The 54,144-nt window shown below is 68.4% G+C and carries 61 protein-coding genes, 1 tRNA gene and 1 pseudogene (1 of these 63 running past the window's edge); 41 read left to right on the top strand and 22 right to left on the bottom strand.

Annotation, left to right across the window (positions count from 1 at the left end; all coding sequences use genetic code 11):
- Positions 1–371: 371 nt before the first annotated feature.
- The 9 genes from ACRYA2_RS02110 to ACRYA2_RS02070 all read left to right on the top strand — a co-directional run bounded on the left by ACRYA2_RS02110 (position 372) and on the right by ACRYA2_RS02070 (position 9,694).
- Entirely contained in the window at positions 372–950 is a 579-nt protein-coding gene (locus ACRYA2_RS02110) for an acyltransferase (RefSeq protein WP_433623748.1), read from the top strand.
- A complete protein-coding gene (locus tag ACRYA2_RS02105; protein WP_433623746.1) occupies positions 947–2,032 on the top strand; it encodes a DegT/DnrJ/EryC1/StrS family aminotransferase in 1,086 nt (361 codons plus the stop codon). Before ACRYA2_RS02110 ends, ACRYA2_RS02105 begins: the two co-directional genes overlap by 4 nt.
- A complete protein-coding gene (locus tag ACRYA2_RS02100) occupies positions 2,025–3,014 on the top strand; it encodes a Gfo/Idh/MocA family oxidoreductase (RefSeq protein ID WP_433623744.1) in 990 nt (329 codons plus the stop codon). Before ACRYA2_RS02105 ends, ACRYA2_RS02100 begins: the two co-directional genes overlap by 8 nt.
- Complete coding sequence (locus ACRYA2_RS02095) at positions 3,011–4,366, top strand: nucleotide sugar dehydrogenase (RefSeq protein WP_433623742.1); 1,356 nt, start codon at positions 3,011–3,013, stop codon at positions 4,364–4,366. Before ACRYA2_RS02100 ends, ACRYA2_RS02095 begins: the two co-directional genes overlap by 4 nt.
- Entirely contained in the window at positions 4,366–5,427 is a 1,062-nt protein-coding gene (locus ACRYA2_RS02090) for a glycosyltransferase family 2 protein (RefSeq protein WP_433623740.1), read from the top strand. Before ACRYA2_RS02095 ends, ACRYA2_RS02090 begins: the two co-directional genes overlap by 1 nt.
- The gene (wecB, locus tag ACRYA2_RS02085) at positions 5,424–6,509 is read left to right on the top strand and encodes a non-hydrolyzing UDP-N-acetylglucosamine 2-epimerase (protein ID WP_433623738.1); all 1,086 of its coding nucleotides are present in this window, start codon (positions 5,424–5,426) and stop codon (positions 6,507–6,509) included. Before ACRYA2_RS02090 ends, wecB begins: the two co-directional genes overlap by 4 nt.
- On the top strand, positions 6,499–7,404 hold the full coding sequence (locus ACRYA2_RS02080) for a polysaccharide deacetylase family protein (RefSeq protein WP_433623736.1): 906 nt from the start codon (positions 6,499–6,501) through the stop codon (positions 7,402–7,404). Before wecB ends, ACRYA2_RS02080 begins: the two co-directional genes overlap by 11 nt.
- 134 nt (positions 7,405–7,538) lie before the next feature.
- Positions 7,539–8,618, top strand: coding sequence for a GNAT family N-acetyltransferase (locus ACRYA2_RS02075; protein WP_433623734.1), 1,080 nt, complete (start codon positions 7,539–7,541; stop codon positions 8,616–8,618).
- Complete coding sequence (locus tag ACRYA2_RS02070) at positions 8,615–9,694, top strand: DUF354 domain-containing protein (RefSeq protein ID WP_433623732.1); 1,080 nt, start codon at positions 8,615–8,617, stop codon at positions 9,692–9,694. The genes ACRYA2_RS02075 and ACRYA2_RS02070 overlap by 4 nt, the downstream gene beginning before the upstream one ends.
- A 35-nt stretch (positions 9,695–9,729) precedes the next feature.
- Here the strand turns inward: ACRYA2_RS02070 and ACRYA2_RS02065 are convergent, their stop codons facing one another.
- A complete protein-coding gene (locus ACRYA2_RS02065; RefSeq protein WP_433623730.1) occupies positions 9,730–10,242 on the bottom strand; it encodes a DUF8215 family protein in 513 nt (170 codons plus the stop codon).
- A gap of 231 nt (positions 10,243–10,473) precedes the next feature.
- Here ACRYA2_RS02065 and ACRYA2_RS02060 point away from each other — a divergent pair, with 231 nt between their 5' ends.
- The 3 genes from ACRYA2_RS02060 to ACRYA2_RS02050 all read left to right on the top strand — a co-directional run bounded on the left by ACRYA2_RS02060 (position 10,474) and on the right by ACRYA2_RS02050 (position 13,251).
- On the top strand, positions 10,474–11,409 hold the full coding sequence (locus ACRYA2_RS02060; protein ID WP_433624718.1) for a glycosyltransferase family 4 protein: 936 nt from the start codon (positions 10,474–10,476) through the stop codon (positions 11,407–11,409).
- On the top strand, positions 11,406–12,488 hold the full coding sequence (locus tag ACRYA2_RS02055) for a DUF354 domain-containing protein (protein ID WP_433623728.1): 1,083 nt from the start codon (positions 11,406–11,408) through the stop codon (positions 12,486–12,488). Before ACRYA2_RS02060 ends, ACRYA2_RS02055 begins: the two co-directional genes overlap by 4 nt.
- 88 nt (positions 12,489–12,576) lie before the next feature.
- Complete coding sequence (locus ACRYA2_RS02050; protein ID WP_433623726.1) at positions 12,577–13,251, top strand: HAD family hydrolase; 675 nt, start codon at positions 12,577–12,579, stop codon at positions 13,249–13,251.
- A 179-nt stretch (positions 13,252–13,430) separates the two neighbouring features.
- On the opposite strand, the gene ACRYA2_RS02045 is transcribed toward ACRYA2_RS02050, so the two are convergent.
- Genes ACRYA2_RS02045 through trpC form a run of 6 tightly spaced genes read right to left on the bottom strand, consistent with a single transcriptional unit; the run spans position 13,431 to position 17,851 of the window.
- Positions 13,431–13,589, bottom strand: a complete 159-nt coding sequence (locus ACRYA2_RS02045; RefSeq protein ID WP_433623724.1) for a hypothetical protein — start codon at positions 13,587–13,589, stop codon at positions 13,431–13,433.
- On the bottom strand, positions 13,586–14,056 hold the full coding sequence (locus tag ACRYA2_RS02040; protein WP_433623722.1) for a DUF2243 domain-containing protein: 471 nt from the start codon (positions 14,054–14,056) through the stop codon (positions 13,586–13,588). The genes ACRYA2_RS02045 and ACRYA2_RS02040 overlap by 4 nt, the downstream gene beginning before the upstream one ends.
- Positions 14,057–14,112: 56 nt before the next feature.
- A complete protein-coding gene (locus tag ACRYA2_RS02035) occupies positions 14,113–14,907 on the bottom strand; it encodes a 2-amino-3,7-dideoxy-D-threo-hept-6-ulosonate synthase (protein ID WP_433623720.1) in 795 nt (264 codons plus the stop codon).
- A gap of 24 nt (positions 14,908–14,931) precedes the next feature.
- Entirely contained in the window at positions 14,932–15,804 is an 873-nt protein-coding gene (gene trpA / locus ACRYA2_RS02030; protein WP_433623718.1) for a tryptophan synthase subunit alpha, read from the bottom strand.
- The gene (gene trpB, locus ACRYA2_RS02025; protein WP_433623716.1) at positions 15,801–17,102 is read right to left on the bottom strand and encodes a tryptophan synthase subunit beta; all 1,302 of its coding nucleotides are present in this window, start codon (positions 17,100–17,102) and stop codon (positions 15,801–15,803) included. The genes trpA and trpB overlap by 4 nt, the downstream gene beginning before the upstream one ends.
- On the bottom strand, positions 17,099–17,851 hold the full coding sequence (trpC, locus tag ACRYA2_RS02020) for an indole-3-glycerol phosphate synthase (RefSeq protein ID WP_433623714.1): 753 nt from the start codon (positions 17,849–17,851) through the stop codon (positions 17,099–17,101). Before trpC ends, trpB begins: the two co-directional genes overlap by 4 nt.
- A 225-nt stretch (positions 17,852–18,076) precedes the next feature.
- On the opposite strand from trpC, the gene ACRYA2_RS02015 reads away from it, so the two are divergent.
- On the top strand, positions 18,077–19,369 hold the full coding sequence (locus tag ACRYA2_RS02015; RefSeq protein ID WP_433623712.1) for a cation:proton antiporter: 1,293 nt from the start codon (positions 18,077–18,079) through the stop codon (positions 19,367–19,369).
- Positions 19,370–19,393: 24 nt separating this feature from the next.
- Here the strand turns inward: ACRYA2_RS02015 and ACRYA2_RS02010 are convergent, their stop codons facing one another.
- Positions 19,394–19,573 (bottom strand): hypothetical protein, encoded by a 180-nt coding sequence (locus ACRYA2_RS02010; protein ID WP_433623710.1) that lies wholly within the window; start codon positions 19,571–19,573, stop codon positions 19,394–19,396.
- 122 nt (positions 19,574–19,695) lie between these two features.
- On the opposite strand from ACRYA2_RS02010, the gene sucC reads away from it, so the two are divergent.
- Positions 19,696–20,841, top strand: a complete 1,146-nt coding sequence (gene sucC / locus ACRYA2_RS02005) for an ADP-forming succinate--CoA ligase subunit beta (protein ID WP_433623708.1) — start codon at positions 19,696–19,698, stop codon at positions 20,839–20,841.
- On the top strand, positions 20,838–21,707 hold the full coding sequence (gene sucD, locus ACRYA2_RS02000) for a succinate--CoA ligase subunit alpha (RefSeq protein ID WP_433623706.1): 870 nt from the start codon (positions 20,838–20,840) through the stop codon (positions 21,705–21,707). The genes sucC and sucD overlap by 4 nt, the downstream gene beginning before the upstream one ends.
- Positions 21,708–21,849: 142 nt before the next feature.
- Here the strand turns inward: sucD and ACRYA2_RS01995 are convergent, their stop codons facing one another.
- Entirely contained in the window at positions 21,850–22,356 is a 507-nt protein-coding gene (locus ACRYA2_RS01995) for a macro domain-containing protein (RefSeq protein WP_433623704.1), read from the bottom strand.
- Positions 22,357–22,505: 149 nt separating this feature from the next.
- Between ACRYA2_RS01995 and ACRYA2_RS01990 the strand changes: the two genes are divergently transcribed.
- The 5 genes from ACRYA2_RS01990 (at position 22,506) to ACRYA2_RS01970 (ending at position 28,050) form a co-directional block, all read left to right on the top strand.
- Positions 22,506–22,895 (top strand): DUF5820 family protein, encoded by a 390-nt coding sequence (locus ACRYA2_RS01990; protein ID WP_433623702.1) that lies wholly within the window; start codon positions 22,506–22,508, stop codon positions 22,893–22,895.
- 69 nt (positions 22,896–22,964) lie between these two features.
- Positions 22,965–23,414 (top strand): UPF0179 family protein, encoded by a 450-nt coding sequence (locus ACRYA2_RS01985; protein WP_433623700.1) that lies wholly within the window; start codon positions 22,965–22,967, stop codon positions 23,412–23,414.
- Positions 23,415–23,685: 271 nt separating this feature from the next.
- Complete coding sequence (locus tag ACRYA2_RS01980) at positions 23,686–24,684, top strand: AAA family ATPase (RefSeq protein WP_433623698.1); 999 nt, start codon at positions 23,686–23,688, stop codon at positions 24,682–24,684.
- Position 24,685: 1 nt separating this feature from the next.
- On the top strand, positions 24,686–25,825 hold the full coding sequence (locus tag ACRYA2_RS01975; protein ID WP_433623696.1) for a DUF58 domain-containing protein: 1,140 nt from the start codon (positions 24,686–24,688) through the stop codon (positions 25,823–25,825).
- A complete protein-coding gene (locus ACRYA2_RS01970) occupies positions 25,822–28,050 on the top strand; it encodes a transglutaminase TgpA family protein (protein WP_433623694.1) in 2,229 nt (742 codons plus the stop codon). Before ACRYA2_RS01975 ends, ACRYA2_RS01970 begins: the two co-directional genes overlap by 4 nt.
- 16 nt (positions 28,051–28,066) lie before the next feature.
- Here ACRYA2_RS01970 and ACRYA2_RS01965 read toward each other — a convergent pair whose 3' ends face one another.
- Positions 28,067–28,873, bottom strand: coding sequence for a M14 family metallopeptidase (locus tag ACRYA2_RS01965; RefSeq protein ID WP_433623692.1), 807 nt, complete (start codon positions 28,871–28,873; stop codon positions 28,067–28,069).
- A gap of 117 nt (positions 28,874–28,990) precedes the next feature.
- Here ACRYA2_RS01965 and ACRYA2_RS01960 point away from each other — a divergent pair, with 117 nt between their 5' ends.
- Positions 28,991–29,233, top strand: a complete 243-nt coding sequence (locus tag ACRYA2_RS01960; RefSeq protein WP_433624716.1) for a DUF7553 family protein — start codon at positions 28,991–28,993, stop codon at positions 29,231–29,233.
- Here ACRYA2_RS01960 and ACRYA2_RS01955 read toward each other — a convergent pair.
- Positions 29,230–30,546 carry a hypothetical protein gene (locus ACRYA2_RS01955; RefSeq protein ID WP_433623690.1) on the bottom strand — a complete coding sequence of 439 codons (1,317 nt, stop codon included), beginning with the start codon at positions 30,544–30,546 and terminating at the stop codon, positions 29,230–29,232. The genes ACRYA2_RS01960 and ACRYA2_RS01955 overlap by 4 nt on opposite strands.
- A 94-nt stretch (positions 30,547–30,640) precedes the next feature.
- On the opposite strand from ACRYA2_RS01955, the gene ACRYA2_RS01950 reads away from it, so the two are divergent.
- The 3 genes from ACRYA2_RS01950 (at position 30,641) to ACRYA2_RS01940 (ending at position 31,574) form a co-directional block, all read left to right on the top strand.
- Positions 30,641–30,715, top strand: a tRNA-Val gene (locus ACRYA2_RS01950).
- A gap of 208 nt (positions 30,716–30,923) precedes the next feature.
- Positions 30,924–31,151, top strand: coding sequence for a hypothetical protein (locus ACRYA2_RS01945; RefSeq protein WP_433623688.1), 228 nt, complete (start codon positions 30,924–30,926; stop codon positions 31,149–31,151).
- Positions 31,152–31,223: 72 nt separating this feature from the next.
- Positions 31,224–31,574, top strand: a complete 351-nt coding sequence (locus ACRYA2_RS01940; RefSeq protein ID WP_433623686.1) for a YbjQ family protein — start codon at positions 31,224–31,226, stop codon at positions 31,572–31,574.
- Here ACRYA2_RS01940 and ACRYA2_RS01935 read toward each other — a convergent pair.
- From ACRYA2_RS01935 to ACRYA2_RS01925, 3 genes are all read right to left on the bottom strand, one after another.
- A complete protein-coding gene (locus ACRYA2_RS01935) occupies positions 31,571–31,867 on the bottom strand; it encodes a hypothetical protein (protein WP_433623684.1) in 297 nt (98 codons plus the stop codon). The two genes, ACRYA2_RS01940 and ACRYA2_RS01935, sit on opposite strands and share 4 nt — an antisense overlap.
- Before the next feature lie 27 nt (positions 31,868–31,894).
- Positions 31,895–32,089 carry a hypothetical protein gene (locus ACRYA2_RS01930; protein WP_433623682.1) on the bottom strand — a complete coding sequence of 65 codons (195 nt, stop codon included), beginning with the start codon at positions 32,087–32,089 and terminating at the stop codon, positions 31,895–31,897.
- A gap of 355 nt (positions 32,090–32,444) precedes the next feature.
- Positions 32,445–32,720 carry a TrmB family transcriptional regulator gene (locus ACRYA2_RS01925; protein WP_433623680.1) on the bottom strand — a complete coding sequence of 92 codons (276 nt, stop codon included), beginning with the start codon at positions 32,718–32,720 and terminating at the stop codon, positions 32,445–32,447.
- 162 nt (positions 32,721–32,882) lie between these two features.
- On the opposite strand from ACRYA2_RS01925, the gene ACRYA2_RS01920 reads away from it, so the two are divergent.
- The 7 genes and pseudogenes from ACRYA2_RS01920 (at position 32,883) to ACRYA2_RS01890 (ending at position 37,854) form a co-directional block, all read left to right on the top strand.
- A complete protein-coding gene (locus ACRYA2_RS01920) occupies positions 32,883–33,512 on the top strand; it encodes a DUF7500 family protein (RefSeq protein WP_433623678.1) in 630 nt (209 codons plus the stop codon).
- A gap of 183 nt (positions 33,513–33,695) precedes the next feature.
- Positions 33,696–34,172 carry a chemotaxis protein CheW gene (locus tag ACRYA2_RS01915; RefSeq protein ID WP_433623676.1) on the top strand — a complete coding sequence of 159 codons (477 nt, stop codon included), beginning with the start codon at positions 33,696–33,698 and terminating at the stop codon, positions 34,170–34,172.
- 92 nt (positions 34,173–34,264) lie between these two features.
- Positions 34,265–34,627, top strand: a complete 363-nt coding sequence (gene cheY, locus ACRYA2_RS01910; protein WP_433623674.1) for a chemotaxis protein CheY — start codon at positions 34,265–34,267, stop codon at positions 34,625–34,627.
- A 38-nt stretch (positions 34,628–34,665) separates the two neighbouring features.
- Positions 34,666–36,098: pseudogene (gene flaJ, locus ACRYA2_RS01905) on the top strand (archaellar assembly protein FlaJ); the annotation flags it as partial.
- Positions 36,099–36,153: 55 nt separating this feature from the next.
- Positions 36,154–37,023, top strand: coding sequence for a CheF family chemotaxis protein (locus tag ACRYA2_RS01900; protein ID WP_433623672.1), 870 nt, complete (start codon positions 36,154–36,156; stop codon positions 37,021–37,023).
- A gap of 61 nt (positions 37,024–37,084) precedes the next feature.
- Positions 37,085–37,324: a glutaredoxin family protein gene (locus tag ACRYA2_RS01895; RefSeq protein WP_433623670.1), complete on the top strand. Its 240-nt coding sequence runs from the start codon at positions 37,085–37,087 to the stop codon at positions 37,322–37,324.
- Positions 37,321–37,854, top strand: coding sequence for a cob(I)yrinic acid a,c-diamide adenosyltransferase (locus ACRYA2_RS01890; protein ID WP_433623668.1), 534 nt, complete (start codon positions 37,321–37,323; stop codon positions 37,852–37,854). Before ACRYA2_RS01895 ends, ACRYA2_RS01890 begins: the two co-directional genes overlap by 4 nt.
- A gap of 5 nt (positions 37,855–37,859) precedes the next feature.
- On the opposite strand, the gene ACRYA2_RS01885 is transcribed toward ACRYA2_RS01890, so the two are convergent.
- Positions 37,860–39,002, bottom strand: a complete 1,143-nt coding sequence (locus ACRYA2_RS01885) for an acyl-CoA dehydrogenase family protein (RefSeq protein WP_433623666.1) — start codon at positions 39,000–39,002, stop codon at positions 37,860–37,862.
- A gap of 84 nt (positions 39,003–39,086) precedes the next feature.
- Positions 39,087–39,749, bottom strand: coding sequence for a glycerophosphodiester phosphodiesterase (locus tag ACRYA2_RS01880; protein ID WP_433623664.1), 663 nt, complete (start codon positions 39,747–39,749; stop codon positions 39,087–39,089).
- A 53-nt stretch (positions 39,750–39,802) separates the two neighbouring features.
- On the opposite strand from ACRYA2_RS01880, the gene ACRYA2_RS01875 reads away from it, so the two are divergent.
- From ACRYA2_RS01875 to ACRYA2_RS01855, 5 genes are all read left to right on the top strand, one after another.
- Positions 39,803–40,759, top strand: a complete 957-nt coding sequence (locus tag ACRYA2_RS01875; RefSeq protein WP_433623662.1) for an NADPH:quinone reductase — start codon at positions 39,803–39,805, stop codon at positions 40,757–40,759.
- Positions 40,760–40,974: 215 nt separating this feature from the next.
- Positions 40,975–41,802 carry a GNAT family N-acetyltransferase gene (locus tag ACRYA2_RS01870; RefSeq protein WP_433623660.1) on the top strand — a complete coding sequence of 276 codons (828 nt, stop codon included), beginning with the start codon at positions 40,975–40,977 and terminating at the stop codon, positions 41,800–41,802.
- A 148-nt stretch (positions 41,803–41,950) separates the two neighbouring features.
- A complete protein-coding gene (locus ACRYA2_RS01865; RefSeq protein ID WP_433624714.1) occupies positions 41,951–43,129 on the top strand; it encodes an MFS transporter in 1,179 nt (392 codons plus the stop codon).
- A 103-nt stretch (positions 43,130–43,232) separates the two neighbouring features.
- Positions 43,233–44,333, top strand: a complete 1,101-nt coding sequence (locus ACRYA2_RS01860) for a glycosyltransferase family protein (RefSeq protein ID WP_433623658.1) — start codon at positions 43,233–43,235, stop codon at positions 44,331–44,333.
- A 786-nt stretch (positions 44,334–45,119) separates the two neighbouring features.
- Positions 45,120–45,569, top strand: coding sequence for a GNAT family N-acetyltransferase (locus tag ACRYA2_RS01855; RefSeq protein ID WP_433623656.1), 450 nt, complete (start codon positions 45,120–45,122; stop codon positions 45,567–45,569).
- A gap of 137 nt (positions 45,570–45,706) precedes the next feature.
- Here ACRYA2_RS01855 and ACRYA2_RS01850 read toward each other — a convergent pair whose 3' ends face one another.
- On the bottom strand, positions 45,707–46,042 hold the full coding sequence (locus ACRYA2_RS01850; protein ID WP_433624712.1) for an acyl-CoA thioester hydrolase/BAAT C-terminal domain-containing protein: 336 nt from the start codon (positions 46,040–46,042) through the stop codon (positions 45,707–45,709).
- A 120-nt stretch (positions 46,043–46,162) separates the two neighbouring features.
- Positions 46,163–46,606, bottom strand: coding sequence for an alpha/beta hydrolase family protein (locus ACRYA2_RS01845; protein WP_433623654.1), 444 nt, complete (start codon positions 46,604–46,606; stop codon positions 46,163–46,165).
- A gap of 375 nt (positions 46,607–46,981) precedes the next feature.
- On the opposite strand from ACRYA2_RS01845, the gene ACRYA2_RS01840 reads away from it, so the two are divergent.
- Positions 46,982–48,223, top strand: coding sequence for an NADH dehydrogenase subunit (locus tag ACRYA2_RS01840; RefSeq protein WP_433623652.1), 1,242 nt, complete (start codon positions 46,982–46,984; stop codon positions 48,221–48,223).
- A 122-nt stretch (positions 48,224–48,345) separates the two neighbouring features.
- Here the strand turns inward: ACRYA2_RS01840 and ACRYA2_RS01835 are convergent, their stop codons facing one another.
- Together ACRYA2_RS01835 and ACRYA2_RS01830 are read right to left on the bottom strand one after the other, a co-directional pair.
- A complete protein-coding gene (locus ACRYA2_RS01835) occupies positions 48,346–48,510 on the bottom strand; it encodes a DUF7331 family protein (protein ID WP_433623650.1) in 165 nt (54 codons plus the stop codon).
- A gap of 214 nt (positions 48,511–48,724) precedes the next feature.
- On the bottom strand, positions 48,725–49,114 hold the full coding sequence (locus ACRYA2_RS01830; protein WP_433623648.1) for a winged helix-turn-helix transcriptional regulator: 390 nt from the start codon (positions 49,112–49,114) through the stop codon (positions 48,725–48,727).
- A gap of 141 nt (positions 49,115–49,255) precedes the next feature.
- Here ACRYA2_RS01830 and ACRYA2_RS01825 point away from each other — a divergent pair, with 141 nt between their 5' ends.
- Positions 49,256–49,498 carry a SelT/SelW/SelH family protein gene (locus tag ACRYA2_RS01825; RefSeq protein WP_433623646.1) on the top strand — a complete coding sequence of 81 codons (243 nt, stop codon included), beginning with the start codon at positions 49,256–49,258 and terminating at the stop codon, positions 49,496–49,498.
- Positions 49,499–49,678: 180 nt separating this feature from the next.
- On the top strand, positions 49,679–50,617 hold the full coding sequence (locus ACRYA2_RS01820; RefSeq protein WP_433623644.1) for a bile acid:sodium symporter family protein: 939 nt from the start codon (positions 49,679–49,681) through the stop codon (positions 50,615–50,617).
- Positions 50,618–50,627: 10 nt separating this feature from the next.
- On the opposite strand, the gene ACRYA2_RS01815 is transcribed toward ACRYA2_RS01820, so the two are convergent.
- On the bottom strand, positions 50,628–51,293 hold the full coding sequence (locus ACRYA2_RS01815; RefSeq protein WP_433623642.1) for a helix-turn-helix domain-containing protein: 666 nt from the start codon (positions 51,291–51,293) through the stop codon (positions 50,628–50,630).
- A gap of 84 nt (positions 51,294–51,377) precedes the next feature.
- Between ACRYA2_RS01815 and ACRYA2_RS01810 the strand changes: the two genes are divergently transcribed.
- Positions 51,378–52,283, top strand: coding sequence for an alpha/beta fold hydrolase (locus ACRYA2_RS01810; protein ID WP_433623640.1), 906 nt, complete (start codon positions 51,378–51,380; stop codon positions 52,281–52,283).
- A 151-nt stretch (positions 52,284–52,434) separates the two neighbouring features.
- Here ACRYA2_RS01810 and ACRYA2_RS01805 read toward each other — a convergent pair whose 3' ends face one another.
- Positions 52,435–53,214: a CPBP family intramembrane glutamic endopeptidase gene (locus ACRYA2_RS01805; RefSeq protein ID WP_433623638.1), complete on the bottom strand. Its 780-nt coding sequence runs from the start codon at positions 53,212–53,214 to the stop codon at positions 52,435–52,437.
- Between the two features lie 154 nt (positions 53,215–53,368).
- Here ACRYA2_RS01805 and ACRYA2_RS01800 point away from each other — a divergent pair, with 154 nt between their 5' ends.
- Positions 53,369–54,144 carry the 5' portion of a glycosyltransferase family 2 protein gene (locus ACRYA2_RS01800; protein ID WP_433623636.1) on the top strand. Its footprint extends 643 nt past the window's final position, so only the first 776 of its 1,419 coding nucleotides appear in the window; the start codon lies at positions 53,369–53,371; the stop codon falls past the right edge of the window.

Raw genomic sequence — 54,144 nt, 5'->3', positions numbered from 1 at the left:
ACCGCCCCGCTCGGCGTTAGTCCGCTCGCTCCCTGTCGGTACGTGTCCCGTACGTACGCGTCAGCCGACCGCTCGCGGGCGATACGCCTCGCGTACGCTCACCGGTTCGACGTCGCACGCCGAGGTTACTCCGGTCGTCGGCTCAGTTCGGTCTTCGTCGGCTGACCCCGCCGATTCGCACGACGTCTCCGGCACTAGTTTTGCGCTACCGCCGGACAGGCAGCGTATAACAAAGAGGACAGGTAGGCATGGGGAGGGTAACGGCCGCCCGTCGCCCCACGGCGGCGGATTCGGGCCGAACGACCAGCATCCATGAACCAACGATTCCCTGTCACACCCCGCGAGCAGCACACACGACGAGGTGATCGCCCGTGAGCGAACGCCGGGACGAGAACCACGACGTCCACCCCGAGGCGACGGTCGGACACTCCTACTCCGACGATTCCGAGCCGCCCGTTATCGGCGACGGTGCGACCATCCGGTCGGGAACGGTCATCTACGACGACGTGGCAATCGGCGACGGCTTCACGACCGGGCACGGTGCCCTGGTGCGCGAGAAGACGGTCGTCGGCGACGACGTCGTCGTCGGAACGAACACCGTCGTCGACGGACACTGTCGAATCGGTTCGCACGTAAGCATGCAGACGAACGTCTACGTCCCGACGAACACCACCATTGGCGACCAGGTGTTCCTCGGCCCCTGCGCCGTCTTGACGAACGACGCCTACCCCATCCGGCAGGAGTCGGAGATGGAGGGACCGACGCTCGAAGATCACGTTTCGGTCGGCGCGAACGCCACGCTCCTGCCCGACGTCACGGTCGGCGAGGGGTCGTTCGTGGCCGCCGGTGCGGTGGTCACCAGCGACGTACCGTCCGAGACGCTGGCGGTCGGCGCGCCGGCCAAACACCGACCGCTCCCCGACTCCCTTCAGGGGGGGAACGAGATTTGATTCCCGTCGCGGACCCACAGATCGGCGACGCCGAGCGCGAGCGCGTCGTCGACGTCCTCGACAGCGGATACCTCGCCGACGGTCCGGAGGTCCGGGCGTTCGAGGCGGCGTTCGCCGACTACTGCGGAACCGACCACGCCGTCGCGACGAACAACGGGACGACGGCGCTGCACGCCGCGTTCGAAGCGCTGGGAATCGGCGAGGGCGACACGGTCGTCACCTCGCCGTTCTCGTTCGTCGCCAGCGCGAACGCCGTCCGGCTGGCGGGGGCCGACCCCGTCTTCGCGGACGTCGACGAGGAGACGTTCACGCTCGACCCCGAGTCGGTCGAGGCGGCCGTCCGCGACCACGACGCCGACGCCGTGCTCGTCGTTCACCTCTACGGCCTCCCGGCGGAGATGGACCGGCTCGCCGAGGTGGCCGACGCACACGACGTCGCGCTGGTCGAGGACGCCGCTCAGGCCCACGGCGCGGAGTACGACGGTCGCCGCGTCGGCTCGTTCGGCGACGCCGCCTGCTTCTCCTTCTACCCGACGAAGAACGTGACGACGGGCGAGGGCGGGATGGTGACGACCGACCGTCCCGAGGTAGCCGACCGCGTAGCGAGCTTCGTCAACCACGGCCGTCCGACGGGCGACGACCACTCGTCGTACGACCACGTCCGTCTCGGGCACAACTTCCGGATGACCTCCGTCGCGGCCGCCATCGGCCTGGCGCAGCTGGAGCGTCTCCCCGAGTTCAACGAGGCGCGGCGCGCGAACGCCGCCTACCTCACGGACCGCCTGGAGCGGTCGTCGGTGACGACGCCGGTCGAACCCGACGGTCGCCGACACGTCTACCACCAGTACACGGTGCGGACGGACGACCGCGCGGCGCTCCGGGACCACCTCGAGGACGAGGGCGTCGCCACGGGCGTCTACTACCCGACGCCCATCCACGAACAGCCGGCGTACAGTCACGTCGACGTCGAGGCCCCCGTCGCGGAGCGACTCGCCGACGAGGTGCTGTCGCTCCCGGTCCATCCGGGGCTGGACGGCGACGACGTGAGGACCATCGCGGGGGCAGTCAAGGATTATGAGTGAGCCAGTGAACGCGGCGGTCTTCGGCGTCGGAAGCATGGGCCGCCACCACGCCCGGGTGTACAGCGAACTGCCGAACGTGAACCTCGTCGGCGTCCACGACGCGGACGAGGAGACGGCGAAGTCCGTCGCGCGCGACCACGGGACGCGAGCAATCGGGATGGACGCGGCGCTCCTGGAGGCGGACATCGCCTCCGTCGCCGTCCCGACGGAGTACCACTACGCCGTCACCCGCGACTGCATCGACCACGGCGTCGACGCGCTCGTCGAGAAGCCGTTCGTCGCCGACCCCGCGGAGGGGAAGGAACTGCTCGCCGAGGCCAGCGCCGCGGACGTGACGCTGCAGGTCGGCCACATCGAGCGGTTCAACCCGGCGGTCCGGACGCTCTCCGAGATCGTCTCCGACCTCGACATCATCGCGGTCGACGCCCGGCGACTCGGACCACCGCCGGAGGGACGCTCGGTCGACGACAGCGCCGTGATGGACCTGATGATACACGACATCGACGTGCTGCTGTCGCTCGTGGACGACGACGTCGAGTCCGTGGCGGCGCTGGGCGCGCGCGACAACCGCTACGCTAGCGCGAACATCGAGTTCGAGAGCGGCATCGTCGCCGGCCTCACGGCGAGCAGGGTCACCCAGGAGAAGGTGCGGACCCTCTCCATCACGGCGGCCGACTGCCGGGTGAACGTCGACTACACCGACCAGACGGTCGAGATACACCGCCACTCGACGCCGGAGTACATCGAGGAGAACGGCGACCTGCGCTACCGCCACGAGAGCATCGTCGAGCGGCCGACGGTCGAGACGGGCGAACCGCTGAAGAACGAACTCCGCTCGTTCGTGCGCGCGGCGACGACGGACGGAACGCCGGTCGTGACGGGAGAGGACGGCCTCCGGGTGGTCGAACTCGCCCGGCAAGTCGACGGCCTGGCGGCGAGCGGCGAGCGAGTCGCGGCCGAGACGGAGGTGCGCCCCCGGTGAGCCTGCGGGAACTGCAGACGCTCTACGGGAGCGACGCCTCGCCCGCCGAGCAGCGCGGCGCGTTCCTCACCGGCGAGATTCCGGTGGCCGTCTACGGCCTCGGCAAGATGGGACTACCGCTCGCTGCGGTGTACGCGGAGACCAGCGGTAACGTCGTCGGGGCGGACGTCGACCCGGACGTCGTCGAGAGCGTGAACCGCGGCGACTGCCACGTCGACCGCGAACCCGGCCTCGACGACCTCGTCGAGGAGACCGTCGAGTCCGGCGCGCTCCGCGCGACCGAATCGCCGGCCGAGGCCGCCCGCGACGCGTCGGTCCACGTCGTCGTCGTGCCGACGCCCATCACCGACGACCGCGAACCCGACCTCGCCATCCTCCGGGCCGTCGCCGAGGACGTCGCGGCCGGACTGGAGCAGGGCGACCTCGTCGTCGTCGAGTGCACCGTGCCGCCGGGCACGGCGCGCGAGGGCCTGCTTCCCCTCCTCGTCGAGGAGAGCCACCTCGACCGCGGGGAGTTCGGCCTCGCGGTCTGCCCCGAGCGGACGTCGAGCGGGCGCGCACTGAAGGACATCCGGGGGGCGTACCCGAAGGTCGTCGGCGGCGTCGACGACGAGAGCGGGCGCGTCGCGGCGCTCGTCTACGGCGAACTGACCAGCAACGAGGTCATCGAGGTCCCCTCCGCGACCGCGGCGGAGGCCGTGAAGGTGTTCGAGGGCGTCTACCGCGACGTGAACATCGCGCTGGCGAACGAACTCGCCACGCTCGCCGACGCGATGGACGTGAACGTCAACGCCGCCATCGAAACGGCGAACACGCAGCCGTTCTGCGACATCCACCGACCGGGGCCCGGCGTCGGCGGTCACTGCATCCCCTACTACCCCTACTTCATAATGGCGCAGTTCGACCGCGAGACGCCACTGCTCCGGACCGCCCGCTCGGTCAACGACGCGATGCCGGCGTTCACGGTCGAGAAGCTCGCCGAGGAGATGGCGGCCGAAGACCGGGAGCTTCCGGGGGCGACCGTCGCCGTCCTCGGACTGACCTACCGGCCGGGCGTCGAGGAGACGCGAGCGACGCCGGCCCGCCCCATCTGTGCGGACCTCGCGGAGCGCGGCGCCGACGTGCTGGCGGTCGACCCGATGCTCGCCGACGCCGGCGGGTTCGACGCGACGATGGTCGGCCTGCCGGAACTGCACGAGCGCGACCTGGACGCCGCGGTGCTCGTGACGGCCCACGAGGAGTTCGAGGACGTCGACTGGACCGCCTTCGACCCGATGGTCGTCGTGGACGGGCGGCAGGCCCTGGACCTCGGAGCGACCGACCACCGCGTCTACACCATCGGAGGACGGTGATGTACGAGGACAAGACGGTCGCCGTCGTCGTTCCGGCGTACAACGAGGAGGCGTTCGTCGGCGGGGTCATCGACACGGTACCCGACTTCGTCGACCGCGTCTACGCCGTCGACGACTGCTCGACCGACGACACCTGGTCGGAGATAACGGCCCGCGCGGACGACGACCGCGAACGGGTCGGCGCACTCGTGGACGGAGCGGGCGAGGTGGACGTCGCGGACGACGCGGACGGACGGCAGGTGGAGTCCGACGGCGGAGTGGCGAACGGTCCCCGCGTCGTCCCGATCCGCCACCGCCGGAACCGCGGCGTCGGCGCGGCCATCAAGACGGGCTACTGCGCCGCTCGCGACGACGGGATGGACGTGACGGCGGTGATGGCCGGCGACGGCCAGATGGACCCCGCGATGCTGGAACGGGTCGTCGAACCCGTGGTGGACGGTCGGGCCGACTACGCGAAGGGCGACCGGCTCTCGTACCCCGAGTACCGGGGCGAGATGTCGGGGTGGCGCTCGTTCGGCAACTGGCTGCTCACCTACCTGACGAAGGTCGCCAGCGGCTACTGGGGAGTGGTCGACCCGCAGAACGGCTACACCGCCATCTCGCTGCGGGCGCTCGAGGCCATCGACGTCGAGGACGTGTACGACGACTACGGCTTCGCCAACGCCCTGCTCGTTCGCCTGAACGTCGCCGGCATGCGCGTCGCGGACGTGGCGATGCCGGCGGTGTACGGCGACGAGGAGAGCCACATCCGGTACGCGACGTTCGTTCCGAAGCTCTCGGCGTTGCTGGCACACAACTTCCTGTGGCGGCTGAAGACGAAGTACCTCGTACGGGACTGCCACCCGCTCGCGTTCCTGTACGGTCTGGGGGCGGTGGGAACCGGGGCCGGGCTGGTCGCAGCCCTGCGACGGGGCGGGGATAGCGAGGGAGCCAGCGACGACGGCAACGACGGGACGAGCGACGCGGCGACCCGGACGCTGGTCGGCCTGCTGGCGCTCGCGCTGGCGACGACGTTCGACCGACTGGACGACGAGGACCTCCACGTCCGGGAGGAACCATGAAGGTGCTCACCGTCGTCGGGGCGCGTCCGCAGTTCGTCAAGGCCGCGGTCGTCTCCCGTGAACTGCGCCGCGACCACGAGGAGACACTGGTCCACACCGGCCAGCACTACGACGAGTCGCTGTCGGACGTGTTCTTCGAAGAGCTCGCCATCCCGCGACCGGACGAGAACCTCGGCGTCGGGTCGGACACGCACGGCCGCCAGACCGCTCGGATGCTCGAGGGGCTGGCGGCGACCGTGGAGGCGGAAGCGCCCGACGTCGTGCTCGTCTACGGCGACACCAACTCGACGCTGGCGGCCGCCATCGCCGCGTCGAAGCTCGACCCGGCGCTGGCGCACGTCGAGGCCGGGATGCGCTCCGGCAGCGACATGCCGGAGGAGACGAACCGCGTCCTCACCGACCACGCCGCCGACCTCTGCTTCGCACCCTCGCGGGAGGCGGCGTCGAACCTCCGCGACGAGGGCATCACGGCGGGCGTCCACGTCACCGGCGACGTGGGGTACGACGCCCTGCTGTGGGCGCGGGAGCGCGCCGACCGCTCTGTGCTCGGCGACTTCGGCGTCACGGACCGCGAGTTCGTGCTCGCGACGGTCCACCGGGAGGCCAACGCCGACGACCCGGACCGCCTCGCGGCCATCGTCGACGCGCTGGCGGACGACCCCCGGCCGGTCGTCTTCCCGGCTCACCCGCGGACGACCGACCGCCTCCGGGAGTTCGGTCAGTACGAGCGGGCCGCCCGCGAACTGACGCTCGTCGACCCCGTGGGCTACCGGCGGTTCGTCGCCCTGCTCGACGCGGCCGCGGTCGTCGCCACCGACTCCGGCGGCGTCCAGAAGGAGGCGTTCTTCCTCGACACGCCCTGCGTCACCCTCCGCGAGGAGACCGAGTGGGTGGAGACCGTCGAGAGCGGGTGGAACGTGCTCGCCGGGGCCGACGCCGACCGAATCCGGGTCGCGCTCGCGGACGCCACCGCGCCCGACGAGAAGCCACAGCCGTACGGCGACGGCCACGCCGCAGAGCGCATCGTCGAGATACTGGAGACCTCCGTCGAGAAGCCAGAGGTACGCGACCGTGTCCGCTGATATCCTCCCCGACCACGAGTTCGCGCTGTGTCTCACGCACGACGTCGACCGGCCGTACAAGGGCCTGCAGGCGCCGTACTACGCGCTCGCCGACCGGGACCCGAGCCACCTCGCCGCGCTCGCGCCCGGCAACAACCCCTGGTGGCAGTTCGAGACGGTGAAGGCGCTCGAGGACGACCTCGGCGTCCGGTCGGCGTTCTACGTGCTCCAGGAGGAGTCCATCCTCGCGAAGTCCCCCGGGAAGTGGCTCCGGCCGCGCTACTGGATCGAACACTTCGGGCGCTACGACATCTTCGACGCGGACCTGCTCGAGGTCCTCCACGACCTCGACGACGGCGGGTGGGAGATCGGTCTCCACGGCTCCTACGACTCCGGTGACGACCGCCAGGCGCTGTGCGAGCAGAAGATAGCGCTGGAGGCCGCGCTGGGCCACGAGGTGCGCGGCGGTCGCCAGCACCACCTCCGCCTCGGCGACGAGACGTGGGCGCACTACGACGCCGTCGGTCTCGACTACGATACCAGCCTCGGTTCCAGCAGCGAGTACGGCTTCCAGTACGGTTACCGTCCGAAGCGCCCGTTCGACGACGACTTCCTGGTCTTCCCGCTGACGGTGATGGACATCGCGCTCCCCGACCCCGACGCGGAGTTCGAGGCGGCCTGGCGCGAGTGCGAGCGCCTGCTCGACGAGGCGGCCGCGAACGACGCCGTGATGACCGCGCTCTGGCATCCGCGGATGTTCGCAGACGAGTTCTCCGGCCACCGGCGACTCTACCGCCGCCTGGTGGAGAGAGCGCTGGACCGCGGCGCGTGGGTCGGTCCGCCGGCGGACCTCCACGACAGACTGGTGGAGACGCGCCACGAACCGGCCGGCGTCGCCGGGGTGAACGACCGGTAGTCGACCGTCGACGCCGTCTCCGTTCCCGGTTCGGTGGCGTAGCCGCCTCCTGAACTTCCGCTGAGACGCCCTTCTCTTCTGCAGGCGGGGGATAACAAAGTCGAAACCGGGGCTATCTGGAAACGAGACGACGAATGAGAGTCGAACGTCTGGACCTCGACGAATGGGCCGACGCGCTTCCGGCGGACGGATTCGAACCGTTCCACCTGCCGGCGGCGCTGTCGGCCATCGACAGCCACGCTGCCGGTGACCTGCGACTGTTCGGCGGTTTCAAGGGCCAACAGCCCGTCGGCCTGCTCCCGCTCGTCGTTCGGGAGCGGTCGCTCGGGACCGCCGTGCTCTCGCCGCCGCCCGGACTGGCGATACCCCGCCTCGGCCCCATCCTCATGCCGACGAGCCCCAAGCGACGCAAGCGTGAGAAAGTCAACCGCGAGTTCACCGAACGGGTGCTCGACCGCGTCGGAGCCGACCTCGCGCTCGACGAACGCCTCGCGAGCGCCGGCGTCGACGACGGCCTCGCGACGCGGGTCGGCGAGCGCGTCGACGACGGCCTCACCCTGTTCCGGATGCTCTGTGGCACGGCGTACGGGGACCCTCGACCGTACCTCTGGGACGACCTCCGGGTCGAACCGTACTTCACCTACCGGCTCGACCTGGCGGAGACGACCGCGGACGCCGTCCTGAAGTCGTTCAGCAAGAGTCTCCGCCGCGAGATACGAGACGCCCGCGACCTCGACGTGACCGTCGAACGCGAGGGGATCGACGGCGCGCAGGCGGTGTACGAACACACCGTCGCGCGCTACGACGAGCAGGACGAGCATCTGGGGCTTCCCTGGCCGTACGTCCGCGACCTCTGGCGCGGCCTCGACGACCGCGCCCGGACGTACGTCGCCCGGGACGGGGACGGCGAGTATCTCAGCGGCATCACCGCCCTCTACTCGAACGACGCGGCGTACTTCTGGCAGGGCGGCGCGCGCGCAGTCTACGAGGGGACGAGCGTCAACAGCCTCGTCCACTGGCGCATCGTGGAGGAGATACTCGACGACCCGCCGGTCGACTCCGTGACCGAGTACGACCTGATGGGGGCCAACACCGAACGGCTCTGTCGGTACAAGGCGAAGTTCGGTGCGGACCTCGTTCCCTACTACCTGGTGGAGTCGTCCGGCACGACCATGGCCGCCGCGAAGCGCGCCTACGAGTTCGTCCAGGGATGAGATACCTGTTCTTCACGAACACCCCAGCACACGTCCACCTCTATCGGCACGCGGTTGAGCGACTCCGCGACCGGGGCCACGACGTGCTCGTCCTCGGGCGCGACTACGGCTGTACCGCCGCCCTGCTCGACTACTACGACCTGCCCCACGAACTGTACGGAGCCTGCGACACGACGAAGTACTCGCTGCTCCGGGAGCTTCCACAGCACTATCTCGCCATCTTCCGGCGGACGCTGCAGTACCGCCCCGACCTCGTCTTCGGCGTCGGGTCGTACGCCGCCCACGCCGGGGCGATTTCGCAGACGCCCGTGGTCGTCGTCGCCGACTCCGAACCGACGACGCTCGACCATCTGGCCGCCCGGCCGTTCGTCGACACCTTCCTCACACCGCACACGTTCGGGAAGGACCTCGGGACGAACCACTACGAGTTCCAGGGGTTCAAAGAGCTCGCGTACCTCCACCCGGCGGTGTACGACCCCGACCCGAGCATCCGCGAGGAGCTGGGGGTCGGGCCGGACGAGCGCTACGTCGTCCTGCGGTTCAACGCGTTCGGCTCCCACCACGACGTCGGGCAGTCGGGGTTCTCGCGGGACAAGCGCCGCCGGCTCGTCACCGAACTCGCCGAGCGCGCGACCGTCTTCGTCTCCGACGAGGCGGACGGAACCGTCCCGGAGCGGGCGCGCGCCTTCGACCTCCATCCGGCCCGCCTCCACGACGCGCTGGCGGAGGCCAGCCTGCTCGTCGCCGACACGCAGACTATGGTGACCGAGGCCGCGCTGCTGGGGACGCCCGCCATCCGGTCGAACTCGTTCGTCGGCGACTCCGACATGGGCAACTTCCTCGAACTCGAACGCCAGGGGCTGATATACAACCGCCAGGCGTTCTCCGACGTGCTCGAACGCTCCGTCGAACTCGTCGAGGACGACACTGCGAAGGCGCGCTGGCGCGAGAAACGCGACGCCTACGTCGCCGACAAGGTGAACCTGACCGAGATAATCGTCGACGTGGCCGAGCACGCCGTCCCCACGCGCAGCGAGGAGACGGTCGACTGCGTGGCGTCGGTGTCGCGCCGGTAGTCCGCGGCGAACACCGCGTCGGCCAGGAGAGGAGGCTACGCCGCCCGGCGTCGTGCCACTGTGCCGGCGAGCGACGGAAACAGCCCGACCGCAACGGCGCTGACCAGCAACGACCAGCCGACGAGCACGAGCGGTAACCGGAGCGCGGCGTCGAGGAGTCCTCTCCCGTAGGCGGCGACGGCCAGCGCGATGTTGAAGTACAGGACGCGCAACGCGACCAGCGTCGGCGTCAACGAGACCCAGCCGGGAATCTCAGTGAAGAGAGGGCTGACCCACCCTCCGCGAATCAGGGCGGCATCGAGTACCATCGTCATCCAGCCGACGAACGCGGCACCTTTCACCCCACCGTACTCGACCGGTGATGTGACCATCACCGTCCAGAGCACCGGAATGCTCGGGACGGAGACGTCGGCGAACGCGTAGACGGTGTCGTCGATGAAGAGCCCGCCCCCGTCTTTTTCGACGGTCGTACGGGTCCCGTGCCCGGCGAACGACTGGCGTTCGTTGCTCTGGGCGCTCCGCGGATCTCTTCCGGGGGGACCGGGCATAACGTTCCGGGCTTCGTCGAACTGCGATAAAAATACTCGTCCGTCGCACGGTCGCTTCCGTCGTTTTCCGGCGCGCGGCGCCGAACTCCCCACTTAAGCCGCGTCAACGCGTCGAATAAGCCGGTCCTGGCCGCCGGAAGGCGGTGGATAACAAAGGCCGTCTCGGGCTATTCTACGGCCAACGTGTCGAGAGGAGTTACCGGGTCGAACACCCGTCCGAAGGTCGACTCTCTGCGGGTGCTCAACCTCGTGACGAACACCGAGGCTCGCTTCTACAAGGAGCAGTTGCGAGTGCTCCGGGGCCACGGCGTCCGCAGCGAGACGCTGGCACCACCGGGAACGCACACCCACGCCGTGGACGAGTCCGTCACTCGACGCTCGCCCACCGACTACCTGCGATTCTTCCCGACCGTGTTCCGGGCGGCGTTCGACGACTACGACCTGCTACACGCGAACTACGGGCTGACCGCACCGATGGCGCTCGCCCAGCCGAACCTGCCGGTCGTGCTCACGCTCTGGGGGTCCGACCTGTTCGGGGAGTACGGATGGCTGAGCCGTCGCTGTGCGCACCGCTGTGACGCCGTGGTCGTCATGTCCGAGGAGATGGCGACCGAACTCGACGTTCCCTGCCACGTCATCCCCCACGGCGTCGACTGCCAGCGGTTCCGTCCAGGGTCGAAGTCCCAGGCCCGCGACAGGGTGGGCTGGGACCGGTCGACCCGCCACGTCCTCTTCCCGTACCCGCCGTCGCGGACGGTCAAGGACTTCCCGCGGGCCGAGCGCGTCGTGGAGGCGGCCAGCCGGCGCGTCGACGCCCCCGTCGAACTCCAGACCGTGTCAGGCGTCACCCACGACGAGATGTCGACCTACTACAACGCGGCCGACGTCCTCCTGTTGCCCTCGAAGAGCGAGGGGTCGCCGAACTCGGTGAAGGAGGCGATGGCCTGCAATCTACCGGTCGTCACCACCGACGTGGGCGACGTACGCGAACGCCTGGCGGGCGTCGAACCGTCGCACGTCTGCGACTCCGACGAGGAACTCGTCGCCGGCCTGGTCGACGTGCTCGTGGACCCGCGGCGGTCGAACGGGCGTCCCGCCGCCCGCGACGTGAGCCTCGAACGCATGGGCGAACGACTGCGCGACGTGTACGAGAGCGTCCTCGAATGAGAGCCGTCGTCACCATCCAGCATCCGGCCCACGTCCACTTCTACCGACCCATCGTCGCCGAACTGAAGCGGCGCGGCCACGACGTCCACGTGTTCGCCCGCGACAAGGACGTCGCGCTCGACCTGCTGGACCGATACGGTATCGACCACACCGTCCTCGCCGGGAAAGCCGACTCGCTGGCGGAACTGGCGACGGTCCAGTTGACCTACGAGTACCGGCTGTTCCGCGAGGCGCGGCGCATCGACCCCGACGTGATGACCGCCATCGGGGGCGTCGCCGTCGCGCACGTCGCGCCGCTGGTCGGGGCTCGCAGCGTCGTCTGGATAGACAACGAGGGCGCACAGTCCCACCGCATCACGACGCCGTTCGCGCACCTCGTCTGCACGCCGCGGCGGTTCCGCGAGGACTACGGGGACAAGCACGTCCGCTACGACGGCTACCACGAACTCGCCTACCTCCACCCGGAGCGGTTCGACCCCGACCCAGAGCGACTGCGCGAGCACGGGGTCGAGCCCGACGAGCGCTTCTTCTTCGTCCGGTTCCGGAAGTGGTGTGCGCTCCACGACGTGGGCGAGGCGGGGTTCTCTCCCGCCGCCAAGCGCGACCTGGTCTCCTTCCTCGACGACCACGGCGAGGTGTACGTCTCCAGCGAGTCGGCCCTCCCGCAGGAGTTCGCGGAGTATCGCCTGCCGGTGACGCCGGACCTCGTCCACGACCTGCTGTACTACGCGGACTGCTACGTCGGCGACTCCGCGACGATGGCGACGGAGGCGGCGGTGCTCGGCACCCCAGCGGTCCGCGCGCAGTCGTTCGCGGGCGACGGCGACATGACGAACTTCGTCGAACTGGAGGAGTACGGCCTGCTACACTCCACGCCGGACGACGAGGAGGCCGTCGCGAGGGCGAAGGCGCTCGTCCGCGAGGCCGACTTCGAGACGTACCAGCGCCGGCGCGAGCAGATGCTCGACGACAAGATAGACGTCGCGCGGTACGCCACCGACCTCCTCGTCAGCACCGGGAAGCGGTTGCCCGGCGGCGTGCCCGCTCGCTCCGCCGCCGACGGTGGCCACGGGTCGTGACGCGACGCCGGCACCGCGCTCGCCGGACGCGGCGGGCGAGGTAGACCGTCGCAGAACGTTTTTGGTCACCTGTTCGATAGGAACGGGCATGGCAGGCCCCGCCGCAGTCACGTTCGACCTCGACCACACCCTCTGCGAACACGACCAGTCGCACGACGAGTTGCTCACGGAGACCTTCGAGCGAGCGGGCGTCGAGCAGTACTGTACCCCGTCGGACGTCGACGCCATCGTCGACGACGCGCCGACCGTCGAGTCCGACCGCGAGTTCTTCGAGTTCTGCTTCGCCGAGGCCGCCCGACGGGCGGGCGCGAACGCGGACCACGCACCGACGCTGGCCACGACGTACGACGACTTGCTCGACCACTCGGCGGTCTCGTTCCGGCCGGGCGCGGAGGCGGCGCTGTCCGCCGTCGACGACCGACACGTCGCCCTGGTCACCAACGGGAGCGAGCAGACCCAGACCGAGAAGCTAGAGGCGCTGGGCCTCACCGACGCCTTCGACGCGACGGTGTTCTGCGACCCCGCAGCGGGAATCCACGCGAAACCCGACCCCGCGCCGTTCGAGCGCGCGCTCGACGCCCTCGGGGTCGAACCGGCGGAGACGCTCCACGTCGGCGACTCGCTGGCCGCCGACGTGGCCGGCGCGAACGCCCTGGGTAGCGACTCGGCGTGGGTTCCGCCCTCACCACCGGTCGAACGGACGCTCGACCACGAACCGACGCATCGGCTCTCGTCGCTCGCGGACCTTCCCAGCATCCTCTAACTCTGCTCGCGGACACGAACTTCGCTGGAAGCGGCATCTACGTCACGCTGATCGGCGGACTCCTCGTCGCGTATCCGGGCGCGCGTGAACAACTCGACTGAGCGTCGCGGAACCCGTTCTCGTCGCCGACCCTTCGTCAGCGGGCGGGAAGGCCCTCACTGGCCACGCCGGCGACGGCGTCACCACCCGAGACGGTCGAGCAGCGCGTCCGCACACCACACGCCGACGGCGACGACGGTCCAGCAGCAGAAGACGGCGGCGAACAGCGCGGCCCAGTGCGGAACGTCGGGGAGGGGCGCGACCCCGTGCAGGGCGACGACGGGCGGAGCCCCGGTCACGCCCCGGACCCCCCCGCGCGGTCGCCGCCGCGGTACACCAGGACGCCGGCGACGACGATCAGGACGCTGACGACGAACCAGTGGGGGTCGTAGTAGCCCGACCCGTGCGTGGCGTGGTGGACGCCGAGCAGCGCGTGATTGACGACCACGTCGAAGAGGTCGAAGCCGCCGATGCCGATTATCGCCGCGCCGGCCAGCGACCGGACCGGCAGCGGTCGGTCGGCGCGACGCTCGGCCCGCCAGAGCAGGCCGGCACCGACGCCCATCACGAGGATGGCTCCCAGCGAGAAGAGGCCGTCCGCGAGCACGTTCGTCCGCAGACCCGGTACCGTCGAGACGGGATACCGGTTCGAGACGAGGTGGTGGAGCCGCAGTATCAGGTGGAGGACGACGACGTCGATGAGTGCGCTGAATCCGAACCCCAGGACCCCTGCTCCGATGACGCCGCGTCGTACGTCGTCGGTCACGTCTCCCCCGACGTAGCCGAGCGCCGTACGTGTTGTTGCCGCGCCCCAGACTCCCGCTACGCCTCGACGGCCAGCCCCGCTTCGCGAAGCGCGTCCGCGGCGGACCGGTCGTCGTGAACGACGCTCGCGACCGCCTGGGCGATGGCTTCGGGGTCGTCGTGCTGGAAGACCGAGCGACCGATGGAGACGCCCGCCGCGCCCGCGTCCATCGCACCCCGGACCGCGTCGAGGGTCGCGCGGTCGCCTTCCGGTTCGCCGCCGGCGATGAGGACGGGGAGGCGCGTCGATTCGACGACGTGCTCGAAGCTCTCGCTGTCCTGGCTGTAGGCGGTCTTCACCAGGTCCGCGCCGAGTTCCTCGGCGAGGCGAACCGCGTGGCCGAGGCTCTCGGCGTCGTGTTCGTCGACGCCCGGGCCGCGGGCGTACGACATGGCGAGGACGGGAACCCCGAGGCGGTTCGCCGCCTCGCTGACCTCCGCGAGTTCCGTTATCTGGTCGGGTTCGTGGTCGCTACCGACGTTGATGTGGAACGAGACGGCGTCGGCACCGGCGCGAATGGCCTCCTCGACGGTGCCGGTCGCGCGCTTGTCGTTGGTGTCCGGGCCGATGGTCGTCGAGGCGTTCAGGTGGACGACGTAGCCGGCGTCGTTCTTGTTGTCGTGGACGCGGGGTGCGATGCCCTTCTGCGTGAGGACGGCGTCCGCGCCGCCGCGCGTCACGGCGTCGATGGTCCCCTCGATGTCTTTCAGCCCGCGTACTGCTCCGAGTGTGATACCGTGGTCCATCGGTACGACGACGTATCGCCCGTCGCGTCCGATGCGGTCGAGTCGTGCCGCAGTTCCGACGTTCATAGTATGTGAGAGTGTAGCAATCAGTTATGAAGTGCGTTCCGATTCCGGTACTTCTCTCGGGGCGTCCGCTCCGTCGCGCGCCCCGGACTTGAGTTCCGCCGCCTTCGCTTCCAGGCGCTCGGCCACCTCGTCGGTGGACAGTTCGTTGTCGACGCCCTCGGCGATGCGCTCGACGTACGCGCTTCCGACGATGACGCCGTCCGCGCCGCCAGCGACGATCTCGCGGGCGTGGTCGCCCGTCGAGATGCCGAATCCGACCGCCTTCGGCACGTCCGCGTCCGCGAGGCGGTCGAGGCTGCCGTGCGTGTCGGCGCTCACGTCCTCGCGCGCGCCGGTCGTGCCGACCCGACCCTGCACGTAGACGAACCCCGAAGTGCGGTCGAGCATCCGTTCGAGGCGCTCCTCGGTCGTCGTCGGCGCGGCGATGAAGACGAGGTCGACGCCGTGCTCGCGGCAGGCCTCGTACATCGGGCCCGACTCGTCGACCGGCAGGTCGGGGACGACGAATCCCGAGACGCCGGCCTCGGCGGCGGCCGCGACGAACGCCTCCGGCCCTGGGCCCGAGGTGCTTCCCGCCTCGTCGGCCCCGTACCGGTGGATGAGGTTGTAGTACGTCATGCAGACGATCGGCGCGTCCACGTCGAGGTCGGCGACGAGGTCGAGGTAGGCGTCCGGCGTCATCCCGGCGTCGAGCGAGCGCTTGATGGCTCGCTGGATGGTCGGGCCTTCCGCGACCGGTTCGCTGAACGGCAGGCCGAGTTCGACGACGTCGGAGCCACCCTCGACGAGCGCCTCGACGTAGGCCTTCGTCGCCTCGGCGCTCGGGTCGCCCGCCACGACGTACGAGACGAGGGCGGGGTCGCCGTCGAACGCGTCCGCGAGATTGCTCCGGCTCACTCCTCGAACACCTCCATCGTCGGCGAGTTCTCGACGTCGCGGGCGTCCGACTCCTCGATGACGGTGTCGAGGTCCTTGTCGCCGCGCCCGGAGACGTTCACCACGACCGGACCGTCGCCGTCGTACTCCTCCAGATAGGCGACGGCGTGGCTCGATTCCAGCGCCGGGATGATGCCCTCCTCGCGGGAGAGCCGGTGGAACGCCTCGAGCGCTGCGTCGTCGTCGACGTTCACGGGCGTCACGCGCCCGGTGTCGACGAGGTGGGCGAGTTCGGGGCCGACGCCGGCGTAGTCCAGCCCCGCGCTGACGGAGTGGGACTCGACTATCTGGCCCTCCTCGGTCTGGAGGAGCTTCGTGCGCGCCCCGTGGAGGACGCCCTCCGTCCCGGTCGAGAGGGAGGCGGAGTTGGGCGCGTAGCCCTCCTCGGCGTCCACACCGAGGCCGGACCCGCCCGCCTCGACGGCCAGCAGGTCGACGTCCTCGTCTTCGAGAAACTCGGCGAACGCGCCCATCGTGTTCGACCCGCCGCCGGCGCAGGCGACGACGGCCTCCGGGAGGCGACCGAGGCGGTCGAGGCTCTGCTCGCGGGCCTCCTCGCCGACGACCGACTGGAACTCCCGCACCATCGCCGGGAACGGGTGGGGGCCGACGACGCTCCCGATGACGTAGTGGGTGTCCTCGACGTTCGTCGCCCAGTCACGCATCGTCTCGTTGATGGCCTCCTTCAGCGTCCCCGACCCCACGTCGACGGGGGTGACCTCCGCGTCGTGGATGCGCATGCGGAACACGTTCGGGCGCTGGCGGTTCACGTCGGTGCGGCCCATGTATATCTCGCAGGGCACGTCGAGGTAGGCGCAGGCCATCGCGGTCGCGGTGCCGTGCTGGCCGGCGCCGGTCTCGGCGACGATGCGCTCTTTGCCCATGTACTTCGCGAGCAGCACCTGCCCCAGGGCGTTGTTCAGCTTGTGCGCGCCGCCGTGCAGCAGGTCCTCGCGCTTGAGGTACACGTCGAACCCGTAGCGCTCGGAGAGGTTCGCGGCGTGCGAGAGCGGCGTCGGCCGCCCGCCGAACTCCCGGAGGTGACGGCGGAACTCGTCCATGAAGCCGTCCTCGTTCTCCAGCACGTAGCGCTCGTAGGCGTCGGTCAGCTCCTCGACCGCCGGCATCAGCACCTCCGGAACGTACTGGCCGCCGTAGTCGCCGAACTTGCCCGCGCCGTCCCCGGTCGCGCGCTCGTCGGTCCTCCGCTCTCCGCTCGCTCGTTCGGAGGCGCTTCGCGCCTCGCCGTCCTCGCTCATGCGTCCACCAGCCTCCTGGTGTTGGCGGTCACGTCCCCGTCCATGATGGCGCTCCCGACCAGCAGGGCGTCGGCACCGGCGTCGCACATTCGGCGGACGTCGGCCGGCGACCCAACGCCGCTCTCCGCCACCAGCGTCACGTCCTCGGGGGCGTGCGGCGCGACCGACTCGAACGTGGCGAGGTCCACGTCGAGTTTCGCGAGGTCGCGGTTGTTCACGCCGATTATCTCGGCACCGGCGTCGACCGCTTCACGTAGTTCTTCGCGCGTGTGGACCTCCACGAGTGCCTGAAAGCCCCGCTCGCGGGCCGCCCGGAGGAGCGCGGGCAGGTCGTCGACGAACCGCGCGACGAGCAGCACGAGGTCCGCTTCCACGGCGTCGAGTTGCGCCTCGCGGAGCAGGAAGTCCTTCCGGAGCACGGGAACGTCGACCGCCTCGCGCACCCGGCGGAGGGCATCGGTCGACCCGCCGAAGTGCTCGGGTTCGGTCAGCACCGACAGTGCGGCCGCGCCGCCGTCGACCATCGCCTCCGCGAGTTCGACGGGGTCGTCCGCTCGCTCGCCGTCCGTCGTCGGACTCGTCGGTTTCACCTCTGCGATGACGGGCACCCGACCGTCCGTCGTCGCCGCGGCGAGCGCGTCCGAGAGCGAACGCGGGCGTACCGTCACGCGTTCGTCCGGCGTCGCCCGCGTCTCGGCGGCCCGGAGGATGGACCGCACGGCGGGTGCGAGGTCGCTGGTTGACTCCATTATCGTACATTGACGGACTAAGTTGTACATAAGACTTGCGTCCCCCGGGCAATCGCGGGCCGCGACGACCGGTTCGCTCCGTAGGGGTACTCACGCTCGGGCGGTGCCGACGGGATCGACTCGCTTTCCTCGTCCTCGGAGAAACCGGTGCATCGAGACCGTCGACCGCTGCGCTTGTCTGCGCAAACACTACACCTATTTACGCGAGTGCCATGCGTCGATGTGATGGCATTTGAGCCGATAGTACTCAGTCCCGACCCGTATCTGCTCTTTCTCGCGGTGGTCGGGTTCGCAGTACTGGGTATCGTCGTGGTCCCTCGCCTCGTTGCGAATCAACCGCTCTCGCTTCCCATCTTCTACGTCGGATTCGGCGCGCTGGTGTTCGGCGGCGCGCAGATCCTCCAGATTCCGGACCCGCTGAGCAACGGCGTGCTGGTAGAGAAAGTAACGGAGTTGGGCGTCATTCTCGCGCTCATGAGTGCGGGACTGAAACTCGACCGCAGCCCCAGCGTCCGCGAGTGGAGTTCAACGTGGCGGCTGCTGGGACTCACGATGCCGCTCTCGATCGCCGCTGCGGCGCTTTTGGGCTGGGGGGTGGCTGCGTTCGCGATTCCGACCGCCATGCTCCTAGGGGCCGTCATCGCCCCCACGGATCCGGTGCTCGCCTCGGAGGTGCAGGTCGAGGACCCACTGGAAGGCGCGGAGGAGGAACCGCTGGAAGAGGAGGCCGGGATGCGACAGGAAGTCCGGTTCGCGCTCACCTCGGAGGCCGGCCTCAACGACAGCCTCGCGTTCCCGTTCACGTACCTCGCGATCGTGATGAGCAAGTACGGCGTCCACCCCTCCAACTGGATCGACAAGTGGGTCGGTGAGTACGTGTTCTACAAACTCACCGTCGGCCTGGTTGCAGGTCTCGTCCTCGGATGGGTGCTCGGACGCCTCGTCTTCCGCGTCACCGTCCGCGGGCGCATCGCCGAGTCGGTTCGCGGACTCGAGGCACTGGGGGCGACGCTCTTCATTTACGGGGTGACCGAACTGATAAACGGTTACGGATTCCTCGCCGTTTTCGTCGGCGCGCTGGTGCTCCGCCACTACGAGGGAAGACACGAGTACAACAAGACGCTGCACGATCTCGCCGAGAAGAGCGAACACGTCATGATGGCGTTCTTCATGATCTTTTTCGGCGGCGCACTCGTTACGGGACTTCTCGACCCGCTCACGCCGATGGACGTCGTCGTCGCGCTTGCGATCGTCTTCCTCGTGCGCCCGGTGTCCGGTCTCGTCGGTCTCCTCGGGTTCGACCGCGACATCCGCGAGCGGACCGTAATGTCTTTCCTCGGCGTCCGCGGACTCGGATCGTTCTTTTATCTCGCCTACGCGATGAACGAGGCATCGTTCTCGGGCATCGACCGCCTCTGGGCGCTGGTCGGCTGTGTCGTCCTGATCTCGGTGCTCGTCCACGGCGTCACCGCGACGCCGGCGGTGGAGTGGATCTCCAGGGACGAGGCGTCTGGCTGACGAGTTCGGGGACGGCGTCGGCGTTCACTCCGCCGTCTCCGTCGGCGTCACCTGCTCCGCCCCGCACTCCGGACACCGGTCGTAATCGGCGTCGAACCGCTCGTGACACGCCTGACACCGGTAGCTCGCGTTCTCCTCGGCTGTCTTCTTCGCGGTCTGTTTGAACTGCTCGACCTGTCGCCCGAGCTTTTCGAAGAGGCCCATCGGTTCCCTAGGTGGAGGAGACCGAGAGGGATAAGCGTTCGCCGGACCGCGGCCGACCGTCGCGTCCGCGTCCGAACTGAACCGACGGGATTTAAGCGGCGTGCGAACCCCCTTCCCAGTGCATGAAGCTACACGAGTACCAGGCGAAGGAGGTGTTCTCCGACGCGGGGATTCCGACGCCCGACGCGACGCTCGCAGAGAGCGTCGACGAGGTCGTCAGTGCGGCGGAGGACATCGGCTATCCCGTCGCCGTGAAGGCGCAGGTACACGTCGGCGGACGTGGCAAGGCCGGCGGTATCAAGCTCGCGGAGGACCGCGAGGAGGCCGAGGACGCCGCCGAGTCCATCCTCGGGATGGACCTCAAGGGCTACCACGTCGACCGCGTGCTGGTCGAGGCGGCCGTCGACTTCACCGACGAACTGTACGTCGGCGTGACGATGGACCGCGGCGAGGGGAAACCCGTCGCCATGGTCTCCTCGAAGGGGGGCGTCAACATCGAGGAGGTCGCCGAGGAGGACCCCGACGCCATCGCACGGGAGCACGTCGACCCGGCGTTCGGGATGCATCCCTACCAGGCCCGGAAGGCCGTCTACGACGCCGGCGTCGACCGCGCGGTGGCGAACGACGTCGCCGGCGTCCTGACGACGCTGTACGACCTCTGGGAGAGCAAGGACGCCAGCGACGCCGAGATCAACCCGCTGATGGTCACGGACGACGACGAGGTCGTCGCCGCGGACGCCGTCCTCAACGTCGACGACGACGCGCTGTTCCGCCATCCCGACATCGCCGAGATGGAGGAGGAGGCCGCCGAGGACGACCTCGAAGCCAAGGCCAACGAGTACGGCTTCGACTACGTCCGCCTCGACGGCAACGTCGGCATCATCGGTAACGGCGCCGGCCTGGTGATGACGACGCTGGACCTCGTCGACCACTACGGCGGCGACCCAGCCAACTTCCTCGACATCGGCGGGGGCGCGAAGGCCGAGCGCGTGACGAACGCGCTGGACATGGTCTTCGCCGACGAGAACGTCGACGCCGTCGTGTTCAACATCTTCGGCGGCATCACGCGCGGCGACGAGGTCGCCCGCGGCATCAACGAAGCACTCGAATCAATGGACGAGATTCCCAAGCCCGTGGTCGTCCGCCTCGCGGGCACCAACGCGGAGGAGGGTCGCGAGATACTGAACACCGACCTCGTGCAGGTCGAGGAGACGCTGGAGGACGCCGTCCAGCGCACGGTCGAGAACGCTGAGGAGGTGGAAGCATGAGCGTGCTCGTCGACGACGACACCCGCGTAATCGTGCAGGGTATCACCGGCGGGGAGGGCAAGTTCCACGCCGAGCAGATGATCGAGTACGGCACCAACGTCGTGGCCGGCGCGGTGCCGGGCAAGGGCGGCCAGGAAGTCCACGGCGTGCCCGTCTACGACACCGTCGACAGGGCAGCCCGCGAGGAGGACGCCGACGCCTCCGTCGTCTTCGTCCCGCCCGCGTTCGCCGGCGACGCCTGCTTCGAGGCGCTGGACGCGCCGCTCGACCTCGTCGTCGCCATCACCGAGGGCATCCCGACCCAGGACATGAGCAAGGTGCACAAGCGCCTCTCGGAGGTCGACACCCGCCTCATCGGGCCGAACTGCCCCGGCATCATCACTCCCGGCGAGTCGAAACTCGGCATCCTCCCCGGCAACATCTTCTCGGAGGGGAACGTCGGTCTCGTCTCCCGCTCGGGCACCCTCACCTACCAGGTCGTCGACAACCTAACCGACCGCGGCCTCGGCCAGAGCACCGCCGTCGGCATCGGCGGCGACCCCATCATCGGGACGGACTTCACCGACGCGCTCGAACTGTTCGAGAACGACCCTGACACCCACGCGGTCGTCATGTGCGGCGAAATCGGCGGCGAAGACGAGGAGGAGGCCGCCCGGTACATCGCCGAGAACATGGACACCCCGGTCGCCGGCTTCATCGCCGGCCGCACCGCCCCGCCGGGCAAGCGCATGGGCCACGCGGGCGCCATCGTCTCCGGCAGCGGGACCGGTACCGCCGAGTCCAAGATCAACGCACTGAACGACGCGGGCGTCCCCGTCGGCGACACGCCGAACGAGGTCGCCGACCACGTCGAGGACCTGCTGTAAGGCCCGCGCCGATTCTCCGCGGTTCGCTCGATTTTTCGGGACGCTTCTCCGTCGACGGTCGGAGCCGCGCGTAATCTCCTGCCGCCAGCGCGTCGTGTCGACCGTGTTGGCGCTCTCCCCGCGGACCGGACGTGCCGTCGGGCTACGTCCGCACCTCGGACGCCACCCGCGATATCGTCTCGTACTCCTCGTCGCTGTAGGCGACGAGCCGCACGTCCGACAGCGACGACGGCTCGTAGCCCGCTATCGTCTCGCAGATGATGCGCGCGCCCTCCCGGAGGTCGAAGCCGGCGACGCCGCAGCCGAGCGCCGGCAGCACCATCGACTCGGCACCGAGGTCGTCGGCGCGTTCGAGCGCGTTGTGCGTCGCGTCGCGGACGCTCTCGGCGGTCGCCTCGCCGTCGCCGTAGTGGGGCATCGCCGCGGCGTGGACGACGTGGTCGGCGTCCAGGTCGTACGCGTCGGTCACCGCGACGCCGCCGAGGTCGACGGGACCCTTCGAGGTCGCCTCGTCGTTTATGGGGCCGTTCGCGGCCCGGCGGAGCGCGCCCGCGACGCCGCTGCCCATCCGGAGGCTGGTGCCCGCCGCGTTCACCAGCACGTCCGCGCTCTGTTCCGCGATGTCGCCCTGGACGACCTGGAACTCCATGTGAGCGGGATTCGGGGTCGTTCGACAAAGTTCTGCGGGGCCTTCCGGCGGTCGCCGCGCCCATCGTCCGAGTCCTGCACCCGCGCACCGACCGAAGCGACCCCGCCGGGACCGCACGCCTTACCCGCCTCCGCCGCCAACCCTCGCGCATGTCGCTGTCGGACCTCCCGGAGTCGTGGACCGTCTGGAACGACGAACACGAGGGTCGGTGCGTCCTCGCGTACCGGCCGGACGTGTTCGACGCGCAGGCGTTTCCCGCACCGTGCATGCCGACCATCTCGCTCACGCCGGGGTCGCCGAACCGGCCGCCGGGCGAGCGGTCCGGCGAGGCCTGGTACGTCACGTTCTACCTCGAACCGGAGGTCTCACTGCCGGGCACGCGACGGTTCGACTCCCGCGAGGCGGCCGTCGACGGCGCGGTCGACCTGGCCGGCGAGTTCGCGGCGGGCGAAATAGACTACCGCGACGCCTACCAGGTCCCCCGGGAGGTGTATCTCGACCGCCTCGACGAGCTGACAGGCCGCGACGCCGAGCGTTAACCGCGTAGCGGAAGTCGGCGAGGGCGGGCGAGCGAGAGCCTTAACCCGCGTGGCCACCTACCGGCGGGCATGTCGACCATCACGCTCGTCGGGACCCGCCTCGCCGAGGCGGGTCGGGAGTTCGTCTACCAGGGCGAGGCGAGCGCCTGCGAGGGCTGTCCCTACCGCGACCAGTGTCTCAATCTCACCGAGGGGGTGAAGTATCGCGTCACGGACGTCCGGGACGGTGCCCAGACGCTCCCCTGCGGCGTCCACGACGACGGCGTCACGGCGGTCGAAGTCGAACCCGCGAGCGTGCGGGCGAACGTCGCCGCACGGAACGCCTACGCCGGCAGCAAGGCGAAACTCGAAGGGGCCTGTCCGCACACCGGCTGTCCAAGCCACGAGTTCTGCGAGCCGGCGGGCGCGGAGTTCGACGAGGAGTACCGCATCAGCGAGGTCGTCGGCGACCCACCGCACGACTACTGCATGCTCGACCGCGACCTGACGCTCGTCGAGTTCGCGCCGAGCGACGAGTGAGTCGCCACGGGAGTCCGATTCCCGACGCGAGCGTTCGACGCGGGCGAACGCGTTCCCGCCGTCCCCGTCCGCACCGCCGGTTCTTTTCCGATCTGTGATAGGCAAAAACACCCGTCTCATTAGTGACAAAAGTTACAAAGGTACGTACGCATAGGTACGAGTAACGAGGTAGACGCCCACGACGGACTGGTCGCTGAAACGGGCATTCCGGTCGCACGGGTTCGGATGCCGCCCGTCCCCGTCCAGCGTCGTCCCGACGCGTTCCCAGAGTATGACGGAAGCAAACACTGACCCAAAGCCGACATCGATGGAACGACCGCCGGACGAGTACGCCGACCCGCTTTCGGTCGAGGACGCAGCGGACCTGGCCGATCGCGTCATCGACAACATCGAGCAGGTCATCGTCGGCCAGCACGACGCCGCCGAACAGGTGCTGACGACGCTGCTCGCACAGGGCCACCTCCTGCTCGAGGACGTTCCGGGCGTCGGGAAGACGATGCTCGCCCGGACGCTCGCCTGCTCTATCGACTGTTCGTTCAACCGCGTACAGTTCACGCCCGACCTGTTACCCTCCGACGTGACCGGGGTGAACGTCTTCAACCAGAAGACCCGCGAGTTCGAGTTCCAGCCCGGACCCGTGTTCGGGAACGTCGTCCTCGCCGACGAGATAAATCGCGCACCGCCGAAGACCCAGTCGTCCCTGCTGGAGGCGATGGAGGAAGAGCAGGTCACCATCGACGGCCAGACCCACGAGGTGCCGAAACCGTTCACCGTCGTCGCCACGCAGAACGCCGTCGAACAGGACCGCACCTACGAACTGCCCGTCGCAGAGATCGACCGCTTCATGAAGAAGCTCTCGCTGGGCTACCCCAGCCCCGACGACGAGTCGGAGGTGCTCCGCCGGATGGTCGGCGAGCACCCCATCCAGAACCTGGACCCGGTCGCGAACGTGCGAGACGTGCGTCGCGCGCAGGCGACCGTCGCGAACGTGACGGTGGAGAAGCCGGTCCGGGACTACGTCACGCGACTGGCGAACTACACCCGCGACCACAGTCGCCTCGGCGTCAGTCCCCGGGGTTCCATCGCCGTTCTCAGGGCGGCCCAGGCCCGAGCATTGCTTCGCGGCCGCGAGTACGTCGTCCCCGACGACGTGAAGGCGGAAGCCCCGACCGTGCTCTCCCACCGGGTGCGCAGCGAATCCGGCGCGATGGGCGGCGAGCACGGTCGCACCGTCGTCGAGAACGCTCTGGACGGCGTTCCGGTGGAGTGAGATGCTGACGCGACGCGGATTCGCCCTCCTCGGCGTCGCGGTTCTTTCGGTGGCGATGGCGGTTCCGTTCGGCGCGCGGTCGCTCAACGCCGTCGTCGGACCCGTCGTCGTGGCGCTAGCGGTGGGGTTCGTCCAGGTGAAACGCACTGACCACCCGGACCTGACGACGACGGTACCGACCCACGGGTTCCGGGGCGAGACGGCGACGGTCGCGTTGGAGTTCTCCGCGTCGAACCCGTTCGCCGCCAGCGTTACGCTGGAGACGGACGACGGCCTCGTCGGCGACGAGACCGTCGAGACGAACGTCGGCGAGACGACGGTCGAGTTCGAGGTCGAACTCGCCGAGCGCGGCGAGCGACGGGTCGGTCCCGTCCGCGTCGTCGCGACGGACGTGTTCGGCCTGTTCCGCCGCGAGTTCACGCACCGGATACGGGAGACGGTACTCGTGTTCCCGACCGTCCGGGAGGTGTCGACGCCGACGGCCGTCTCCGCGCTCCGCGAGGAGTCGGCGGTCCCCGACGACCGCGAGTTCGACCAGTTGCGCGCGTACCGGCGCGGGGACCCGCTCCGGGACGTCCACTGGAAGTCGAGCGCGAAACGGCCGGACGAGGACCTGCTCGTCCGCGAGTTCCGGTCCGAGGAGGACCGCGCCCAGGTCGAGGTGGTCGCGGAGGCCGACGGTGGTCGGGTCGACGACGTCGCCGACGCCGCGGCGAGCGTCGCCGTCGGGTTCGTCGACGCCGGATTCGCGGTCGGCCTGTCGTCCCCTGACGGCCGGGTCGACCCTGCGAGCGACGAGTACCAGGACACGCGCCTGCTAACCCTGCTCGCGCACATGGAGACCGGGAGCGTCCCCGCGGAGGCGCGCGACCGGGCGGACGTCGTCGTCCACGGCCTCGCCGACGGCTCCACCGTCGAGATTCGGGTCGGCGACCGCGTGACGACGTTCGAGGAGTTCGCCGCGGGCGGAGCGTCGCCCGACGATGCGGAGTCGCGACGGACCGTCCGCCGGGTCGGCGAGTCGGGACCGAAGACCGACCGGGGGACCCACCCCACCGCTCCGGACGGCGGGAACGCGGGCCGGAGCGAGCGAGAGCCGCGTCCCGACGAAGAACGGAACGACGGAGGTGGGCCCCGATGAGCACGGCGACCGACGGTCACCTCGACGTGGGCGAGACGTCCGTTCCGTTCCACTGGCTGGCGGTCGCGGCGACGGCCGTCCTCATCTGGTCGTACCTGAGCGTGCTCTACCGGATCACGAACGTCGTCGGGGGCAAGAGCGACCTCGCGCTGCTCGTCGCCGGCGCGCTCGTCGCCGGCGCGGTGCTGGCGCGGAAGCTCCCCGCGTGGACGGCGTTCGTGGTCGGCGGCGGCCTGCTCGTCGCCGGCCTGTTCGGCTACTACACCACGGTCCCGGGCGCGTACCTCGCGTTCTCGCGGGTCGGGCGCATCGTCGCCGACAACGTCGCGCTCCTGACGGGACTCTCGGTGCTCCAGATGCGCGGCGTCGGGACGTGGGCGCTCGGCGTCGCGCCCGCGACCGTGTTCGTGCCGTGGTACCTGGTCTTCCGGCGGCAGTACGGGCTCGCTGCGGCGACCGGCGGACTCGCACTCGGGTTCTTCGTGCTCACGGGCGACGTCGGCTCGTTCGCCACGCTGGTGGGCGTGCTCGGCGCGCTCGGCGTCGTCGCGTTCGGGACGATGGCGCGCTACGGCGGCACGGTCGCCCAGCTCGACGTGCTCGCGGTCGCGATGGTGCTGATGATCCTGCTGTCGACGACGGTGAGCCTCGTCCCCGGCGGCCGGGCCAGTCCCATCCTCCCCAGCGGTGGGTCGGGCGGCACCGCCACCGGCGGACTCGTCAGCAACGACCGTCGAGTCGCCGTCCAGGGAAGCATCGACCTCTCGCCGAAGGTGCAGTTCGTCGTGAACGCGGACCGGCCCAGCTATTGGCGCGTCGGCGCCTACGACCGGTACACCGGCAGCGACTGGGTCAGGACCGGGGGGAACCGCGACTACCGGTCGCGGTCGTCACCGCCCGGCGAGGACTACCGGATTCGCCAGACGATAACCGTACGGCGGGACGCGATGAAGGCGATGCCCGCCGCCTGGAAGCCGGTGCGCGTCGTCGGCGACGATAAGGGCAACGTCGCTCTCAGCAGCACCGGCGGCCTCGTCCCCCAGCGCTCGCTGGGGAAAAACGAGTCGTACAGCGTCGTCAGCCGTGTGCCGGCGACGACCCCCCGGAAACTCCGCAACGCGGACACGAACTACCCCGACGGCCTGGAATCGCGGTACACCCAGTTGCCAGCCAGCACGTCCGACCGGGTGAAGCGGAAGGCGGCCGCCGTCACCAGCGAGGCGGAGAACCCGTACGATAAGGCTGTCGCCGTCGAGCGGTGGCTCGAACGCAACAAGGAGTACTCGCTGGAGGTCGACAAGCCGTCCGGGAGCGTCGCCGACGACTTCGTCTTCGAGATGGAGAAGGGCTACTGCGTCTACTACGCCACCTCGATGGTCGTCATGCTCCGCTCGCAGGGCATCCCGGCCCGGTTCGTCACCGGCTACACCTCCGGTCAGCGAGTCAGCAAGGACGAGTGGGTCGTCCGGGGCGTCGACTCGCACGCGTGGGTCGAGGTGTACTTCCCGGACGTCGGCTGGGTGCGCTTCGACCCGACGCCCGGCGGGCCCCGCGTCGACGCCGAGCAACAGCGAATCGAGAGCGCGCGCGAAGACGGCGTGAGCGGCGTCGACACCTCCGGTAGCGAGAACGGAACGTGGACGCCGGAGCCGACGAGCACCACGCCGTCCTCGTCGACCACGCCGACGCCGGGCGAGAACGGCACCACGAGCGGCAGCGTCGGTGACCCGAGGGTAGACCCGAACCAGCCGAACGACGTCGTCGACCCCGGGACGACGAACACCACGACGGCGACGAGCGTCACGACGACGTCCGACGAAGGCGGCGGAATCCCGGTATCGCCGCCGTCGACGGAGCAACTGCTCTACGGCGGACTGGCGCTGTTCGGCTTGCTCGTCGCGGCGCGGCGAACCGGAACGTTCGAGCGCGCCTACCGCGCCGCGTGGATGCGCTGGCAGCCGCGCAAGGACCCCGAGGCGGACGTCGAACGGGCGTTCGAGCGGCTGGAACGTTACCTGGCCGGCCAGCACCGCGCCCGGCGACCGGGCGAGACGCCCCGGGAGTACCTCGAAGCGCTCTCGCACGTCGGCGTCGACGACCGCGCCCACCGCGTCGGGACGCTGTACGAGCAGGCGCGCTACGCCGGCGAGGTGAGCCGCGAGCAGGCCGACGAGGCGGTGTCGCTGGTGAACGACCTCGTCCGGGGCCGGTCGCGGACGAGCTAGGGCCGCTCGCCGGGAGTCAGTCCCCGAGCGTGCCGACGCGTTCGCCGGTGTACCCGAACACGTCCTCGTACCCGTAGGCCGACATGAGGATGGGCACGAACGGCTCCTCGGCCATGAGCCGCTCGTCGTCGGCGACGGCGAACGGTTCGCCGGCGACCACGTCCTCGAAGTTCTCGACGAGGACCTCGTACTTCGACGCACCGTTCTTCGGCACCGGCCTCCGGAGCCGATACACCTCGACCTCGCCGCGCGCCCCGGCGTCGATGGGGTCGTCGCCCTCGTCCGTCGGGCGGACGCCGGTCGCCGCGAGGAACCCGCGGACGAGGTGGTAGGCGTTCTCGGCCGCCGCGTCTGTGCCCTGCAGTCCGCACTCGACCTCGATGGTGTGTGGCTGGGCGATGAGCCGACCGGTCGCGAACTCGGCCGTCTCGACGACCTCGGTAATCGGCAGGTAGGGGCAGATGGAGCGCGCGACGGCGTCCACCCTGTCGACGAGCGCGAACGGTTCGGCGTACGACTGCGTGGAGTGCAACGAGAGCGTCGTGCAGTCGCGCAACTCCGCGAACAGGTCGTGGGCGATGCGCTGCTCGTAGTTCTCCCCGTGAGGGTCGCCGGGGAACGCCCTGTTCAGGTCCTCGTTGACGTAGCGGACGCCGCGCTCCAGCGCCCGTTCGTTGGCGACGACCAGTTTCACCGGGCGCTCGACGTCCGGGTCCTCTTCGAGGAGCCGTTCGACCGCGCGCGGGCCGCACGGCTCGTCGCCGTGAATGCCCGCGACGACCGCGACCTCCGGCTGACCGTCACCGAGCTGCTCGACGCGCATTTGTCCAGTGGCAAGGAACGGAGCCTCAAAGCGCTTTACACTCCGAGCCGACGGTCGCGTCGTCGGCGCAACGAATATATTTGTCCTCGACGTTAGAACACAATGGAGGGGGAAAGAATGAACAAACACTTCGAAGACGCCTGGTACTACATGCGACGCGCCGGGGCGCATCTCGGCGCTGGACTCCGCGAGGAACTGACGCCCGTCGAGCGACGAGTGCGGGCGTGGACCGGCCGCGACGTCGAACCGGAACCGAGCCGGAGCGAGCGAGTCAAAGAGAACGTCCGCGAGGTCGAGCAGAAGGCCCAGCGCCGCGCGAAAGGCGCGGTCCGCGACGCTCGCGAGCGAATCGAGAGCTAGTCGGGGTCGAACCCGACGCACTCGCAGTTTTGCAGGTCGACATCCTGGAGCCGTAGCGCCCCGCCGCGCTTGCGGTCCACGTCGACGCGGCCGCGCAGCGTCGAGTTCCGAATCTCGACGTCGCTCTTGACGAGGAGCGTGGTTCCTCCATCGCCGTCGCCGCCGTCGTGGGTCGCGGTGACGCCGTCGAGCAGGATGCCGTCCGCGAGCAGGTTCAGACCGTTGCGGCTCTCCGAGTGGAACGCCAGTCGACAGTCCCGGACGACGGTCGACGAGCGCCACACCTCGCCGGCGTAGGCGTGTCTGGAACCGTCACCGCGGTCGTCGAGGTGGACGTCTTCGAGCAGGACGGTCCTGTCCCCGTCGTTTATCTTCAGGACGCGCGCGGAGGAGTCGCAGTCGATTTCGAGGCCGCCCACCCGGGCCTCCGCACAGGAGACGCGCAGGCCGTCGTTGTCGCAGTCCGGCAGTCGGAGTTCGCCGCCCTCGACGCGGACGTCCCCCTCCTGGAGCCAGAGTCCACAGCCGGTGTACCCCGCCTCGCTGGCGTCGTCGTGGACCACCGAAACCTCGCGGGCGACGTCGCCGTCGCCCAGCCTGAGGTCCGCGTTACCGTTGTTCTTCCAGCGGCCGCCATCGACGACGCACGGACCCTCGCCGCCCGCGAGGTAGCCGCCGTTGTTCACCCAGCCCTCGACGTGGCAGTCGCGGAAGACGAGGCGGCCGCGGTGGTCGTCCGTGACGCTGATGCCGATCGGGTGGCTCGTCTGGGACTCGATCGGCGATTCGTCGGGATGGGCGTCCGGGCGGAACGCACAGCCGTCGGGCAGGGACACGTTCACGACGCCCTCGCCGTCGGGATGCGTGACCGCGGCGTAGATAGCGCCGAGGGCCTTCTTGCCCGCCGACGCGCACTCGCCGCGCACGGTCACGTCCTCGATGCGGAGGTCGCAGGCGGCGCGCGCCGAGACGGCCTGCGCGCCCACGCCGTCCGCCGTCAGGTCGAAGGTGAGGTTCCGGACGTGGACGCGATCGGCGGACTCCTCGGGCGTCGCGCCCCACCCGCCGCCGAGGTCGAGGCCGTACTGCTGGTCGGGGTCCGTGACGACCAGCGTGGCGTGGGGGTCGCCCACGACCGCGACGGACTCGACGTCGTTCAGGTCGACGCGACCGTCGAGCCGGTAGCGTCCCTCGGGGAGGACGAACTTCGTCCGCGCGCTCGCGTTGGCGAGGAGGAACTCGTCCAGCGGGCGTTCGCCGTCCGCGACGGCGGGGGCCTGTTCCGCGACGTTCACGACGGTCGGTTCGGTCACGCTCGGGGGGACGGACCCGGCCGGCTTGGGCGTGGTGGCTGGCGGTTTTCGAAAGCAAGCCTTAAGTCCGGCTAGGGGGTAGCCTGACACGCCCGGGTCGGTAGTCTAGTCCGGTTATGACAGCTCCTTCACACGGAGCAGGTCGGCGGTTCGAATCCGCCCCGACCCACTACATTCTGCGACGAACCACTCCGCGAGCACCGCGTAGCGTGTGCTCGCTCTCGCGTGAGTCGCGATGTCGTGCGGAGCGGGCGGTTCGAAAAAGAGAAATGAGTGAGCGGCAGCGAACGAGTTTCGCGTAGTTCGAATCCGCCCCGACGACCGAAATCTGACAGTCACCAATCATAAGTCGGAAGAGAACCTATCTCCGCCCGACCATGGACGAAGCGCTCGAAGCTGTAGAGGTCGTCGCGGACTCGGAGCTAGAAGGCGCGTTCGTGTGGTTACTGCGACTCGTGGGCCTGCTCATCGTGGCGGCGGGTCTGGGCCTGTGGCTGTTCACCGACGCGGGACTGCTGGTCGTACCCGCCGTGCTCGTCGTGGCCGGATTGGTCCTGTTGGTCGCGCCGAGCATCCTGCTCTCGCTCGCCGAACTGACGGGGTAGTGCTCGCCACCGGTACGCCTGCCTCTAATTCCAATTCTGACAGTTATAACCCCGGTACGAGAACGGGGAAGCATGGCAACATTCAGCTACTCTGACGAGGACGTACTGCTCACGACCAGCCACGCAGTTCCCCGACGGGAGGTCGCCGAACACCTCGGCATCGTCGTCGCGGACGTGACGCCGGGGCGCAACATCGGCAAGGACATCGCGGGCGGCCTGCGGGACATCGTCGGCGGACGCTCCGGTTCGTGGGAGAAGACGCTGGCGGACAGTCAGCAGACCGCGCTGGACGAACTGCTGGAGGAGGCGACGGAACTCGGCGCGGACGCCGTCGTCGCCATCGACGTGGCGGACGAGGCGCTCGGCGGCCAGGGCGGCATGATGAACGTCAAGGTCGTCGGTACCGCGGTGAGGCTGGACTAGCGCTCGTCGGGCGGTTCCACGTCCTCGCCGGCGTCCCCGGCGTCGAGGGTGGCGTCGGTCTCGACGGCGTCGAGGCCGTCCAGTTTGCAGACGTCGGCCACCGCCTCCTCCGGCACGACGACGCGGAGCGCGTCGAACGCGAGTTCCGCGTCGACCTCGCCGCCGCGTTCCTCGACCGCGTCCCGGACCGCGTCGGGGTCGGCATCGCCGAGGCGGAGGACGAGCGTCGTGGACTCGCCGGACGTGGGGCGGTCGCGGAGCGCCCGCACGGGGCGGGAGACGTACGTCGTCACGAGTGGTCGTTCGGACCCCACCCGGAACTACTCTTCGGCGACGACGAAGGTCCGGCCGCCCTTCCGCTCGAAGTACACCTCGCCGCGGTCGGACGACCGGAGGTACGCCGCGACCTCGCTGGCCGCCATCTCCGAGACGTCCGCCACCTTCTGTTCGGTGGTCAGCCCCGTTTCGTTCGACGAACGCTCACCGGACTCGGTGACCATCGTTCTGGCGTTCATGTCCGGTAGTTGTCTGGTGTCCAGTTATAGGTGAGCCGGCCGGAGTGAAAGTGAAAGTGCCGGGAAGCACGCCGTTGGTACGCGTTCACACCCGATGGGAGTGGCCGTCGACCGTCGGCGAGCGACGCCGACGACGCGGTGCAGTGCTCCGAGAGGTTGACAGGTGGCCGCTGGGTTTTTTGCTCCGGACTGGCACCAGATTGCTATGGGTGGTTGGCTCTCGGACGAGGAGCGCGAGCGCATCGAGAACTTCGTGACGACACCGCGATACGATCGAACGCCGGACCAGCTCTGCCCTCCAGACGGCGAGTGCGAGGACGACTGAGGTCCGAGTGGCGACGTTCCCGCAGGAGAACTATCCGGTGATAGAGAACGTGGAGCCGTTCTTCTCGACGAGTTCGCGCTCGCGGAGCGTGCGAACGATCGTGAACAGCGTTATCTTCGGCAGGTCGAGACCCGACTGGAGTTCGTCGACGGTCGCCCCGCGCGTCGTGGCGAGATAGAGGTACACCAGTTTCGCGCGCGGCGAGCCGATGTCGTCCGGCATCCCTTCGAGGCGGGCTGATTCGTTCGAACTGGACTCCGTCCGGGGAGATTCGGCCGGACGAGCGTCGGCGTGGCGTGCGTTCATCGGTACCCGAAGGACGCCGTTCGACGATAATAAATCCTTGCTACGACAATCGTCGAAACCCAACGTAGCCTCCCCGAGATTTTATGTCGTTTCCGGTCGTATCGTTGAGATATACCTCCGGCGCGGGACGACTCCGAAACGGGAGACGCCGACGCGGGGAAGGTGCTCTCGCCCGACGAACTCGACATCGAGGCGAGCGAGAGCGTCGTCTCCCTCGACGACGACCGGTACGTCATCGGTGCCGGCGACGAGCCGTCGGTACCCGACAACGTAGCCGAACTACCTGGCGACAGCGGCGGACGGACGGAGCCAGATACCGATTCGACCACGGGGTCGTCGCCGAACGCGGACGGCGGACCGACAGCCGACGGAACCACCGGCCAGCCCTCGGCTACCGACGACCGGAACATCGACGCCAGCGACGTGCGCGACTGGCTCGAGGACGACCTCTCGAGCGTGGGGTCGCGGTACAGCTTCCACATCGCCGCGAAGGCCGAGGACCACGTCAGCCACCAGCAGATGTTCTCCGACGACGTCGGCACCGTCTTCGACGGCCTGCTGATGTGGTACGCCCAGCAGGTCGACCGCAACACGCCCGTCGAGGACGTGCTCGGCATCCTCCTGATGGAGTCGAACCTCCGGGTCCGCTACTCGCCGAACTGCCTGCGCGGCGTCCTCGACGCCCACGACCTCTCGCCCGACGACAGCATCGCCGACCTGTTCGACGCGCTCGGCGACGCCAACGGCATCGTCTTCCCGCCCGAGAGGGCCTCCAGGCGACGTAACCGATAGGCGACGTTTCGTCTTCGGTCGACCGCGTCCCTCGGGGCGTGACGAGCGCCTGCGAGGGTCGTGTCGCCGCCCCGGTGCGAACGCGTCGATACTCCCCGGAACGACGCTTCCGGTCGGATTATCCGAACTGATAGGCGGGCGTGGGTTTTACGTTCAGGAGTTCGATTGGTACGACGACTGACCATGAGTGTACAGCAGTCGCCGTCCGAAGGAGGGGTCAGTTCGGAGGCGCAGGTCGTGGAGTTCAGGTTGGGCGAGGACGTCTGTGCCATCGACATCGACCAGGTCGACAGCATCGTCGAAGTGAAGAAGGTGATCCGCATCCCGCGCACGCCGGACTCCATCGAGGGCGTGATGGACTTGCGTGGCGAGACGACTGCCATCATCGACCCCAAGGAGTTCCTGAGCGTCTCGGTGGACGACAGCGGCGACAGCGTGCTCGTGCTCGACCGGCCGGACGACAAACAGCGAATCGGCATCCGCGTCGACGTGGTGTCGTACGCGCCCGACCAGGTCGACGACGGCGACGACCTGGAGAACCTCGACACGCGGGGCATCCGCGAGAAGGTGGCCCGGGGCATCATTCGGAAACCGAACGGCGACGGTCTCGACCTGGTCGTCTGGATCGACGTCGACAGGATGATAGACAGACTGAAATGAACGTCTCACTCTTCGGTCGAGTCATCAGGCGTGATAATTCGAGGGTATCATTTATTTAACACCCTTTCAAAGCACTTGCTGGTGAAAAGTGAATGGCGAATGACGTGCTAATTGTCGACGACTCTGGATTTATGCGGAATCTACTGCGGGAGATTCTCGAAGAGAAGTTCGACATCGTCGGCGAGGCCGAGAACGGCGTCGAGGCAGTCGAGATATACAAGGAATCGAACCCCGACCTCGTGATGATGGACATCGTGATGCCAATCCGCGACGGCATCGAGGCGACGGCGGAGATCAAGGAGTTTGACGCGGGTTCGCACGTCATCATGTGTACTAGCATCGGACAGGAGGAGAAGATGAAGAAGGCGGTGAAGGCCGGCGCTGACGGTTACATCACGAAACCGTTCCAGAAACCCAGCGTGATGGAAGCCATCGACGACGTCGTCTCAGCATGACGCGAGCAGTCGTCGTTGACGACTCGCATTTCATGCGGATCTTCATCACGCACATGACCATCCTCTCGACGGCGAACATCGACCGCGTCGAGGTGTTCCGCATCCTCGCCGAGGAGGACGAGTACGAGGAACTCGCCCGCGAGATGCGTCGGCTCGTCGAACTCGTCGACACGTGGAACCAGAGTCTGGACGACGCCCGCCGTCTCCGCGCGAAGTCGGTGCCAAGCAAGGCGCTCTCGGACTTCCTGGACAGGCTGGCGTACACCATCAACACCGGCCAGGAGATACAGGAGTTCCTGCTGGCTGAGCGGGACGCCGTCATCCAGCACTACGTCACCATCTACGAGGGAGCGTTGCGGAACCTCGACGTGATGAAGGACCTCTACCAGTCGATGATTCTCTCGGTGACGTTCGCGCTCGTGTTCGCCACCGTGCTCCCCATCCTCACCGGGACGAATCCGACGATGACGGTCGGGGCAGTCATGGTCATGTTCGCGTTCGTCCAGGTCGGGTTCCTCTTCATGATTCACACGACCGCGCCGTATGACCCGGTGTGGTACCACCCGGAGAAGCGCGGGCGAACGGTCGCCGAGCGCAAGATACGGGCCAGCGTCATCGGCGGCATCCTGCTCACCGTCGCCGCCATCGGCGCGAGCCTCTACGTCCTGCTCGGCCGGACGTCCATCGCCCCCGACGCCATCCCACTGCCGGTGTACGCGGCGTTCCCGACGACGCCGCTGCTCATCCCCGGCCTGATCGTCCGGCGCGAGGAAGAGAAGGTCAAGGGCCGCGACGACGAGTTCACCAACTTCATCCGGGCACTCGGCGCGACCGAGAGCGCGAAGCAGTCCACGACCTCGAAGGTGCTCGAGAGCCTGCGAAACAAGGACTTCGGGGCGCTGACCGACAACGTCAACGACCTCTACAAGCGACTGAACATGCGGATAGAACCGGAGATAGCCTGGCGTCACTTCTCGGCGGACACCCGGTCGTATCTCATCCAGAAGTTCAGCGAGATGTACCTCCTGGGTCGCCAGATGGGCGGCGAACCGAAGCGCCTCGGCGAACTCATCAGCGGGAACATGAACGAGGTCATGCAGCTGCGCGAGCAGCGCGACCAGTCGACGGTGACGCTCATCGGCGTCCTCTACGGTATCACGGCCGCCTCGACGTTCGCGTTCTTCATCGGTCTCGAAATCGTCGACATCCTGGCGGGGATGTCCATCGGGTTGAACACGTCGCAGTTCGACTTCGGGACCATCATCCACCTGAGGTGTACGACAACATCATGATCGAGTACCTGCTGGTCCTCATCGTGCTCATCAACGGTGTGCTGTCGTCGCTGATGATTCGCATCGTCGACGGCGGCCACAAGGTCAACGCCTACCTGCATTTCGTCCTGTTGACGTGGGTCAGCGCCATCATCGCGTGGGTGACCCGCAACGTCGTCGGGGCGTTCCTTAACGTCTGAATATTTATATAGCCAGAGTGAAATGCAAGAAGAGACGCGCTGGCACGCGAAAACCATGTCCGAAACAGTCATCGCCGACTTCGTCGCACGCTTCGGCCTCGACACCGCCGAGGACCCCGAACCCGTCCGGGGGCGTATCGTCCTCAGTCAGAAGCGTCTCGTGCTGGCCACCGGCGGGTCGAAGACGACGATACCGCTCGCTGCCGTCTTCGACGTGTCCGTCGGACACGTTCCCGACGAACTCGAATCTTTCTTCAACGACACGCTGACGGTCGCGTACGAGCGTGACGACGGACGCCACACCGCCGTCATCGAGGCGGGCACCGAGGAGGTGGGGCAGTTCAAGACGCTGCTGTTCAAGGCGATGCTGAGCGGGACGCCCGTCCGGGTGAAACATCCGGCGCGCGTCGGTGGTCGGGTCACCGATGGCGAGTTCGAGGCGGGCAAGATACGAATCCAGCCCGGTCGGGGGGAGTTCTGCGGCGTGTCGGAGCCGTTCAAGGTGGAGCTCTCGGCGGTCACGTACTTCCAGAAGCAGCGGCGCGAGGTCGGCGGCGACGAGCGCACTATCGTCGCCATCCGCCACGCGTCGGAGGGACAGACGGTCACCTCGGAGTTCGCGGTCGCCTCGAAGCACAAGCTCAACCTGCTCGGACGCTACTTCCGGCTGGAGTACTCGGAGGTCGCCAAGGAGGCCGAACGCGTCGACACCTCCGAACGGGAGATGGAGGCGCTCGTCGCCATCTACTCGGGGGCTAGCAGCGGCAACCTCGCCGGGGCCCTCGGCATCGACGCCGGGAGCGCCGCGATGTTGCTCTCCGACCTGGAGGAGAAGGACCTGGTCGACGACGACGGCGAGCGACTGTCGCTGTCGCCGGCGGGAAAGATGCTCGTCAGCGATCGCATCGAGAAGGTGAACACCTGACTGACGAGGGTCGCCGTTCGAGGGGACCAGTTACTTTACGGAGCCGTTCCTGGCTACGAACATGGCGATACGGCTGTATGCGCTCGACGGTTGCCCGTACTGCGAGACAGTCCACGACGCGCTCGACGACGCCGGCGTCGAGTACGAGACGGAGTGGGTGGAGGCGCTACACTCGAAGCGAGCCGAGGTAAAGCGCGTCAGCGGTCAGCGCGGCGTCCCCGTGCTCGTCGACGACGAGCGCGGCGTCACGATGGCCGAGAGCGAGAAGATAGTCGAGTACGTAGAGCGGACGCTCGCATGAAGATCTACACCGGTCGCGGCGACGAGGGCCAGACCGACCTGCGGGACATGTCCCGCGTCTCGAAGGCCAGTCCGCGCATCGAGGCCTACGGGACGGTCGACGAGGTGAACGCCCTGGTCGGCCGGACGCGACCGACGGGCTACGACGACGTCGACGAGAAGCTCCGCGAGGTCCAGAACCACCTCCACGTCGTCCAGGCGGACTTCGCCAACCCCGAACCGGACGACGGCGACCCCGAAGTGGGCGAGGAGCACGTCGAACTCCTCGAAGAGTGGATGGACGGCTACGACGACGAACTCGACCCGCTGGAGTCGTTCATCCTCCCCGGCGGCGGCGAGTCGGGGGCGAACCTCCACCACGCGCGGACGGTCTGCCGACGCGCCGAGCGCCGCGCGGTGGCGCTCGCGGCCGAGGAGGACGTGAACGACGTCGCCGTGACCTATCTCAACCGCCTCTCGGACGCGCTGTTCGTCCTCGCACGCGTCGTCAACGAGCGCGACGGCGAGCACGAGGAGTCGCCGACGTACTGAGCCGGCTACAGTCCGAGTTCGCGGCCGATGACGAGGTGCTGAATCTCGCTCGTCCCTTCGCCGATCTCCATCAGCTTCGCATCGCGGAGGAACCGCTGGGGCGAGAAGTCCTCGGTGTAGCCGTAGCCGCCGAGCACCTGGACGGCCTCCTCGGAGACCTTCCGGGCGGATTCGCTGGCGTCGAGTTTCGCCATCGCGCTCTCGTGGGTGACCGACTCGCCCGCGTCGTACTTCGTCGCGGCCTTCTGCGTGAGCAGTCGCGAGCGCTCGATCTTCCGGTCCATGTCGACTATCTTGTTCCGGATGGCGTCGAACTTCGAGATGGGCTGGCCGAACTGTTCGCGCTCGGTGCTGTACTCCTTCGCGGCCTCGAACGCGCCCTGGGCGATGCCGGTCGACAGCGCGGCGATGGAGATGCGACCACCGTCGAGGGTCTTCTTCGTCTGGTCCCAGCCGTCGCCCTCCTCGCCGAGCAGGCGGTCCTCGGGGAGTCGGACGTCCGAGAGCTTTATTTCGCAGGTCGGAGAGGCGTTCAGGCCCATCTTGTCCCACACCGTCGTCACCTCGAAGCCGTCGTCCTCCTCGGGGTCGACGATGAAGGTGGAGATGCCGTCGTAGCCCGCGCCGGGGTCGGTGACCGCCTTGACGAGCACGCTACCCGCCACGTTCGCGTTCGTGATGAACTGCTTCGTGCCGTTGAGGACGTACTCGTCGCCGTCTTTCTCCGCCGTCGTGTCCATGTCGCTGGCGTCGGAGCCGGACTCCGGTTCGGTGAGCGCCCACGAACCGACGTACTCGCCCTCCGCGAGCGGGCGGAGCCAGCGCTCTTTCTGCTCGTCCGTGCCGAACAGCTCGATGGGCTTGCTGGCCAGCGAGACGTGCGCGGCGTAGGAGAGGCCGACCGAGCCGGAGACGCGTCCGAGCTCCTCCGTGACGAGGGCGTACATCAGCTGGTCGCCGCCGAGACCGCCGTACTCCTCGCTGACGGGGACGCCCATCATGTCGAGGTCGGCGAGCTGGTCGAACACCTCCTCGGGGTAGCGGTGTTCGTCCTCTATCTCCTGGGCGATGGGCTCGATCTCCTCCTCGCAGAACTCCCGGACGGTGTCCCGGACCATCCTGTGCTCGTCGGGAAGGCTGAAATCCATGTGCAAATTTTGCGCGACCGACGGCTTAAAGACAGCGAACCCCGCGGCGCGCGGGCACGAACCGGCGGCGACCCCTCCCCGCCGTCATAGCACGTCGGCCCTGTCGGCGATGACGCCGTCGACGCCCGCCCGTCGGAGCGCGTCCGCCTCCTCGCGCGTCGTCGCCGTCCACGCGTTCACGCCGAGGCCGGCCTCGTGGGCCCGGGCGACGAACGCCTCGTCGCAGAGTCCCTGCTCGGGGTGGACGAACGCGCAGTCGAAGTCGACGGCGGCGGCGACACAGTTCGGCCCGCGGTCGCTGATGAACGCCAACGTTGCGTCGGCGTCGCGTTCGCGAATCTCGTGGAGCGCGCGCCGGTCGAACGACGAGAAGAAGCAGTCGTTTTCGGCGTCCGCGGCGGCGGCCAGCACGCCGTCGGCCATCCCGGTTCGTTTCAGTTCGACGTTGACGTCGACCGCGGCCGGAACCGCGTCGAGGACGGTATCGAGGTCCGGAATCGGCTCTCCGGAGTCGAGCACGGTTAGTTCTCGAAGCTCCGACCACGGCGTCTCCTCGACGAGGCCGGTGGCGTCGGTCAGTCGGGAGAGCCGTTTGTCGTGGAAGACGACGAGTTCCCCCGACCCGCAGCGGCGCACGTCTATCTCGACCTGGTCCGCGACCTCGCTCGCCGCCCGGACCGCTCGCACGGTGTTCTCGGGGTACTCGCCGGCGAACCCGCGGTGGGCGATGAGCGTCACGTCGCTCATACGTCGTCTCCGCTCCCGGCGAACTTATCCCCTGGGCCTCCGTGGCCTCCAGTATGCGAGCCGTTCGTTACCACGAACACGGCGGTCCCGACGTACTGACGGTCGAGGACGTCGACCGGCCGACTCCGGACGACGACGAACTCCTCGTCGCGGTGCGCGCCGCGGCGGTCAACCCGGTCGACACCTACTTCCGCGAGGGATCGTACCCGCCGGGCGATTTGCCCTGGATTCCGGGCTCCGACTTCGCCGGCGAGGTCGCGGCGGTCGGGGACGATGTCGAGGAGTTCGCCCCCGGCGACCGCGTGTTCGGCACGGCGCTCGGCAACGACCGACCCGGAACCTGCGCGGAGTACGTCGCCGCGCCGACCGACCGCGTCGCCCGACTACCGAACGGCGTCGGCTTCGACGAGGGGGCGGCGGTCGCGCTGGTCGGCGTGACCGCGTGGCGCGCGCTCGTCGACCACGCCGACCTCGAACCCGGAGAGCGCTGCCTCGTCCACGGCGGCAGCGGCGGCGTCGGCCACGTCGCAGTGCAACTCGGCGCGGCGGTCGGGGCGCGGGTCACGACCACCGCCCGCGAGACGTACCACGACCGTGTCGACGCGCTCGGGGCCGACGACGTCCTCGACTACGCCAGGGACGACCTCGCCGACGCGGTCCGGGACGCCGGCGCGCCCGACGTCGTCCTCGACCACCGACTGGACGACTACCTCCAGTTCGACGCGGACGTGGCCGCCCAGGGCGGTCGCGTCGTCGGAATCGGCAACCAGGATGCGGCGGCTGGGTTCGAGGACGTTCCGGCCGCGCGCTCGAAGGAACTCACCCTGACGCTGATGAGCATGTTCAACACCCCGGACGTGGCCGCGGTGCTGGAACGCCTCGCGCGCCTCGTCGCCGACGGTGCGATAGCGCCGGAGATAGCCGACTCGTACGCGCTGGACGCGGTCGACGAGGCCCACCGGGCGGTGCTCGAGGAGAGTTTCTGCGGGAAGCTCGTCGTCGAACTCTGACCGGGCCGCTCGGCGCCGCCGAGGAGACTCGCGGATTGGCGGCGACCGCCGTCGTCGGGACGGTCCCTCGGAGAGGTGGCCGCGACCGTCGTCGTTACCGACGGAGACCGTCCGAGACGGTCCGGACTCGACGGGGCGAGCCCGGACTGTTCCTCGAAACGTCACCGACGGGCGGAGCGAAAAGAGATAACTCGGTCGACGTTGGACCTCTCGCTATGGGAGCCCCAGGCGACATCGAGTTCGACGACGACGTGCAGCGACGCATCTACCGTCACGTCGAGCGAAGCGGGACGACGACGGTCGACGACGTTCGCGACGAAATTCGGGTGCCGGCGCCGGCCGGGTCCAAGCCGGCGCGCTCGGGGACGACCGAGCCGCGCGTTCGGCTCCCCCCGGAGGAGTTCCGCGACCACGTCGACGCGATGGTCGAGGCCGGCCACCTCGTCGAGCGCGACGGAACGCTCCACCTCGCCTTCGACGAGGGGACCGAGGAGTACACGGAGGGCGACCTCACGTACCGCATCCGGCCGGCCCGGGAGTCCGACCGCCGGGGCATCGAGGCGGCCATCCGCGAGGTGGCGGAGGAGGGCACGTCGATTGCCGGCGAACGCGTCGCGGCCGAGATCGACGAGCAGGGCGCGCTCCTCCGGCACAACGACCGCAAGGCTCGGATGTTCTTCGTCGGCGAGGTGGCGTCCGACGAGGACGGCGGCGACGAGTGGTCCGACGGCGAGGGCGAAATCGCCGGCTGGGTCCACGTCGACGCGCCGGAACTCGACAAGCTCCGGCACACCGGCGAACTCACGGTCGGCGTGCGCGAACGGTACCGCGAGCACGGCATCGGCAGCCGCCTGCTGGAGCGCGCCATCGACTGGGCCGACGAGGCGAACTACCGCAAGGTGTACCAGAGCGTGCCAGCGACCAACGAGACGGCCATCGACCTGCTCCAGGACCACGGCTGGGAGACCGAGGCGGTCCGCGAAGACCACTATCTCGTCGGCGAAGAGTTCGTCGACGAGGTGATGATGGCGCGGGAACCCTGAGACGCCGACACAGTCGCGCCCGGCGGTCCCTTCGAACCGTTCTCGATTGGCAATCTCCGACACGGCGGTCCGTTTCGGAACCTTTGAATCGACCGCCACGAAATCCATTCTCGTGTCACGTCGTCGCCTGTTCGCCTCGCTAAGTTCGATGGTCTTTCTCGTCAACTTCGCGCGGGTGGTGTTCGCGCCACTTCTCGAACCGCTGAAAGCGGCGTTCAGCGTCGGCGACGCGACCGTCGGACTCATCGCAACGCTGGCGTGGCTGGGGAGCGCGCTTCCGCGCATCCCGACCGGCTACCTGCTGACGCGGATTCCCCGCCACCACGTCGTCCTCGCGACTGGCGTCGTTCTCACCGCCAGCGCGGGCTTCACCGCGTTCTCGAACTCCGTCGCGGTGCTCGGCGCCGGTGCGTTCCTGATGGGACTGGCCAGCGGCGCGTACTTCATCGCCGCGAACCCGCTGGTGAGCGAACTCTACCCCGAGGCGGTCGGCCGCGCTATCGGCATCCACGGCACGGCGAGCCAGCTCGCGGCCGTCGCCGCCCCGCTGTTCGTCAGCTGGGTGCTCGCCAGGGTCGGCACCGCCGGTCTGGAGCTCGTCGGGACCGACGTCACGGGCTGGCGGCTCGTGCTCGCCAGCATCGGCGTCGCGGCCGCCGTCGCCACGGCCGTCCTCTTCGTCGTCGCGCGTCGCACCGACCTCCCGGACGCCGGGTCGGCCGACCGCGCGCTGCTCGCCGCCCTGCGTCGCCAGTGGCCCATCATCGCCAGCGGCGTCGCCATCATCGGCGCGACGGGGTTCGTCTGGAACGGTCTCTTCAATTTCTACCCGACCTACCTCCAGACGAAGGGCATCGCGCCGGCCACCGCGCGGACGATGCTCACCGTCCTCTTCGCGGCTGGCGTCCCCGCGTTCTGGTTCACGGGGCGGCTCGCCGACCGCCTGCCCTACGTTCCGCTGATGCTGTCGATTCTCGGGGGCTTCGTCGCCTGCCTGCTCGCGCTCACCGCCGTCGGCGGACTGGTCGGCGTCGTCGTCGTGTCGGTCGTGCTCGGCTACGTCATCCACAGCCTCTTCCCCGCGCTGGACACGTACCTGCTCGACTCGCTCCCCGACGAGAACCGCGCCAGCGCCTACGCCATCTACAGCGGGACGATGATGGTCGTCCAGGCCACCGGGAGCTCCGTCGTCGGAACGCTGACGAGCGCCGGTTTCGCGTTCGAGTTCGTCTTCCGGTCGTTCGCCGTCGGTCTCGTCGCCATCCTCTGCGTCCTCCTGGCGCTGCACGCGACCGACCGACTGCCGACGGAGGCGGCGACGAGTTGACCGCCCCGGTCGGCCCCTGCGAGCACCGGGGTCGGTCCGAGAAACGACCCACGCGGTGCCGATTCCATTCCCTTTTTGATAACCCTGACCCAACCCCCTCTCGATGGAGTACGTCCAGGAGCGGGTCACGACGCTCCACGACCTGACCGGCGACGTGCCCGACGCGCCGACCGGGGACGTCGCCGTCATCGTGCCGATGACCGACCGCGAGTGCGGAACTCGGGCGGCCGAGCGGGTCCTCGCGGAACTGGAGGCGGTCGGTCCCGGCGCAGTCGTCGTGCCGCTCCGCGCGCCCCCGGGACGCGTCGCCACGTTCCGGGAGTGGTTGGCCTCGTTCGACCTCCCGCTCGAACTGCTGTGGTGCAACGGTCCGCGGACGGGGGACCTGCTCGCTCGCCACGGCCTCGACGGCGCGACGGGCAAGGGACGGGACGTCTGGCTGGCGCTGGGCGTCGCCGCCGAGCGTGCCGACTACGTCGTCGTCCACGACGCCGACGCGAAGACCTACGACGCGTCGTGGGTGCCGCGGTTGCTCGCCCCTCTCGTCGGCGAGTTCTCGTTCACGAAGGGCTACTACGCACGCGTCGAGGACGACCGGCTCTACGGACGGCTGTTCCGGCTCTTCTACGAACCGCTCGTCGCCGCCCTCGCCGAGCGTCACGACGCCGCCGTCCTTGAGTATCTCGCCGCGTTCCGGTACGCGCTGGCGGGCGAGTTCGGCCTGACCGCCGACCTCGCGCGCTCGCTCCGGGTCGAGCGCGAGTGGGGCCTGGAGGTCGGGACGCTCGGCGACGCGTTCGCCCACGCCGGGTTCGCCGGCACCGCGCAGGTCGACCTGGGCCGCTACGAGCACGACCACCGGGGCGTCGCCGGCCCGGACGGTCTCTCGGCGATGAGCGAGGGCGTCGCGGACGCGCTGTTCCGGGTCTGTGAGACCGAGGGCCTTGACCCGGACTACCCCTTGCTCGCCCGGCGCTACCGCGAGACGGCGGACCGGTTCGTCCGGCAGTACGCCGCCGACGCCGTCCACAACGGCCTGACGTACGACCCCGCGGCGGAGCGCGAACAGGTCGCCACCTACGCGGACGCCGTCGCCCCACCGGACGACGCCGGCGTCCTCCCGGCCTGGTCGGACGTCGGGCTGACCCCCGGCGCGGTCCTCGACGCCGCGCGACCGCGGGTCCCCCAGCGGCCCTCGGACTGATGACGGTCGCGCCGGCCGACCGATTCTCGCCGGTCCCGTGGCGCGCCGACGGCCCGGAAGGTCTTAACTGGTCGAGTCCCAATTTAGGAGTGCGCACCTCAAGTCCCCGCCCGAGCACGCCCAGTTCGGGCGCGATGACAGCGCGGAGAACCCGGGTGCGCGACATCGAACGCGGTCGGTCGCGGCGTCGTCCGCGACCCGCTCTGGTTGCGCTATGCAACCCGCCCGGCACGAGGGTTTGCCAGCCGACGCGGCACGCCGCCTCGGGATGAGGCTGGAAGTTAGTGTTCCGGGCGTACATTTCGGCGCTATCAGAACGCGTACTGACGGGTCCCGCGAACGCAAGTCGACCAGCGCGAGGAGGGTACCGAACCGCTTAGCTGTAATTGAGGGCGCTAAGGCCCCTTCCTCAAGCGCGAGCGAAGCGAGCGGTAGGGAGGGGAGACAGCGCCCGCACAGTTCGCAAGCAGTTCCTCCGTGACACTTACTACCCAAGCGGCTGATAGGAGGTAGTACGATACTCACCACGCTTCCGTCGGTGTTCAAGCGCGACAACAAGCGCGCACCGTCGGTTGTGGCCGAGTGTCCATCAGGGAGGAGTGGGACACTCCGAACCACCCTAAAGGGAAGTCGCCTGCGGAGTCTGGAATCCCTGTGCCTTCGGGTACAAATTCCGACACAGAAACAGGAAGCCCTGTCCTCACCAAGCGAGGGGCGGGTAGCCCCGAGCGCGGTAGGGCAGGGTAGTTCACTAGCGGGCAGAGTCGCAACTAATCAAAAGACACCATGGCGACGGACAGGCTGATTCGGGAGGACGAGTTGGACGAGCTGTTGACGCTGTACTGGATGCTCAATCCGGACGACTCCGAACTCCAGCGCGACGAGGAACTGTGTGAACACTGGCGTGACATGCTACACGACGAGTCGCTCGAGATCGTCGTGGTCGAACACGACGGCCGACTCGTCTCTTCGTGCGTACTGTCGATCACCAAGAACCTGACCAGAAACGCGAGACCGTTCGGGGTGATCGAGAACGTCGTAACGCACGAAGAGTACAGAGGGAACGGGTTCGGAACGCTCTGTCTGGAGAAGGCGACCGCGATAGCCGAGAGTCGGGACTGCTACAAGATCATGTTACTGACCGGGTCCGAGAAGGAGTGGAAGCACGAGTTCTACGAGAACTGCGGGTTCGACCGGGAGGAGAAGACCGGGTTCGTCCGCAACCTGCGATCGTAGACCGACGTCCCGAGACGGCCCCTTCGAGCGCCGAGAGCAGCGTCGACGCCCCGGTACCGCCTCGGCTCGACCGCTCGCGGCGTCTCCGCCGGAACCCGTTCCGGCACGACGCCGGTGAGGGAATGCGAGGAGCACCGCTACACTCGCTCGAGATACTCGAGTGCCGCGCGCCAAGCGCGAGCAGCGGCGCGTCCGTTCGCCTCGTGCGTTCCGCCGTACCGGTGGGTCTCCTCCGGGGCAGCGTCGCTCTCGAATCGGTAGGGGACCCGAATCGCGTGACCGGCGTCGGGAAAGGAGAGATGCTCGAATCGCCAGGGATGGTCGTGGTCGTCGAGGCGGTCGGTAGCGCGGTCCGCCAGCTCCGCCGACGGCCACACGGTGTCCTTTCCTCCGGAGACGAGCAACACCGGCCCTTCGATATCTTCGACGGGAATCGCGGCCCGTTCCTTCTCCTCGGTCGTCGAACGCTCCAGAGCCAGCGTCGAGGCGTTCGGTTCCTCGGTTTCCAGCGGGTCGCCGATATCGTCGTCCTCGTGGACGTACTCGTCGACAGGGAGATGCGGGAGCGGTTCTCCCGCGAGCGTCCACGTCGGCTAGCCTTCGCCGACACCGTCCATCCAGGACGGGGCAGGCCAGACGTAGCAACTCGGAACGTACGCGACGACGACGCCGACCGCGTCGAACTGCGAACCGACCAGTAGCGACGCCTCACCGCCCCTGGAAAATCCGACGACGCCGACTTGCTCGCCGGCGACTTCGGGGCGTCGGAGGAGGCAGTCGGCGGCGCGTCCGAACTCCTCCAGCGGAACTTCCAGCAGTCTGTCCCGAACGCCGGACGTGCCGAAGTACTCGACGCACAGCACCGTGTAGCCGTGCTCGGCGAGCATCGCGGCGTACGTCTGTTCGTATCCACGCGCGCCACCGCCCCCGTGGAGAACGAGCACGCCCGGGTTGGGGCCATCCCCGAGGCCCGGATAGAGCCGGCCACTCACCGCTTCCGTTCGAATCGTCGTCCCGGAGACGAATCTCCCGTCCATGCCGTCGCTTCGAAGGGACCGACAATTAACTATCGGATATCTGTCTGGTTGTCGGAGCGCACTCGTTTCTTCGACGAAGAGTACGCCGCTCGACGCTTCGGGCGGCCCGGTCAGTAGACCGCAATCGCTCTCGGCAGATTTCCGAGGGCGATGGTGACCGATCTGGGTTCCCGGCCGACGTCTCGCGCCCCGGACGACTGGATGCCGACGGTTTGTCCACGCCACGACGCCGGGTCGAGACCGTCACTGGACGTCGCCTCCGAGATATCGCCGTCGTCCCGCTATATTGGTTGTCATTGTCTAACAATCTTCTCAATATCGTTACGGTTATCAAAAATGTTATTGCACTGCTGGAGAGACGTTCAGAACGGGACAATGAGCGTAAACCTCCAGCAGTTCGGACGGGCGGAGGTGCCGGAGATCGCCACGACGCTCCGTAACGCCGGGATTTCGGGGGCTGGCGGGGCGGGATTTCCGACGCACGCGAAGTGGGAACACCTCGACGACGTGTCGTTTCTCCTGGTGAACCACCAGGAGAGCGAACCGAACTACTACGTCGACAAGTGGCTCGGTCGGTCCCGCGCCGAGGACTTCGCGTCGTTCTTCGACGCGCTCCTCGAGCAGGCGCTCGAACTGGTCGTCGTCTGCGCGAAAGAGACCGACCGGGAGCGATGGACGAGGGAACTGGAAGACGTCGTGGATGGCACGGTGTACGCGCCCGAACAGCTCCCGCTCGACCCCGACGACGAGTCGGGCGTGGTGTTCGCCTACACCGAAGACAGGTACGAGTACGGGATGGAGAACGTGCTCCTCAGGCTGGTCGCCGACGTCGTCCTGCAGGACGAGTTGCCGATGGACCACGGGTGGATCGTCCAGAACACCGAAACGATGCACAACGTGTTCCGCGCGCTGGACGAGGGCGACCCCGTGACGCGGAAGTTGGTTCACGTCGACGGGAACGTCCCCCGCCATCGGTTCCTCGAAGTGCCGGTGGGAACGCCGGCCGCGACGCTTCTCGAGGCCGCCGGCAGGTCGTCCCCGAAACTGGACGACGAAACGCTCGCGGACGGCGGTCCGGGCTGGTGCTTCGAGGTCGACGGGTCGCCCGCCGAGTTCGGCGTGAAAAAGCGGACGAACTGCGTGCTCGTGCTCGACGACGAGGTGGTCGCCGAGAACACGCTCGGCGACGGGCGAGTCAACGTCCTCAACGCGTACGACTGGTCGGGCGACCACGAGACCGAACCGACCAGAATCGAGCTCGACGTCGTCCGCATTCCGCTCATCACCAACCCCGACTTCGGCGACGTGGTCGCCGAGAGCCGTCCGATAGTCGGAGAGGGAGCCGAGGTTACCGAAGGCGAGATGATCGCTGTCCCGGGGAAGGACGCCATCAGCAACACCCAGCACGCGTCCATCGACGGCACCGTGACGGCAGTGACGGACGCGCACGTCGAGATTCGCCGTGACGCGAGAGACGAGAGTTCGTCCGCGTACGTGTCGGAACACGAACGGATGGTCTACTGGACGTCGTGCAGGGAGTGCGGGGAGTACGTCGCTCGTCCGGACCCGGAGCACCTCGGCCCAAAAACGGAGTACGTCTGCGAGGACTGCCGGTGAACCGACTCCTGCAGTTCCGCGTCCGGACCTCCGACGCTGCCGCCACCCGCGGCTCTACGGGCGGGACTGCCGGTCCGGATGGACCACGGCCCTGACGATGACGGGTCGGGATGCCGAATCGGTCAGCGGGAGGGCGTCTTCGTGACGTCCGAGCGAACCCACGCCTTTGCGTTCGTTTTGTCGCAGACGACGTAGCTCTCTCCGTCCTCGTAGCCGGCGAAATCGTCCAGGTTCGGTACCTCTGGTTCCCTCGGCTCGGCTATCTCTTCACGGGATTCCGTATACATGGATACTTGCTGGGACGAAATCGACACCGTCTTTTCAGCGTCACCTGTTACGATGGAGGAACGAGCCAAAAGGCCTGTGGCCAGATGTCTCGTGTACAGATGTCACGCTCCGGTCCGGTCGTCCGATGCAGAAGCGACACGGATGGTGCCGAGCCCCTCGACGGAAGATTCGAGCAGCCGACTGCCCGAAACGTGACGACCCCTGGCACCTCGTTCAGCAGACGGATTCGGCTTCGTCGTCGGCCGGTTGCAGGTACGTCTTTCCCCACTCTTCGAGCGACGCGATGACCGGTTCCAGCGACTGGCCCTGCTCGGTCAGCGAGTACTCGACGGCGACGGGCTTCTCGCTCACTATCTCCCGGTCGACCAGACCCTTCTCTTCCAGGTCGTCGAGGCTCTGTGAGAGCATCTTGTTCGTGACGACGCCGACCGCTTCGCTGAGTTCGTTGAACCGCAGCGCCTCGCGTTGTAGCAACCGATGTACGATAACCGGATGCCACTTCTTCCCGATGACCTCCATCGCGCACGTGACTGCACACCAGTCGTCGCCCGCACACCACACCGCCAGGCATTCGTCCTCCGCAACGTCGGCCGTGTCGCTCATACGCGTCGTTACGAGTCCGGACGGAAATCGGTTACTCTCGCACACGTCGTATCGAATCGAAACGGCGGTTTCGACGGCGAAACCTCGTAACCTGGCAGTCACGTGACGCTTATGGCCGCGGCGCTCCACTGTCGAACCGTGATGACGGAAGTCAACATCGAGTACTGCGTGCCGTGCGGACTGCGCGAGTACGCTATCGACGCCCAGGAAGCGTTGCTCGAGGAGTTCGGACGGGGACTCGACGGTGTGCGCCTGGAACCCGGCCACGGCGGCGTGTTCAAGGTCTACGTCGACGGCGAACTCGTCTGGGACAAGGACGAACACGGTGGCGACGTCGATTTCGGCACCATCACCGACGCGGTCGGCCAACGAGCGCGCGCCTGAGTCCGCTGACGACCGGTCCTCCACACCGCATTACATCGGGCGAGAGGTGCGGCTACTCGACGAAAGTTCGCGAGACGCCGAACTCACTCGGCGTCCCGTCCATCGTCTCCCCGTCCCCGTCGACGGGTGGTCGGTGACGGCACGATAGTTCGCCCGGTTCGGAATCGACGACGTGATACGATGGCTTCGACGACTTCACACGAGACACCCGGAATGGCCCTGACGGACCTCGTCGAAGAGTACCTCCTCCTGTGGATTCTGCTCTCGGTCGGACTCGGTATCGCGGTCCCCCGGCTGGCGGTGGTGACGCGAGCGTCAACGCTCGTTCTCGCGGTGATGATCGGTAGCATCTCGCTGACGCTGTCGGTCGAACGGTTCCGTCAGGTCGACGCCCGAGCGCTCGGGGCGGTGCTCGCCGGACACGTGACCATGCCGTTCCTGGCGTTCGGAATCGCCCGCGGACTCGGCCTGTCGCCGGAACTGACCGTGGGGTTCGTCGTCCTGGGAGCGGTCACCCCGGAACTCGTGACGCCGGTAATGACCGAACTCGCCGACGGCGATACCGCACTCTCGACGACCGCGCTCGTCGTCGTCAGCGTCGGGAGCGTCGGCTTCATACCGGCCGTCGTGGCGGTCCTCGTCGGCGGCGTCGACGTCCCGACGGCTCCGATCGTCGAACAGCTGGTCGTGGCCGTCGTCGCGCCCATGCTGGTCGCGGTCGGCGTACGCGCCTGGCAACCCGAGCGCGTCGCCCGGTACGACGCCTACTATCCGTCGGTGTCGGCGGTGATGGTGATACTCATCATCGGCGGCGTTACGGCCGCCAACGCGGCAGTCGTTCGCTCGAACGTGTCCCTGCTGGCCAGCGTCGGCGTCGGTGCCGTCGTCCTCAACGGTCTCGGGTACGGCGTCGGCTTCCTGGTCGGGCGGCGGGCCGCCCGCCCGGCGCGCGTCGCGTCGGTTCTCACGGTCGGCATGCGCGATTTCGCCGTCGCGGCCGCCCTCGTCATCGCGGCCGGACTCCCGACCGTCGCGTCGCTCCCCGCCGTCGCCTTCGGGGTCGTCGAGATGGCCACCAGCGCCGGCCTCGCGAAGTGGTTCGCGGACGACGGGGACTGACCGGACGGTTCTACCGCGAGTTCGCGACGACCGCGTTCCGGGACGTGTAGTCGGCGACGACGGCGGACTCCGCCTTCCGCAGCAGTTCGCCGGCGGTGCTCGGAGCGCACCCGAGTTCCTTCGCGACGTCTTCGACGGTTCCCGTTCGCGGGATCTCGTAGTATCCGACGGCCATCGCGGCCTCCAGTGCCGCCCCCTGTCTGCCCGTGAGGTCCGACGGCGACGACCCGCTCCGGAAATCGCGGACGCGTTCGATACGAGCGTCGAGCAACTCGCTCAATCGGGCGTGGAACTCGCTCAAAGACGAGGGCTCACCGACGGCCTCGAACGTCGCGTCGCCGTCCTCGAAGAAGGTCACCGGCGGCAGGAAGACCACCCTCGCTCGGGAGACGAGTTCGAGCACGTCGTCTTCGAACTCGTACTCCCTCTGGGAGACGAACGCGTACGTCCCGTCGTCGCCCTCGACGAGGTGACTCGTCGAGACCGTTTCGACGGCGGTGAGCAACTCCGCGACGGTCTCCCGGTCCGCATCGTACCACGAGAGCGTCGTGACGTCGGCCGTCGGCCCCCACATCAACAGTTCCATGCGCGAGACCGCGTCTTCCCGCACGAGTCGACGATGAATCGGATGCGCTAGCTCCGCCGGATAGGTGACCCCGAACCGAATCCGTTTCATATCGGAACCGGGACACGTAGAGACATAAAACACCGCATCAGTCCGGCACCACGCCCTCCACGCTGGGCGCGGAAGCAACCACCGATGGAAGACGCACGTGCAGAGCGAGCCCGAATCGGGTCGGAGCTGGACGGGACAGACGAGGCTGTCGTTTCCACGGACGGCGGTCGTAGCGTTTCCTACGCCGAGTACGGCGCGTCCGACGGAACTCCGCTCGTTTTCCTCCACGGGACGCCGGGGTCGCGTCTGCTCGGAGAACTGTTCGACGAAGACGCACGCCGCTCCGGCGTTCGTCTGCTCGCGCTCGACCGACCGGGATACGGCCGCTCGTCGCCGTGGCCGACGCGGACGCTCGCCGACACGGGCGAGTTCGTCGCCGCCGTACTGGACGACGCCGGGGTCTCGCGCGCCGGCGTCGTCGGATTCTCCGGCGGCGGCCCGCACGCGCTCGCACTCGCCGCGACCCGCGGAGACCTCGTTCGGGAAGTCGACGTCGTCGCGGGGGCGACTCCGCCGTCGCTCAGGTCCACCAGGCCGACGGCGCTTCGTCTCCTCGAAGTGCTGGCGGGGACGGCACCACTCCTCGTGCGGGGTGGACTGAGAGCTCAGCGGTGGTTCGCCGAACGAGCGTCTCCCTCCTTCGTCGTCTCGCAGTACACCACGTCGGACGGCCAGGCCGAACTGTCCGACGACGTCGCCGAACTCGTCAAACGCGATTTCGTCGAGGCGCTCGCACGCAGCAGACGGGGGTTCGTAACCGAGAGCCGCCTGCTCGCCCGGGAGTGGGATTTTCCGGTAACGGAGGTCGACCGGCGAGTTCGCCTGTGGCACGGCGGGCGGGATTCGAATGTTCCGGTGGAGGACGCCCGACGAATGGCCGAACGACTGCCGAACGCACGGCTAACCGCGTTCGAGGAAGCGGACCACTTGCACTCGCTTCTCCGAAGCGGGTCGCGAGTGCTCGTACGGCAGGCGTCGGCCGCCGATTAGTCGCCGTCGTCCGGTGGTCGTCTCGACCGACGAGAGGGTCGCTTTCCACGGAACGTGGAGACGGGCGGCGACGGGAGGGTTCTCAGTCGGCGCGGAACGGTCCCGGGGCGGGGTCCTCGCCGCCGTCCGACGTGGCAGCGAGGGACGGGCCTTAGTAGGCGACGAACGCGACGCCGACGAGTATCCAGGCGACGGTGTAGGCCGGATACGTCACCTCCGACACGCCCGGTGGCACGGTGCCGGTCGGCGTCGAGAACCGGCCGGGGGCGTTGTGTGCGGCGTGGAACACCATCACCGGCACGACACCGCTCGAACTGTTGTACAGCCACGCCATGACGACCGACATCGGTAGCAGGTGGACCAGAAAGAGGGTCGGGTCCATGCCCCCGAGGTCCCCCGCGAGGAGCGGTGGAAGGTGCCAGACCCCCCACAGGACGCCGACGGCGAGCGCCGCGGGAAGGGCACCCCACCGCTCCTGCAAGTACGGCTGGAGGAACCCGCGCCAGCCGAACTCCTCCAGCGCACCCAACAGGAGGAGGGTGAAGACGAACACGAGGACGAAGTTCACCAGCGGGAAGGAGAACTCGACGGGGACCCCCGCCCACAGGTAGACGAACGTCGTGACCGCCTGGACGGCGTTCGGAAGCACCAGCGCCAGCAGGTACGACTCCGGCGGATTACGGAACCGTATCTGGCGGTCGTACCAGTCGGCGACGGAGACGGAGCTCGTCCGGAGGACGACGGCCACCGCGATCAGCGGTCCCCACGCGCCGAAGTACGGTACGACTCGACCCGGCGTCGTTCCCGACAGTCGGGCGTCGAGGAGCAACTCGTAGAGGGCGTTGTAACTCCACGTGAACCCGAACGCTATCAGGAGGAACGCTGCGAGCGGCAGTACCGTCGAACGAGCGGGTCCACGCTTCCCGATCATCGAATCGATTATGCGTTCGAAGTATAAGTTGGAAGTATTTAACATACAGTCGAGGGACGAGGAGGTGGGAAGAGCCGGGGAGTGCGTCGGTCACGACGTGCGAGGCCGGGGGACAGCCTCAAGCGGTTTCAGTCCTCGGACGGTACAGTGACCGGTGGACGTTCGGTCATCGGAAACTGAGACGGCGTTGCGACGGACGGTGACGTACGCGGCGAGTTCGGGAGCGATCGCGGCCGTCGTCGCGACGCCGGTCGTCCTCGTTCCCGCGTACGGACGGGTGCTGGGTACGCTCGTCGTCCTCGTCTTCGCAGGACTGGCGAGTCGGGCCGCCCTCGGGACGGCGCTCGCGTTCCGACCGCTGGCCGCCCTCGGTCCGGGCGACGCCGACCTGCCGAGCGCGACAGCCGCCGACCCCCGGGACGCCGACCTGCCGACGGTCAGCGTCGTCGTCGCGGCGTACGACGAGGCCGACACGCTACCGGCGACCGTCGAGGCGTGTCGCCGACTCGACTATCCAGACGACCGGCTGGAGGTCCTGCTCTGCCACGAGGCGGCGTCGACAGACGGCACCGCACGCGTCGCCGAGGCGGCGACGGCGGGGGACCCGCGGTTCCGGGTGTGCCGGCGCGACGCCGACCCCGGCGGGAAAGCCGCCATGGCGAACTTCGGGCTGGAGCGCGCCACGGGCGACGTCGTCGCCTTCGTGGACGCGGGCCAGCGTCCCGAACCGGACGCGCTCCGGCGGGCCGTCGGGTGGTTCCGGGCGGACGACGACGCCTGGTGCGTGAAGGGCCGGTGCTGGGGGACGAACGTCGACGGGTCGCTCGTCACGCTCCACGCGACGGTCGAGCGCCACTTCGCCGAACGCGGCGAGTTCGTCGCCCGCGAGGTGGCGTCCGGGTTCACGCTGTTCACCGGCGGACTGGCCGT

The sequence above is a fragment of the Halomicrococcus pelagicus genome (assembly GCF_050954125.1).
The sequence above is the reverse complement of the archived record's forward strand: the minus strand, read 5'-3'. Positions and strand labels throughout refer to the sequence as shown.

What these genes read in the sequence shown, in the direction of transcription:
- ACRYA2_RS01840 (WP_433623652.1), top strand. Translation starts at nt 46,982, where the DNA reads ATGAGCGTAAACCTCCAGCAGTTCGGACGGGCGGAGGTGCCGGAGATC.
- ACRYA2_RS02065 (WP_433623730.1), bottom strand. Translation starts at nt 10,242, where the DNA reads ATGCCCGGTCCCCCCGGAAGAGATCCGCGGAGCGCCCAGAGCAACGAA.
- ACRYA2_RS01995 (WP_433623704.1), bottom strand. Translation starts at nt 22,356, where the DNA reads ATGGAGTTCCAGGTCGTCCAGGGCGACATCGCGGAACAGAGCGCGGAC.
- ACRYA2_RS02035 (WP_433623720.1), bottom strand. Translation starts at nt 14,907, where the DNA reads ATGAACGTCGGAACTGCGGCACGACTCGACCGCATCGGACGCGACGGG.
- ACRYA2_RS02010 (WP_433623710.1), bottom strand. Translation starts at nt 19,573, where the DNA reads ATGGGCCTCTTCGAAAAGCTCGGGCGACAGGTCGAGCAGTTCAAACAG.
- ACRYA2_RS01875 (WP_433623662.1), top strand. Translation starts at nt 39,803, where the DNA reads ATGCGAGCCGTTCGTTACCACGAACACGGCGGTCCCGACGTACTGACG.
- ACRYA2_RS01815 (WP_433623642.1), bottom strand. Translation starts at nt 51,293, where the DNA reads ATGAAACGGATTCGGTTCGGGGTCACCTATCCGGCGGAGCTAGCGCAT.
- cheY (WP_433623674.1), top strand. Translation starts at nt 34,265, where the DNA reads ATGGCGAATGACGTGCTAATTGTCGACGACTCTGGATTTATGCGGAAT.
- ACRYA2_RS01890 (WP_433623668.1), top strand. Translation starts at nt 37,321, where the DNA reads ATGAAGATCTACACCGGTCGCGGCGACGAGGGCCAGACCGACCTGCGG.
- ACRYA2_RS01895 (WP_433623670.1), top strand. Translation starts at nt 37,085, where the DNA reads ATGGCGATACGGCTGTATGCGCTCGACGGTTGCCCGTACTGCGAGACA.
- ACRYA2_RS01980 (WP_433623698.1), top strand. Translation starts at nt 23,686, where the DNA reads ATGACGGAAGCAAACACTGACCCAAAGCCGACATCGATGGAACGACCG.
- ACRYA2_RS01970 (WP_433623694.1), top strand. Translation starts at nt 25,822, where the DNA reads ATGAGCACGGCGACCGACGGTCACCTCGACGTGGGCGAGACGTCCGTT.
- ACRYA2_RS01830 (WP_433623648.1), bottom strand. Translation starts at nt 49,114, where the DNA reads ATGAGCGACACGGCCGACGTTGCGGAGGACGAATGCCTGGCGGTGTGG.
- ACRYA2_RS01945 (WP_433623688.1), top strand. Translation starts at nt 30,924, where the DNA reads ATGGACGAAGCGCTCGAAGCTGTAGAGGTCGTCGCGGACTCGGAGCTA.
- ACRYA2_RS01855 (WP_433623656.1), top strand. Translation starts at nt 45,120, where the DNA reads ATGGCGACGGACAGGCTGATTCGGGAGGACGAGTTGGACGAGCTGTTG.
- ACRYA2_RS02070 (WP_433623732.1), top strand. Translation starts at nt 8,615, where the DNA reads ATGAGATACCTGTTCTTCACGAACACCCCAGCACACGTCCACCTCTAT.
- ACRYA2_RS02015 (WP_433623712.1), top strand. Translation starts at nt 18,077, where the DNA reads ATGGCATTTGAGCCGATAGTACTCAGTCCCGACCCGTATCTGCTCTTT.
- ACRYA2_RS01925 (WP_433623680.1), bottom strand. Translation starts at nt 32,720, where the DNA reads ATGAACGCACGCCACGCCGACGCTCGTCCGGCCGAATCTCCCCGGACG.
- ACRYA2_RS01900 (WP_433623672.1), top strand. Translation starts at nt 36,154, where the DNA reads ATGTCCGAAACAGTCATCGCCGACTTCGTCGCACGCTTCGGCCTCGAC.
- ACRYA2_RS01860 (WP_433623658.1), top strand. Translation starts at nt 43,233, where the DNA reads ATGGAGTACGTCCAGGAGCGGGTCACGACGCTCCACGACCTGACCGGC.
- ACRYA2_RS01835 (WP_433623650.1), bottom strand. Translation starts at nt 48,510, where the DNA reads ATGTATACGGAATCCCGTGAAGAGATAGCCGAGCCGAGGGAACCAGAG.
- trpB (WP_433623716.1), bottom strand. Translation starts at nt 17,102, where the DNA reads ATGAGCGAGGACGGCGAGGCGCGAAGCGCCTCCGAACGAGCGAGCGGA.
- wecB (WP_433623738.1), top strand. Translation starts at nt 5,424, where the DNA reads ATGAAGGTGCTCACCGTCGTCGGGGCGCGTCCGCAGTTCGTCAAGGCC.
- ACRYA2_RS02055 (WP_433623728.1), top strand. Translation starts at nt 11,406, where the DNA reads ATGAGAGCCGTCGTCACCATCCAGCATCCGGCCCACGTCCACTTCTAC.
- ACRYA2_RS01990 (WP_433623702.1), top strand. Translation starts at nt 22,506, where the DNA reads ATGTCGCTGTCGGACCTCCCGGAGTCGTGGACCGTCTGGAACGACGAA.
- ACRYA2_RS01825 (WP_433623646.1), top strand. Translation starts at nt 49,256, where the DNA reads ATGACGGAAGTCAACATCGAGTACTGCGTGCCGTGCGGACTGCGCGAG.
- ACRYA2_RS01975 (WP_433623696.1), top strand. Translation starts at nt 24,686, where the DNA reads ATGCTGACGCGACGCGGATTCGCCCTCCTCGGCGTCGCGGTTCTTTCG.
- ACRYA2_RS01985 (WP_433623700.1), top strand. Translation starts at nt 22,965, where the DNA reads ATGTCGACCATCACGCTCGTCGGGACCCGCCTCGCCGAGGCGGGTCGG.
- ACRYA2_RS02100 (WP_433623744.1), top strand. Translation starts at nt 2,025, where the DNA reads ATGAGTGAGCCAGTGAACGCGGCGGTCTTCGGCGTCGGAAGCATGGGC.
- sucD (WP_433623706.1), top strand. Translation starts at nt 20,838, where the DNA reads ATGAGCGTGCTCGTCGACGACGACACCCGCGTAATCGTGCAGGGTATC.
- ACRYA2_RS01965 (WP_433623692.1), bottom strand. Translation starts at nt 28,873, where the DNA reads ATGCGCGTCGAGCAGCTCGGTGACGGTCAGCCGGAGGTCGCGGTCGTC.
- ACRYA2_RS01960 (WP_433624716.1), top strand. Translation starts at nt 28,991, where the DNA reads ATGAACAAACACTTCGAAGACGCCTGGTACTACATGCGACGCGCCGGG.
- ACRYA2_RS01940 (WP_433623686.1), top strand. Translation starts at nt 31,224, where the DNA reads ATGGCAACATTCAGCTACTCTGACGAGGACGTACTGCTCACGACCAGC.
- ACRYA2_RS01805 (WP_433623638.1), bottom strand. Translation starts at nt 53,214, where the DNA reads ATGATCGGGAAGCGTGGACCCGCTCGTTCGACGGTACTGCCGCTCGCA.
- ACRYA2_RS01870 (WP_433623660.1), top strand. Translation starts at nt 40,975, where the DNA reads ATGGGAGCCCCAGGCGACATCGAGTTCGACGACGACGTGCAGCGACGC.
- ACRYA2_RS01885 (WP_433623666.1), bottom strand. Translation starts at nt 39,002, where the DNA reads ATGGATTTCAGCCTTCCCGACGAGCACAGGATGGTCCGGGACACCGTC.
- ACRYA2_RS01880 (WP_433623664.1), bottom strand. Translation starts at nt 39,749, where the DNA reads ATGAGCGACGTGACGCTCATCGCCCACCGCGGGTTCGCCGGCGAGTAC.
- ACRYA2_RS02075 (WP_433623734.1), top strand. Translation starts at nt 7,539, where the DNA reads ATGAGAGTCGAACGTCTGGACCTCGACGAATGGGCCGACGCGCTTCCG.
- ACRYA2_RS02090 (WP_433623740.1), top strand. Translation starts at nt 4,366, where the DNA reads ATGTACGAGGACAAGACGGTCGCCGTCGTCGTTCCGGCGTACAACGAG.
- ACRYA2_RS01820 (WP_433623644.1), top strand. Translation starts at nt 49,679, where the DNA reads ATGGCTTCGACGACTTCACACGAGACACCCGGAATGGCCCTGACGGAC.
- ACRYA2_RS02050 (WP_433623726.1), top strand. Translation starts at nt 12,577, where the DNA reads ATGGCAGGCCCCGCCGCAGTCACGTTCGACCTCGACCACACCCTCTGC.
- ACRYA2_RS01915 (WP_433623676.1), top strand. Translation starts at nt 33,696, where the DNA reads ATGAGTGTACAGCAGTCGCCGTCCGAAGGAGGGGTCAGTTCGGAGGCG.
- ACRYA2_RS01865 (WP_433624714.1), top strand. Translation starts at nt 41,951, where the DNA reads ATGGTCTTTCTCGTCAACTTCGCGCGGGTGGTGTTCGCGCCACTTCTC.
- ACRYA2_RS01845 (WP_433623654.1), bottom strand. Translation starts at nt 46,606, where the DNA reads ATGGACGGGAGATTCGTCTCCGGGACGACGATTCGAACGGAAGCGGTG.
- ACRYA2_RS01810 (WP_433623640.1), top strand. Translation starts at nt 51,378, where the DNA reads ATGGAAGACGCACGTGCAGAGCGAGCCCGAATCGGGTCGGAGCTGGAC.
- sucC (WP_433623708.1), top strand. Translation starts at nt 19,696, where the DNA reads ATGAAGCTACACGAGTACCAGGCGAAGGAGGTGTTCTCCGACGCGGGG.
- ACRYA2_RS01930 (WP_433623682.1), bottom strand. Translation starts at nt 32,089, where the DNA reads ATGAACGCCAGAACGATGGTCACCGAGTCCGGTGAGCGTTCGTCGAAC.
- trpC (WP_433623714.1), bottom strand. Translation starts at nt 17,851, where the DNA reads ATGGAGTCAACCAGCGACCTCGCACCCGCCGTGCGGTCCATCCTCCGG.